At 65.9% G+C, this 56,139-nt stretch carries 55 protein-coding genes (2 of these 55 only partly in view); 21 read left to right on the top strand and 34 right to left on the bottom strand.

Going from position 1 to position 56,139, the window contains the following annotated elements:
* The 8 genes from QX108_RS27095 to QX108_RS27060 form a co-directional block, all read right to left on the bottom strand.
* On the bottom strand, positions 1–872 hold the 5' portion of the coding sequence (locus tag QX108_RS27095) for an ABC transporter permease (RefSeq protein WP_315785899.1). The gene continues 175 nt to the left of window position 1, outside the view; the window shows 872 of its 1,047 coding nt (coding positions 1–872); the start codon lies at positions 870–872; its stop codon lies beyond the left edge, outside the window.
* Positions 869–2,386, bottom strand: a complete 1,518-nt coding sequence (locus QX108_RS27090) for a sugar ABC transporter ATP-binding protein (RefSeq protein ID WP_315785897.1) — start codon at positions 2,384–2,386, stop codon at positions 869–871. Before QX108_RS27090 ends, QX108_RS27095 begins: the two co-directional genes overlap by 4 nt.
* A 69-nt stretch (positions 2,387–2,455) precedes the next feature.
* Complete coding sequence (gene torT / locus QX108_RS27085) at positions 2,456–3,517, bottom strand: TMAO reductase system periplasmic protein TorT (protein ID WP_315718900.1); 1,062 nt, start codon at positions 3,515–3,517, stop codon at positions 2,456–2,458.
* Between the two features lie 62 nt (positions 3,518–3,579).
* A complete protein-coding gene (locus QX108_RS27080; RefSeq protein WP_315785896.1) occupies positions 3,580–4,551 on the bottom strand; it encodes a biotin-dependent carboxyltransferase family protein in 972 nt (323 codons plus the stop codon).
* On the bottom strand, positions 4,548–5,417 hold the full coding sequence (locus QX108_RS27075) for an allophanate hydrolase subunit 1 (RefSeq protein ID WP_315785895.1): 870 nt from the start codon (positions 5,415–5,417) through the stop codon (positions 4,548–4,550). The genes QX108_RS27080 and QX108_RS27075 overlap by 4 nt, the downstream gene beginning before the upstream one ends.
* Positions 5,417–6,799 (bottom strand): acetyl-CoA carboxylase biotin carboxylase subunit, encoded by a 1,383-nt coding sequence (locus QX108_RS27070; protein WP_315785893.1) that lies wholly within the window; start codon positions 6,797–6,799, stop codon positions 5,417–5,419. The genes QX108_RS27075 and QX108_RS27070 overlap by 1 nt, the downstream gene beginning before the upstream one ends.
* Positions 6,796–7,035, bottom strand: coding sequence for an acetyl-CoA carboxylase (locus QX108_RS27065; protein ID WP_315785891.1), 240 nt, complete (start codon positions 7,033–7,035; stop codon positions 6,796–6,798). The genes QX108_RS27070 and QX108_RS27065 overlap by 4 nt, the downstream gene beginning before the upstream one ends.
* A gap of 3 nt (positions 7,036–7,038) precedes the next feature.
* Positions 7,039–7,836, bottom strand: a complete 798-nt coding sequence (locus tag QX108_RS27060; protein WP_244422026.1) for a 5-oxoprolinase subunit PxpA — start codon at positions 7,834–7,836, stop codon at positions 7,039–7,041.
* Between the two features lie 289 nt (positions 7,837–8,125).
* On the opposite strand from QX108_RS27060, the gene QX108_RS27055 reads away from it, so the two are divergent.
* Both QX108_RS27055 and QX108_RS27050 read left to right on the top strand, forming a co-directional pair.
* Positions 8,126–9,031, top strand: coding sequence for a LysR family transcriptional regulator (locus QX108_RS27055; protein WP_172180054.1), 906 nt, complete (start codon positions 8,126–8,128; stop codon positions 9,029–9,031).
* A 276-nt stretch (positions 9,032–9,307) separates the two neighbouring features.
* A complete protein-coding gene (locus tag QX108_RS27050) occupies positions 9,308–10,504 on the top strand; it encodes an amidohydrolase family protein (RefSeq protein ID WP_315785886.1) in 1,197 nt (398 codons plus the stop codon).
* 383 nt (positions 10,505–10,887) lie between these two features.
* Here QX108_RS27050 and QX108_RS27045 read toward each other — a convergent pair whose 3' ends face one another.
* The 8 genes from QX108_RS27045 to QX108_RS27010 form a co-directional block, all read right to left on the bottom strand.
* Positions 10,888–11,400 (bottom strand): MarR family winged helix-turn-helix transcriptional regulator, encoded by a 513-nt coding sequence (locus QX108_RS27045; protein WP_315785884.1) that lies wholly within the window; start codon positions 11,398–11,400, stop codon positions 10,888–10,890.
* Between the two features lie 12 nt (positions 11,401–11,412).
* Positions 11,413–12,117, bottom strand: a complete 705-nt coding sequence (locus QX108_RS27040) for an ABC transporter ATP-binding protein (RefSeq protein ID WP_315785882.1) — start codon at positions 12,115–12,117, stop codon at positions 11,413–11,415.
* Positions 12,114–12,905, bottom strand: a complete 792-nt coding sequence (locus QX108_RS27035; RefSeq protein ID WP_315785880.1) for an ABC transporter ATP-binding protein — start codon at positions 12,903–12,905, stop codon at positions 12,114–12,116. Before QX108_RS27035 ends, QX108_RS27040 begins: the two co-directional genes overlap by 4 nt.
* On the bottom strand, positions 12,902–14,788 hold the full coding sequence (locus QX108_RS27030; RefSeq protein ID WP_315785878.1) for an ABC transporter permease: 1,887 nt from the start codon (positions 14,786–14,788) through the stop codon (positions 12,902–12,904). The genes QX108_RS27035 and QX108_RS27030 overlap by 4 nt, the downstream gene beginning before the upstream one ends.
* 181 nt (positions 14,789–14,969) lie before the next feature.
* On the bottom strand, positions 14,970–16,172 hold the full coding sequence (locus tag QX108_RS27025) for an ABC transporter substrate-binding protein (protein ID WP_315718890.1): 1,203 nt from the start codon (positions 16,170–16,172) through the stop codon (positions 14,970–14,972).
* 28 nt (positions 16,173–16,200) lie between these two features.
* Positions 16,201–16,785: an amino acid synthesis family protein gene (locus QX108_RS27020; RefSeq protein WP_172110706.1), complete on the bottom strand. Its 585-nt coding sequence runs from the start codon at positions 16,783–16,785 to the stop codon at positions 16,201–16,203.
* 42 nt (positions 16,786–16,827) lie between these two features.
* On the bottom strand, positions 16,828–17,712 hold the full coding sequence (locus tag QX108_RS27015) for a UPF0280 family protein (protein WP_315785876.1): 885 nt from the start codon (positions 17,710–17,712) through the stop codon (positions 16,828–16,830).
* On the bottom strand, positions 17,709–19,154 hold the full coding sequence (locus QX108_RS27010; protein ID WP_315718888.1) for a 6-hydroxynicotinate reductase: 1,446 nt from the start codon (positions 19,152–19,154) through the stop codon (positions 17,709–17,711). Before QX108_RS27010 ends, QX108_RS27015 begins: the two co-directional genes overlap by 4 nt.
* 284 nt (positions 19,155–19,438) lie before the next feature.
* On the opposite strand from QX108_RS27010, the gene QX108_RS27005 reads away from it, so the two are divergent.
* From QX108_RS27005 to QX108_RS26960, 10 genes are all read left to right on the top strand, one after another.
* Entirely contained in the window at positions 19,439–19,921 is a 483-nt protein-coding gene (locus QX108_RS27005) for a (2Fe-2S)-binding protein (RefSeq protein ID WP_315785874.1), read from the top strand.
* Positions 19,921–23,460, top strand: a complete 3,540-nt coding sequence (locus tag QX108_RS27000) for a molybdopterin cofactor-binding domain-containing protein (protein ID WP_315785871.1) — start codon at positions 19,921–19,923, stop codon at positions 23,458–23,460. Before QX108_RS27005 ends, QX108_RS27000 begins: the two co-directional genes overlap by 1 nt.
* Before the next feature lie 153 nt (positions 23,461–23,613).
* Positions 23,614–24,396 carry an IclR family transcriptional regulator gene (locus QX108_RS26995; RefSeq protein ID WP_315785869.1) on the top strand — a complete coding sequence of 261 codons (783 nt, stop codon included), beginning with the start codon at positions 23,614–23,616 and terminating at the stop codon, positions 24,394–24,396.
* Positions 24,396–25,271, top strand: a complete 876-nt coding sequence (locus QX108_RS26990) for an ABC transporter permease (RefSeq protein ID WP_315785867.1) — start codon at positions 24,396–24,398, stop codon at positions 25,269–25,271. The genes QX108_RS26995 and QX108_RS26990 overlap by 1 nt, the downstream gene beginning before the upstream one ends.
* An 8-nt stretch (positions 25,272–25,279) precedes the next feature.
* Positions 25,280–26,158, top strand: coding sequence for an ABC transporter permease (locus tag QX108_RS26985; RefSeq protein WP_315785865.1), 879 nt, complete (start codon positions 25,280–25,282; stop codon positions 26,156–26,158).
* Between the two features lie 14 nt (positions 26,159–26,172).
* The gene (locus tag QX108_RS26980; protein WP_315785863.1) at positions 26,173–27,237 is read left to right on the top strand and encodes an extracellular solute-binding protein; all 1,065 of its coding nucleotides are present in this window, start codon (positions 26,173–26,175) and stop codon (positions 27,235–27,237) included.
* On the top strand, positions 27,234–28,322 hold the full coding sequence (locus tag QX108_RS26975; protein WP_315785861.1) for an ABC transporter ATP-binding protein: 1,089 nt from the start codon (positions 27,234–27,236) through the stop codon (positions 28,320–28,322). Before QX108_RS26980 ends, QX108_RS26975 begins: the two co-directional genes overlap by 4 nt.
* 55 nt (positions 28,323–28,377) lie before the next feature.
* Entirely contained in the window at positions 28,378–29,037 is a 660-nt protein-coding gene (locus tag QX108_RS26970; protein ID WP_315785859.1) for an AroM family protein, read from the top strand.
* Positions 29,034–30,134: a DUF917 domain-containing protein gene (locus QX108_RS26965; RefSeq protein ID WP_315785856.1), complete on the top strand. Its 1,101-nt coding sequence runs from the start codon at positions 29,034–29,036 to the stop codon at positions 30,132–30,134. Before QX108_RS26970 ends, QX108_RS26965 begins: the two co-directional genes overlap by 4 nt.
* Positions 30,135–30,137: 3 nt before the next feature.
* Positions 30,138–31,691 carry a hydantoinase/oxoprolinase family protein gene (locus QX108_RS26960; protein WP_315785853.1) on the top strand — a complete coding sequence of 518 codons (1,554 nt, stop codon included), beginning with the start codon at positions 30,138–30,140 and terminating at the stop codon, positions 31,689–31,691.
* Positions 31,692–31,701: 10 nt separating this feature from the next.
* Here the strand turns inward: QX108_RS26960 and pncA are convergent, their stop codons facing one another.
* Positions 31,702–32,325, bottom strand: a complete 624-nt coding sequence (gene pncA / locus QX108_RS26955; protein ID WP_315785850.1) for a bifunctional nicotinamidase/pyrazinamidase — start codon at positions 32,323–32,325, stop codon at positions 31,702–31,704.
* Between the two features lie 192 nt (positions 32,326–32,517).
* Between pncA and QX108_RS26950 the strand changes: the two genes are divergently transcribed.
* Complete coding sequence (locus tag QX108_RS26950) at positions 32,518–32,811, top strand: hypothetical protein (RefSeq protein ID WP_315785848.1); 294 nt, start codon at positions 32,518–32,520, stop codon at positions 32,809–32,811.
* Positions 32,812–32,870: 59 nt separating this feature from the next.
* Complete coding sequence (locus tag QX108_RS26945) at positions 32,871–33,071, top strand: zinc finger domain-containing protein (protein ID WP_172110720.1); 201 nt, start codon at positions 32,871–32,873, stop codon at positions 33,069–33,071.
* Positions 33,072–33,073: 2 nt separating this feature from the next.
* On the opposite strand, the gene QX108_RS26940 is transcribed toward QX108_RS26945, so the two are convergent.
* From QX108_RS26940 to QX108_RS26915, 6 genes are all read right to left on the bottom strand, one after another.
* Complete coding sequence (locus tag QX108_RS26940) at positions 33,074–33,274, bottom strand: DUF3606 domain-containing protein (protein ID WP_172110721.1); 201 nt, start codon at positions 33,272–33,274, stop codon at positions 33,074–33,076.
* Between the two features lie 75 nt (positions 33,275–33,349).
* A complete protein-coding gene (locus QX108_RS26935) occupies positions 33,350–34,900 on the bottom strand; it encodes an aldehyde dehydrogenase family protein (protein WP_315718875.1) in 1,551 nt (516 codons plus the stop codon).
* Positions 34,901–35,623: 723 nt separating this feature from the next.
* Positions 35,624–36,973 carry a hypothetical protein gene (locus QX108_RS26930; protein WP_315785844.1) on the bottom strand — a complete coding sequence of 450 codons (1,350 nt, stop codon included), beginning with the start codon at positions 36,971–36,973 and terminating at the stop codon, positions 35,624–35,626.
* Between the two features lie 397 nt (positions 36,974–37,370).
* A complete protein-coding gene (locus QX108_RS26925) occupies positions 37,371–38,201 on the bottom strand; it encodes a hypothetical protein (RefSeq protein ID WP_315718873.1) in 831 nt (276 codons plus the stop codon).
* A 113-nt stretch (positions 38,202–38,314) separates the two neighbouring features.
* The gene (locus QX108_RS26920; protein ID WP_315718872.1) at positions 38,315–38,470 is read right to left on the bottom strand and encodes a hypothetical protein; all 156 of its coding nucleotides are present in this window, start codon (positions 38,468–38,470) and stop codon (positions 38,315–38,317) included.
* A 168-nt stretch (positions 38,471–38,638) separates the two neighbouring features.
* Entirely contained in the window at positions 38,639–40,066 is a 1,428-nt protein-coding gene (locus QX108_RS26915; RefSeq protein ID WP_315785842.1) for a hypothetical protein, read from the bottom strand.
* Between QX108_RS26915 and QX108_RS26910 the strand changes: the two genes are divergently transcribed.
* Positions 40,065–40,835 (top strand): serine acetyltransferase, encoded by a 771-nt coding sequence (locus QX108_RS26910; protein ID WP_315785840.1) that lies wholly within the window; start codon positions 40,065–40,067, stop codon positions 40,833–40,835. The two genes, QX108_RS26915 and QX108_RS26910, sit on opposite strands and share 2 nt — an antisense overlap.
* 59 nt (positions 40,836–40,894) lie before the next feature.
* On the opposite strand, the gene QX108_RS26905 is transcribed toward QX108_RS26910, so the two are convergent.
* From QX108_RS26905 to QX108_RS26895, 3 genes are all read right to left on the bottom strand, one after another.
* Entirely contained in the window at positions 40,895–41,365 is a 471-nt protein-coding gene (locus QX108_RS26905) for a DoxX family protein (protein WP_315785838.1), read from the bottom strand.
* Between the two features lie 299 nt (positions 41,366–41,664).
* Positions 41,665–42,402 carry a thioredoxin family protein gene (locus QX108_RS26900; protein WP_315785836.1) on the bottom strand — a complete coding sequence of 246 codons (738 nt, stop codon included), beginning with the start codon at positions 42,400–42,402 and terminating at the stop codon, positions 41,665–41,667.
* A 477-nt stretch (positions 42,403–42,879) separates the two neighbouring features.
* Complete coding sequence (locus tag QX108_RS26895) at positions 42,880–43,032, bottom strand: hypothetical protein (RefSeq protein ID WP_315729281.1); 153 nt, start codon at positions 43,030–43,032, stop codon at positions 42,880–42,882.
* Positions 43,033–43,339: 307 nt separating this feature from the next.
* Here QX108_RS26895 and QX108_RS26890 point away from each other — a divergent pair, with 307 nt between their 5' ends.
* Together QX108_RS26890 and QX108_RS26885 are read left to right on the top strand one after the other, a co-directional pair.
* Complete coding sequence (locus tag QX108_RS26890; protein ID WP_315785835.1) at positions 43,340–44,092, top strand: Crp/Fnr family transcriptional regulator; 753 nt, start codon at positions 43,340–43,342, stop codon at positions 44,090–44,092.
* Complete coding sequence (locus QX108_RS26885; RefSeq protein WP_315785834.1) at positions 44,076–44,321, top strand: DUF6894 family protein; 246 nt, start codon at positions 44,076–44,078, stop codon at positions 44,319–44,321. Before QX108_RS26890 ends, QX108_RS26885 begins: the two co-directional genes overlap by 17 nt.
* 56 nt (positions 44,322–44,377) lie before the next feature.
* Here the strand turns inward: QX108_RS26885 and QX108_RS26880 are convergent, their stop codons facing one another.
* Both QX108_RS26880 and QX108_RS26875 read right to left on the bottom strand, forming a co-directional pair.
* Positions 44,378–46,075: a response regulator gene (locus QX108_RS26880; RefSeq protein WP_315785833.1), complete on the bottom strand. Its 1,698-nt coding sequence runs from the start codon at positions 46,073–46,075 to the stop codon at positions 44,378–44,380.
* On the bottom strand, positions 46,065–47,591 hold the full coding sequence (locus QX108_RS26875; protein ID WP_315785832.1) for an ATPase domain-containing protein: 1,527 nt from the start codon (positions 47,589–47,591) through the stop codon (positions 46,065–46,067). The genes QX108_RS26880 and QX108_RS26875 overlap by 11 nt, the downstream gene beginning before the upstream one ends.
* A 484-nt stretch (positions 47,592–48,075) precedes the next feature.
* On the opposite strand from QX108_RS26875, the gene QX108_RS26870 reads away from it, so the two are divergent.
* The gene (locus QX108_RS26870) at positions 48,076–49,479 is read left to right on the top strand and encodes an amidase family protein (protein WP_315785830.1); all 1,404 of its coding nucleotides are present in this window, start codon (positions 48,076–48,078) and stop codon (positions 49,477–49,479) included.
* Positions 49,480–49,723: 244 nt separating this feature from the next.
* Here QX108_RS26870 and QX108_RS26865 read toward each other — a convergent pair whose 3' ends face one another.
* Positions 49,724–50,758 (bottom strand): YihY/virulence factor BrkB family protein, encoded by a 1,035-nt coding sequence (locus QX108_RS26865; protein WP_315786020.1) that lies wholly within the window; start codon positions 50,756–50,758, stop codon positions 49,724–49,726.
* Between the two features lie 334 nt (positions 50,759–51,092).
* Here QX108_RS26865 and QX108_RS26860 point away from each other — a divergent pair, with 334 nt between their 5' ends.
* From QX108_RS26860 to QX108_RS26850, 3 genes are all read left to right on the top strand, one after another.
* Positions 51,093–51,335 carry a DUF3551 domain-containing protein gene (locus QX108_RS26860; protein WP_172110741.1) on the top strand — a complete coding sequence of 81 codons (243 nt, stop codon included), beginning with the start codon at positions 51,093–51,095 and terminating at the stop codon, positions 51,333–51,335.
* Positions 51,336–51,553: 218 nt separating this feature from the next.
* On the top strand, positions 51,554–51,682 hold the full coding sequence (locus QX108_RS26855; RefSeq protein ID WP_315718862.1) for a hypothetical protein: 129 nt from the start codon (positions 51,554–51,556) through the stop codon (positions 51,680–51,682).
* 9 nt (positions 51,683–51,691) lie between these two features.
* Positions 51,692–52,582 carry a hypothetical protein gene (locus QX108_RS26850; protein ID WP_315785828.1) on the top strand — a complete coding sequence of 297 codons (891 nt, stop codon included), beginning with the start codon at positions 51,692–51,694 and terminating at the stop codon, positions 52,580–52,582.
* Between the two features lie 87 nt (positions 52,583–52,669).
* On the opposite strand, the gene QX108_RS26845 is transcribed toward QX108_RS26850, so the two are convergent.
* The 5 genes from QX108_RS26845 to QX108_RS26825 form a co-directional block, all read right to left on the bottom strand.
* Entirely contained in the window at positions 52,670–53,173 is a 504-nt protein-coding gene (locus tag QX108_RS26845; protein ID WP_315785826.1) for a GNAT family N-acetyltransferase, read from the bottom strand.
* Positions 53,174–53,180: 7 nt separating this feature from the next.
* Positions 53,181–53,453: a hypothetical protein gene (locus QX108_RS26840; RefSeq protein WP_315718860.1), complete on the bottom strand. Its 273-nt coding sequence runs from the start codon at positions 53,451–53,453 to the stop codon at positions 53,181–53,183.
* Between the two features lie 114 nt (positions 53,454–53,567).
* Positions 53,568–55,238 carry an FAD-dependent oxidoreductase gene (locus QX108_RS26835; protein ID WP_315785825.1) on the bottom strand — a complete coding sequence of 557 codons (1,671 nt, stop codon included), beginning with the start codon at positions 55,236–55,238 and terminating at the stop codon, positions 53,568–53,570.
* A 63-nt stretch (positions 55,239–55,301) separates the two neighbouring features.
* A complete protein-coding gene (locus tag QX108_RS26830; RefSeq protein WP_315785824.1) occupies positions 55,302–55,796 on the bottom strand; it encodes a MarR family transcriptional regulator in 495 nt (164 codons plus the stop codon).
* A gap of 158 nt (positions 55,797–55,954) precedes the next feature.
* A protein-coding gene (locus QX108_RS26825; RefSeq protein ID WP_315785823.1) for a TRAP transporter large permease subunit crosses the window boundary here: on the bottom strand, positions 55,955–56,139 show its 3' end. Its footprint extends 1,675 nt past the window's final position; only the last 185 of its 1,860 coding nucleotides appear in the window; its start codon lies beyond the right edge, outside the window — the gene reads right to left on this strand; it ends in the stop codon at positions 55,955–55,957.

The following is a 56,139-nucleotide window of genomic DNA, read 5'->3' as shown; positions in this document are numbered from 1 at the left end:
CCGCCATGCAGCGACACGCCGGCGATGACGCAGGCCGCGATCGACTCCAGCGCGATGGTGCCGCCGAGATTGGTCTCACCGGAGCCGACGCGGGCGGTCAGCAGCAGGCCCGCGACGGAAGCCAGCAGCGCGCATAGCGCATAGGCGATGAACAGCACCTTCGTGGTGTTGACGCCCGACAGCCGAGCCGCCTTGGCGTTGCCGCCGACCGCCTGGATGTGCTTGCCGAGCCGGGTGCGGTTCATCACCAGCCAGATCGTGCTGGCCGCCACCACGGCGACCAGCACGGGGACCGGAATGTCGAACACACGGCCGAAGCCGAGGACGTCGCCGAACTCATAGGGCACGCCGGACACCGGCACGCCGCCGGTCAGGAACAGCGCGATGCCGGCGCCGACCGACTGCACGCCCAGCGTCATGATGAAGGGCGAGACGCCGAACACGGCAATTCCAAGCCCGTTGATGCTGCCGATGACGAGCGCCGCCGCAAGCCCGGCGCAGCAGCCGAGCACGATCACCAGCCACAGCATGTCCGACGGTAGCATATGCGACAGCGTCACCATCGCGAGCGCCGAGACCACAGATGTCAGCGCGATGGCCGTACCGACCGAGAGGTCGAAGCCGCCGGTGACCAGCGCCAGCATCTGACCGAGCGAGACCAGGATCAGGTAGACCGACTGCCGCGCGACGTTGGTCAGGTTCTGCAGCGCCAAGAATTCCTTGGACACCAGCGAGAACGCGATCAGGGTGGCGACCAGGAAGAACGGCAGCACACCGACGCGCAGGAACAGCGCGCGCAGGCCCGTGAGCACCGCATTGGCGCCGCGTGGCGCGGCCGTGTCCTCGGCAATTGTCGTCGTTGGCATGCTCACGCCGCGCTCTCCGTTTCGGCAAAGAAATGTTTCAAGACGTTCTCTTCCGCGATCGCGTCGCCGGAGAGCTCGGCCGCGATGCGGCCCTTGGCGAACACCAGCAAGCGATGTGACAGGTTCATCACCTCCGGGAGGTCGGAGGAGATCACGACCACGGCCTTGCCGGCCTCCGCGATGTCCTTGATCAGCTGGTACAGCGCCATGCGCGTGCCCATGTCGACGCCGACCGTCGGCTCGTCGAAGATGTAGACGTCGCGGTTGTCGCCAAACCCCTTGCCGAACAGCACCTTCTGCTGGTTGCCGCCAGACAGTTTCGACACCGCGCGATCCATCGCCCCCTTGGCGATGCCGACCTTGTTGCCGATCGCATCCGTCAGCGCGCGGCTGCGGCGCGGCCCCACGAAGCCGAGCGGACCCGCAACGTCGTTGCGGTCGAGCAGGCTGAGCTCGATGTTGCCGCGGGCGCTCGCGGTCATCTGCAGGCCCTCGCTCTTGCGGTCGGACGGCAGGAAGAACACGCCGTCCTTGAGCAGCGCGCGCGTCGACGCGCCAGTGACGTCGCGGCCCTTCAAAGTCACCTTGCCGGCCTGCAACGGCTGAAGCCCCATCGCCGCGCGCCAGATCCGCGATTTGCCGCTGCCGACGAGACCGGCGCAGCCGAGCACCTCGCCGGCGCGCACCTCAAGGCTTGCGCCATGGACGCCCGCGGTGCGGATGCCCTCCAGCGTCATGACCACGGCGCCATCGGTACGATAGGCGATCTTCGGATAGACCTGATCGACCGCGCGCCCCGTCATCAGCTCGATCAGCTCGCGTTCCGAGGTGCCGCGCGCCGGGACGGTCGCGATCAAGCGGCCGTCGCGCAGGATCGAGATGCGGTCGGCGATCTCTTGGAATTCCTGGATCCGGTGCGAAATATAGATGATGCCGACGCCGGAGGCGGCCGCCTTGCCGATGAAGCCGAACAGGCGCTCGGTCTCGCGCTCGGTGAGCGAGGCCGTCGGCTCGTCGAGGATGAGCACGCGGGCATTCGACAGAAAAGCCTTGGCGATCTCCACCATCTGCTGCTGCGCGCGCGACAGGCTGGACGCGGGACGCGTCACCTCGATGTCGAAATCGAGCTCGGCAAACAGTTTGCGCGCGCCGGCCAGCATGGCGCGGCGATCCGTCAGCGGCCCGCGCATCAGCTCGCGGCCGAGATAGAGATTCTCGAACACCGGCAAGGTGGGCACCAGGGAGAATTCCTGGAACACGGTGCCGATGCCGGCCTTGGCCGCGTCGTGCACCGAATGAAAGCTCACCTCGTCTCCCGCGATGCGGATGGTGCCGGTGGTCGGCCGGAAGACGCCGGAGAGAATCGAGATCAAGGTCGACTTGCCGGCGCCGTTCTCGCCGAACAGCACATGCACCTCGCCGCGCTCGACCTTGAGATGAACGCCGCTGAGTGCCTTGACGCCGGGAAACTCCTTGGTGATCCCGGTCATCTCGACCAGCGGTGCAGCTAGGCTACTCATCATCGGCCCCCTTGCGATGCGGCCCTGCGCCCGTCAGGGAACAGAGGCAGAGCCGCACCTGACCCCCGCTCAGTTGAAGACGGGCTTGAAGCCGTCCGGGGGAAGGATGTTCGCCGGCGGCACCTTGCCGATATTGGCGGAGTCGACCACGAAGATCTTCGGACCGACGTGCTTGACGTAGTCCTTGCCTTCGAGGATGCGCACGGCCTGGTCGACCGCGATACGGCCCTGGATGACCATGGAGTCGGCGGGCGCTGCCATGATCAGGCCGCGCTTGATGCCCTCATAGACGCCGGGCGTCATGTAGAAGGCGAGCAGGTCGACCTTGCCCTTCAGCCCGCGCTCGCGGATCAGGCCCTGCGCCGCTTCGGCGGTGACGGCCGTACCGGCGACGTAGCGGATGTTCGGCGCGGCCTGCAGCGCGTCCTCGACCAGCTTGGCCTGCACCTCCTTGCCGGTGTCGCCATATTTCGGCTCCAGCACCTTGATCGCCGAGCCCTTCACCGCGTCCATGAAGCCCTTGTTGGCGGCCTCGACCCAGCCGGCGCCGGCCGGGCCCGGGAACCAGCCGACCACGACCTCGGGCGTGCCGGCCGGATGCTTCTTGGCGAGATAGCTGCCGGTCTCCGCGCCCATCGTGTAGAACGACACCAGCGACTTGGCCGAAATATCCGGCGAGGAGATGCCGTTGACGAGGTCGATCACCGGGATCTTCTTCTTGGCGATCTCCCCGATCACCTTGTTGAGGCCATCGGCCGAGATCGCGCCGATGATGACCGCATCAGTGCCCGACGCGACGCAGTCCTCGATCTGCGAGATCTGCTTGTTGAGCTCGGTGTAGCCGCCGGCCTCGACCAGGTTCATCTTGACGCCCAGGCGCTTCGCCTCCTCCGCGACGCCATAGTCGACGCCGAGCCAATAGGCGTCCTTCATGTGCGGGAACGAGACGCACAGCTTCCACGGCTTCGAGGCCTTCTCCAGCGGGACATATTTGACATCCCACGGCTTGCCGTCGGCCGCGAACGGCGGCTCGATCTTGGAGGCGTCGTAGGGATACCAATCGGCAGCATGGGCGCCGGCCGACAGCACCAGCGCCGACGACGCCAGGAGAACACGAACCAAACTCTTCATTGAACTACCCCTTTGTCATTCAGTCTTGAAACCCGGCACAAGCCCGCCGCACCGAAGTGCGGTCAGGCCAATGCCGCCCGGATCTTCTGCAGAAGAGCTTTGCGATCGGCGCGCGCCGCGAGCGCGCCATCCATGTCGATCTCGACGAAGCGCGTCGGCATGTTCGGCTGCAACTGGCCGATCAGGTCCATGTCGGCCGAGATGACCGTGCCGACCATGAAGTAGCCGCCGCCGGAGACGGCATCGCGATGCAGGATGATCGGCTCCTTGCCGCCGGGCACCTGGATCGAGCCGTAGGGATAACAACTGTCGACGATGTTGGAGGGATCGGAGCCGGCCCCGAACGGCTGCTCGCGCTCGACGAATTTCAGCGCCTGGCCGCCGCGGAAGCGATAGCCCATGCGGTCGGCCTCGGGCGCGACCTTCCACTGATCGGCGAAGAAGCTCTGCTGCGACTCCGGCAGGATGCGATGCCAATAGAGACCCGGCAGCACGCGCAGCTCGGCCGGATGGCCGGGCTTGCGCCGCAGCGCCTCGGGCACGCTCGCGCCTGCCTTGCCGCTGCTGGCAACACCGACCGGCAGCTCATCGCCGGCCGCAATCGGCCGGCCCTTGAAGCCGCCGAGCGCACCGATCGGATAGGTCGAGCGGCTGCCGAGCGCGAGCGGCACGTCGATGCCGCCTGAGACTGCGATGATGATGCGCGCGCCGCTCTTGAGATAGTCGAAGCTGAGCACCTGCCCCGCCTTCACCTCCAGCGCGGTCCAGCCCGGCTGCTCGACACCGTCGAGCTTGATCGGCATCTCGGCCCCGGTGACGGCGATGCGCGCGGGCGCGGTGAATTCCAACTGCGGCCCGATGAACACGGCTTCGAGGCATGCAGCGCCTTCGTCATTGCCGACCAGCAGGTTCGCGGCGCGCAAGGCGAGCCGATCCATCGCGCCGCCGACGGGAATGCCGAGATGGAAATAGCCGGGGCGGCCGAGGTCCTGCACGGTGGTCGACAGACCCGGATGAAGCACCTTGATGGTCATGCCAGCGCTCCCTGAAGCTTGGCGTTGTAGCCGGTCATGTCCTTCTGGAAATCGCGGAAGTCGAAGGTGACGTCGCGAATGATGGGCGCGAAGCGGCCGGACGCGACCTCGCCCAGCGCGTGATCGTATTCGTCCTGCTGGATCGGCTTGAACTTGACGATGTCGCCGGGGCGGAAGAACACCATGAAGTCGCGCAGGTATGAGATGCTCTGCTCGGGATCGAAGATCGGCATCGGCGTGATGCCGAACATCTGGTAGCCGCCGGCGCCGCGCACCGAGTAGATGCAGGAGAAGCAGCCGCCATGGCCGATCGTCAGCTTCGGCGTGTCGGTGCGCGGGCGCAGATATTTGGGCACCTGCAGCTGCTTGCTCCGCTCCACCATCTGGTACATGAACGGCAGACCGGCGACGAACCCGACCATCGAGACGAACCAGGGCGAGCCGCTATGCGCTTTGATGAAGGCGTCGACATCGGCGAGGCCGTTGACGCGCGCGGCATATTCGAGGTCGGTCGCGGTCGGGTCCTGGTGCCGCTCGCGGAAGCGCATCAAGGTCTCGTGCGTCCAGGGATCCTGGTAGAACACGGGGATCTCGATGATGCGGGTCTTGATGACCGGCTCGGTCTTCGCCGCCGCGCTCTCGATGCCCTGCACCTCTTTCAGGATGTCGTTCGGCTTGATCACATCGGGATCGAACTTGATCTGGAACGAGGCGTTGGCCGGGCAGATCTCCGTGACGCCCTTGATGCCGGCGTCGCGGATCGCATTGGTCATCGACAGGCTCTTGAAGAAGGCATCGAGCGACATCGCCTCGTCGCATTCGACGAAGAGATGCTCGTCACCCCCGAACGAGTAGCGGGTGGTCATCAGGCGTCCTCCCTGGCGCGGGCCAGCTGCGCGAAATCGGTTTCGAGCCATGGCTCGAGAAAGCGGGTATGGGTGCGTCCGTCGGCCACGCTGGCATCGCGCGCGAGCGCGGCATGCAGCGGAATGGTCGTGGGGATGCCGGTGATCACGAGACAATCGAGCGCCTCGCGCAACCGGGCCAGGCAGTCGGCGCGGGTCTCGCCCCGCACGATCAGCTTGCCGAGCAGCGAGTCGTAGAACGGCGGCACCGCATAGCCTTCGAACAGCAAGGTATCGAAGCGGATGCCCTCGCCGTCGGGCACGGCAAGCCGTTCGATCGTGCCGGGCCCGGGCATGAAGCCTTTGTGCGGATCCTCGGCATTGATCCGGCACTCGATCGCGTGGCCCTGGATGCGCACGTCGTCCTGCGTCACCGAGAGCTTGGCGCCGCCGGCAATCTTCAGCATCTCCTGCACCAGGTCGATGCCGGTGATCATCTCGGTGACGGGATGCTCGACCTGGATGCGGGTGTTGACCTCGATGAAGTAGAATTCGTTCGTCGCATCATCGTAGAGATATTCGACCGTGCCGGCGCCGCTGTAGCCGACGGCGCGGCCGAGCGCGACGGCGCTGGCGCAGAGCCGCTGGCGGACGTAGTCCGGCAGCCCCACCGCAGGCGCCTCCTCCCAGACCTTCTGACGCCGCCGCTGCAGCGAGCATTCGCGCTCATAGCAATGCACGACGTTGTCGCCGTCACCGAGGATCTGCACCTCGACATGGCGCGCGCGCTCGATCACCTTCTCGATGTACAGCCTGCCGTCACCGAATGCCGCCGCGGCTTCACTGGAGGCCTGTGGAAACTGCCGGGCGAACTCCTCCGCATCTCCGACGATGCGGATGCCGCGCCCGCCGCCGCCGGCCGCCGCCTTGATCATCACGGGAAAGCCGATCCGCGCCGCGATCGCGATGGCCTCGTCGAGATCGGTGACGCGGCCGTCCGAGCCCGGCACGGTCGGCACGCCGGCGAGCGCCGCGACCTGACGCGCCATCACCTTGTCGCCGAGCAGCCGAATCGCCTCAGCGCTCGGGCCGACGAAGACGATGCCGGCCGCGGTGACGGCTTCGGCGAACTCGGCATTCTCGGCGAGGAAGCCGTAGCCGGGATGCACGGCGTCGACCTTGGACGCCTTGGCCGCGTTCACCACGGCCTCGATGTTCAGATAGGATTTCTTCGCCGCCGGCGGCCCGATCTCGACCGTCTCGTCGGCGAGCTGCGCCGCCAGCGACTCCTTGTCCGCGATGCTGTGCGCGAGCACGGTGCGCAGGCCCAGCGCCTTCGCCGCGCGGATGATCCGCACCGCGATCTCGCCCCGGTTGGCGATCAGGACCGAGCGCAAGGTCATGCCTCGACCTCGGCGATCACCTGCCCCGCCATGATGGCGTCGGCGTCATCGACGCTGAAGCGAATGTTCCTGCCGGCAACGCCGGCCTTGACCTCATGGAACGACTTCATCACTTCAACGAGGCCGATGACATCGTCAGCAGCGACCGTATCGCCGTCGTTCTTGAACGGCGCGCTCTCCGGCGAGGGCTTGCGATAGAACACGCCAGGCAGCGGGGACTTGATCTCAGTGCTCATGGGTCAGGCTTCGCTTTGCGGTTTCTGGGGAACGATGTCGGACGGCGGCGCGATGCGGATGCCGTTGGCAATCAGCGTCTGGCGCATCGCGCTGGCGATCTCGTAGGCGCCGGGCGTATCCGAGTGGAAGCAGATCGACTCGAATTCGATGTCGATGTCGTCGCCTTCGATGGTGCGGACCTTGCCGGTCTGGCATGCCCGCAGCACCTTGTCGGCGACGCCCTGCGGATCGAGCCTCTTGCCGTGACGGGTGAAGACGATCGAGCCGGAGCGGTCGTAGTCGCGGTCGGCATAGAACTCGCGGATGACGGGCTGCCCAGCCTCGACGGCGACGCGATAAGTCACCGAAATGTCCATGCAGAACACGAAGGAGTTCGGCGCCACCGTGCGCATCAGCTTGATGAAGGAGCGCGACAGCTGCTCGTTGGCGGCGAGCTCCATGTAGAGCGCGCCATGCGGCTTGACGTGCTGCAAGGTGCCGCCGTGGCGGCGGGCGAATTCCCTGATGGCGCCGACCTGATAGACGATGTCGTTGATCAGTTCGTCGGCCGAGCCGTCGATGCGGCGGCGGCCGAAGCCTTGCAGATCGCGATAGCCGGGATGCGCGCCGATGCCGACGCCGTGCTGGGTGGCGAGCCGCACCGTGGTGTCCATCAGATTGGGGTCGCCGGCGTGGAAGCCGGCGGCGATGTTCGCCGAGCTGATCAGCTCCATCAGCTTGGCGTCCTCGGCGTCGCTCAGCCGCCAGGAGCCGAACGCTTCGCCCAGATCGCAATTGATATCGACAGTCTTCAGCGGCACGGATGCTCCCCTCACCTGGCGCCGCCCTTTCGCGCGAGATGGGCGGCGGGGCGGCGGAACAGGACGTTAGGGGCACACAGTCCCATTGAAAATTATTATTGTTGGAAACTCATTTTCTCTTTTTTAGATTGCCCTTTGAACACGCTTTGCGCGCTGCATCCGGTCAAATAGCTGGTAAAATTGATTGAATCATGCCGCCTGTTTGCGGTGCACGGTGCCCAAGGAATATTCGATTTGCTTTTTAAGATAGAAGATGGCTCCATATTCTGATCTTTGAATGGAGAATTGGGTGGCCATCAGCCTGCGCCAGATCCGCTATTTCGTCGCCACCGCCGAGCAGGGCCAGATCACCCAGGCCGCCTCGGCGCTGTCGATCTCGCAATCGGCGATCACCACCTCGATCAAGGAGCTCGAGGAGATCGTCGGCGCCGAACTGTTCAACCGCTCGCCGCAGGGCATGGAGTTGACGCCGATCGGCCGGCAATTCCTGTTTCACGCCTACGACATTCTCAACAAGGTCGAGGAAGCGACCTCGCTGCGCGTGCCCGCCGGCGACGTCGAAGGCAGCCTGACGCTCGCGGCGACCTACACCGTGATCGGCTATTTCCTTCCCAACCATCTCGAGCGGCTGAAGCGGCACTATCCGCGACTCAACATCCAGCTGTTCGAGCTCACGCGCGAGGCGATCGAGGAAGGGCTGCTGTCGAACCGCTACGACATCGCGGTGCTGCTGACGTCGAACGTACAGAATCCCGATCTCACCATGGAGACGCTGATCGGCTCGCGACGGCGGCTCTGGGTGCCATCGAAACACCGGCTGCTGCAGCGCGAATCCGTGTCGTTGCGGGACGTTGCCGACGAGCCCTACATCATGCTGACGGTCGACGAGGCCGCGCACACCTCGCTCAAATACTGGAACAAGACCGCATTCCAACCGAACGTCGTGCTGCGGACGTCCTCGGTGGAGGCGGTACGTTCGATGGTCGCCAACGGCCAGGGCGTCGCCATCCTCTCCGACATGGTGCTGCGGCCGTGGTCGCTGGAAGGCCGGCGGATCGAGACCATCGTGCTCAGCGATCCCGTGCCGGCGATGGATGTCGGTCTCGCCTGGCGGCGAAACATCGAGTTCACCCCGGCCATGGAGGTGTTCCGCTCCTATTTCCGCCAGGCGTTCTACATCCCGACGCTACGATAGAGGCCCCGGCCCAACCCCGATTGCACCCGGAATCTCGCGATCGTCGGAAAAGACCGCAAGACGATATCGGGATTCCGGGTTCAAGGCCTCTCGGCCTTGCCCCGGAATGACGGCGGTGTAGCGCGGTCGAACTGTGCAATCCGCGCCGAATCTTCGTGCAAGCCGGCCGCTTGCCGGCCCCATTCATTCGTGTACGAATGACCAAAACCGGCTTGATGCTGCGCCGCGTGCAGGCGCAAACTGCCGTAAATTGCTTCGAGAGAGAAGGACATCCCGATGGCCCATGACGCGCCGCAAGCGACCGGCCCCAGCAAGCTGGTCATCCGCAACATCGGCCTGATGCTGTCGGGCGCGCTGGAACGGCCGATCCTGGATGCCGACACCATCGTCGCCGAGAACGGCAAGATCACCGCCATCGGCCGCTACAAGGACGTCGACACCTCGGGCGCGACCACCATCGTTGATGCCCATGGCACCACCGTCGCGCCGGGCCTGATCGACAGCCACGTCCATCCCGTCGCCGGCGACTGGACGCCGCGGCAGAACCAGAGCAACTGGATCGATTCCTACCTGCATGGTGGCGTCACCACCATGATCTCGGCCGGTGAGGTGCACATGCCCGGCCGCCCGCGCGACGTCGTCGGCCTGAAGGCGATGGCGATCTTCGCGCAGCGCGCGTTCTGGACCCTCCGCCCCGGCGGCGTGAAGGTGCATGCCGGCGCGCCGGTGATCGAATGCGAGATGGTCGAGGACGACTTCAAGGAGCTCGCCGCGGCCGGCGTCAAGCTGCTCGGCGAGGTCGGTCTCGGCGGCGTCAAGGACGGTCCGACCGCGCGCAAGATGGTCGGCTGGGCGCGCAAATATGGCATCCAGAGCACGATCCACACCGGCGGTCCGTCGATCCCCGGCTCCGGACTGATCGACAAGGACGTCGTTCTCGAAGCCGGCACCGACGTGATCGGGCACATCAATGGCGGCCACACCGCTTTGCCCGACGATCAGATCCGCTGCATCTGTGAGGGCTGCAAGGCCGGCCTCGAGCTGGTGCACAACGGCAATGAGCGCTCGGCACTGTTCACCTTGCGCACCGCGCGAGAGATGAACGAGCTCAGCCGCGTCATCCTCGGCACCGACGCGCCCGCCGGCTCCGGCGTGCAGCCGCTCGGCATTCTCCGCATGGTGTCGCTGCTGTCGTCGCTTGGCGACATCCCGGCCGAGATCGCGTTCTGCTTCGCCACCGGCAACACCGCGCGCATGCGCGAGCTCGATTGCGGCCTGATCGAAATCGGCCGCTCCGCGGATTTCGTGATCATGGACAAGGCGCAGCACTCGCCCGCCAACACGCTGCTCGACAGCGTCCAGCTCGGCGACCTCCCGGGCATCGGCATGACCATCATCGACGGCATCGTTCGCACCCAGCGCAGCCGCAACACGCCGCCGGCGACGAAGATCCCGGAGATCGTGGCGAAGTAGGTCGACTATCGCTCCGCCGTCATTGCGGGCGTAGCGGGAAGTGTACCCAGCTCGCTCAACAACAAGCGGTGTCGTCCCGGCCTTGAGCCGGGATCCATACTCCGCGGCGGTCGTGGTGGGCGCGATGTTAACGATGCGTCTGCCCCAAACTATACCCTGTGGCTCTGGGTCCCGGCTCAAGGCCGGGACGACGGCGGAATTTAACGCTTCTCGATACGCAATCTCGCATCACGTGAGTGCGCGAACCTTCGCTGTGGCGAAGAACCGTAGGGTGGGCAAAGCGGCGCCGTCAGGCGGCGCGTGTCCACCGTTGGTAGATGCGGACGTGGTGAGAATGGTGGGCACGCTTCGCTTTGCCCAACCTACGAGATCTGCGTCTTGGACTACCGCAGCCGGCTCAACAGCGACAGCAACGTCTCGCGCTCTTTTGCATCCAGCGGCGCCAGCGTTTCCTTTGAAATCGCGAGCGCCAGCGGCGCGGTTTTCTCCGCGAGCTGCTGACCCGCCCGGGTCAGGCTGACCAGCAGCCGACGGCCATCCTGCGGATCAGAGCTCGTCTCCGTCAGCCCCCGCGCGGTCAACCGGTCGATCACGCCCTTGATCGTCGCGACGTCCATCGCCGTCAGACGGCCGAGCTGGTTCTGCGAGCACGGCCCGGTCTCGACCAGCTTCGACAGCGCGGCCCACTGCGTCGGCGTCAGATTGCTGCCGATGTCGCGGGCGAAGATCATGGTGTGACGCTGCCACACCTGGCGCAGGATGAAGCCGATCTGGTCGTCGAGCACGTAGGTCGACTTCGCCGGCTTGGCAGCGGCCTTGACGGCCGCTTTCGCCGCCGGCTTCGGCGCAGCCTTGGTCGCCTTCGTCGATCGCTTCAGCGCGGCCGTCTTTGCCATCTAATCCTCGCCTCAGATCGACAGATGCGCGTCGCGGATATCCGGCCGCGCATCCAGCTCCGCCATGGTGCCGGCGAAGCAGATGCGGCCGCGTTCAATGATGTAGGCCCGATCCGAAATCAGTTTTGCAAAATGCAGGTTCTGCTCGGACACCACCAGCGACACGCCTTCCTTCTTCATCGTCAGGATGGCATCGACCATCTGCTCGACGATCTTCGGCGACAGGCCTTCCGAGGGCTCGTCGAGCAGCACCAACGACGGATTGCCCATCAGGGTGCGAGCGATGGTCAGCATCTGCTGCTCGCCGCCGCTCATGCGGCCGCCCGGACGGTTCTTCATCTCACCGAGATTGGGAAACAGCTTGTACAGCTTCTCGCGCGTCCATTGCGGCGCGCCGGGCCGCGGCTTCTGCCGGCCGACTTCGAGGTTCTCCTCGACGGTCAGATCGGTGAAGATGCGCCGCTCTTCCGGCACGTAGCCGAGACCGGCACGGACGATCTCATGCGTCGGCGCGGTCGAGATGTCCTTGCCTTCGAACATGATCTGCCCCTCGCGCAAGGCGACGAGGCCGACGATCGAGCGGAAGGTGGTCGACTTGCCGGCACCGTTGCGGCCAAGCAAGGCCACCACCTCGCCCTCGCCGACCTCCAGGCCGATGTCGAACAGGATGTGCGCCGGGCCGTAATGGCTGTTCAGATTGGCAACGGACAGCTTCATGCCGAGGCTCCCTCGCGATGCCGGGCATCGTACAGCAGGCCTTCGCCGAGATAGATCGCCTGCACCTCGCGGTTGGCGCGCACCTCGGCCGGCGAGCCCTGCGCGATCAGGCTGCCGCGATTGAGCACGAGGATGCGATCGGCATGCTCGAACACGACGTCCATGTCATGCTCGGTGAACAGCACGCCGATCGACTGCTCGCGCGCGATTTTCGCCGTCAGCCGCATCAGCTCGACGCGCTCACGCGGCGCCATGCCTGCGGTCGGCTCGTCCATGAGCAGCAGCTTGGGCTGGTTGGCCAGCGCGATCGCCAGCTCCAGCCGCTTGAGATCGCCATAAGCGAGCTCGCCGCAGGGCCGCTCGGCATAGCCGGCCATGCCGACAAGATCGAGCAGACGATCGGCCTCGCCGCGTTCGATTCCGATCATCGGACTCCAGAAATCGAACAGGCGATGATGATGCGACACCAGCGCAACCTGGATGTTCTCGCGCACCGTCATGGTCGGATAGGTCGCGGTGATCTGGAAGGTGCGCCCCACGCCGAGCCGCCAGACCTCGCGCGGCTTGCGGCCGGTGGTCTCCTGCCCCATGACGGTGATGCGGCCGCTGTCCGGCACGTTCTGGCCGTTGAGCATGTCGAAGCAGGTGCTCTTGCCCGCGCCGTTGGGGCCGATCAGTGCCAGAATCTCGCCCGCCTGCAACGTGAACGAGACGTTGCGCACGGCATGAATGCCGCCATAGGATTTCGACAGCCCTTCGACCGAGAGCAAGGACACACCGAAACTCATTGCGCGCCCTCCATCTTCGCCGACAGCGCGGCAGCCTTCGGCGCCGTGGCCCGCCGCCGGTGCATGACGCTCTCGACCACGCCGACGATGCCCTTAGGGAACACCACGACGATCAGCACGATGAAGATGCCGAGCACGAGCTTCGACCAGTCGGTCTGGCTGACCAGCCAGATGTTGAGCGCCTTGTAGACGATGGCGCCGAAGATCGCGCCGGGCACCGTCTCGACGCCGCCGAGCAGCACCATGACCAGCGCGTCCACCGACAGCGAGATACCCATGTTGTCCGGGAACACGCTGCCCTTGAGATAGGCGAACAGCGCGCCGCCGATGCCCGCCGTGGTGCCGGCGATGATGAAGGCCGTCCACTGGATGCGCTTGCCGTTGATGCCGATGGACTCGCTGCGCAGCGGCGAGTCCCGCATGCCGCGCAGGGCATAGCCGAACGGCGAGAAGGTGATCAGGCGCAGCACGCTGACGACGAAGGCCGAGACGCCAAGCGCGAGCCAGTAGAAATGCGACGGCGAGGCCGCCCATTTCTCCGGCCATAGGCCGAGAATGCCATTGTCTCCGCCAGTCACTGCCACCCATTGGAAGGCGATCGACCAGACGATCTGGGCAAAGGCCAGCGTCAGCATCGCGAAGTACACGCCGGAGAGCTGCACGGCAAAAGCGCCGAACACGGCCGCGCCCGCCGCACCCAACAAAGGTCCGAGCAACAGGCAGGCGATCATCGGCAGTCCCGCCATCTTGGCGAGGAACGCCACACCATACGCACCGAGGCCGAAATAGGCGGCGTGGCCGAACGAGGCGAGGCCGCCGACCGCCATCAGGAAGTGGAGGGACGCGGCGAAAATGACGAAGATCGCGATCTCCGCACCGACGGTCAGCGCGTAGTTGCCGGCGATGAAGGGCAGCATCGCCGCAAACGCCACCGCAACCAGGGAGGCAAGCCGCTCGACCGAGCTCAGCGGACGCCAGGGAATGACGGTGAGGCCCGGCGTCCGGCGCGCCGGCGCCTCCTTCCTGCCGAACAGGCCCCAGGGCCGCACGACCAGCACGACGGCCATCACCAGGAACACGAGGATCAGCGAGATCGTGGGGAAGATGAGAATGCCGAACGCATTCAGCTCCGACACCAGCACGGCGGCGACGAAGGCACCGAGGATGCTGCCGAGACCGCCGATCACGACGACCACGAAGACCTCGACGATGATGCGCAGGTCCATCGCGTGATGGACCGCATCGCGCGGGATCTGCAGCGCGCCGCCGAGCGCGGCGAGGAAGACGCCGACCGCGAACACCGAGGTGAACAGCCATTTCTGATTGACGCCGAGCGCCGCGACCATGTCGCGGTCCTGCGTCGCCGCGCGCACGAGGATGCCCCAGCGCGTGCGCTGGAATAACAGCCAGAGCGCACCGAGCACGACGGGGCCGAGCACGATCAGGAACAGGTCGTAGCTCGGAATGTTCTGGCCGAAGAAATTCACCGCGCCCTTGAAGCCCGGCGCGCGGCGGCCGACCAGGTCGTCCGGCCCCCAGATCAGCACGACGAGATCCTCGACCATCAGGGTCAGGCCGAATGTGCCGAGCAGCTGGAACAGCTCCGGTGCATGATAGATCCGGCGCAGCAGCGCGATTTCGACCAGCACGCCGATGACCGCGACCGCAAGCGCCGCGACGACGATGCCGCCCCAGAAGCCGAGCGGGCCGGACAGCCGCTCCGTCAGCGAGAAGGCCACGTAGGCGCCGAGCATGTAGAACGCGCCATGGGCGAAATTCACGATGCGGGTGACGCCGAAGATGATCGACAGTCCCGATGCCACCAGGAACAGCGAGGCCGCGCTGGCAAGGCCGGTCAGGAACTGGACGAAATAGAAGGCCATGGGCGGTCCGCGTGAGGGAGATCGTCTGTATCGGGTGAGCCGCGTGGGGGCTTGCGTGAAGAGCCGCAAGCGTGGAGTGAGGGTTCTCGGCCTGAACCTGTAGATCAGGCGTCAAAATCCCTCACCCCGCCCGCTCTCCTCCGCGGGCGGAGGAGGCAGGAAGGCATGGACCAGGCTTGGCTCAGTCCTTCGGACGGAGCTTGGCGACTTCGGCGTCGCTCGGGAGATAGTCCGCGCCCTTGCGATAGACGGTGTCGACCATGATGCCCTTGCCGTCCTTCAACGCGGTCTTGCCGACGAAGGCGCCGAGCGTCGACTGGTGGTCGTTCTTGCGGAAGGTGATCTCGCCGAACGGGGACGGCACCGAGAGGCCCTCGGCCGCCGCGATCAGCTTGTCGGCATCGGTCGAGCCGGCCTTGGCGAGAATGGCGGCCGCCGACTTGATGGTCTGGTAGCCGACGATCGAGCCGAGGCGCGGATAGTCGTTGTACTTGGCCTGGTAGGCCTTGAGGAACGCGTCATGCTCGGGCGTCTTGATCGAGTACCAGGGATAGCCGGTGACGATCCAGCCTTCCGGCGTCTCCTCCTTCAGCGGATCGAGATATTCCGGCTCGCCGGTCAGGAAGCTGACCACCTTGCGGTCCTTGAACAGGCCGCGGGTGTTGCCTTCGCGGACCAGCTTCACGAGGTCGGCGCCGAACGTCACGTTGAGGATCGCCTCCGGATTGGCGGCGGCGACGGCCTGTACCACGGGACCGGCGTCGATCTTGCCCTGCGGCGGCCACTGCTCGTCGACCCACTGGATGTCGGGGCGCTTCTCCGACAAGAGCTTCTTGAACACGGCAACGGCCGACTGGCCATATTCGTAGTTCGGCGCGATCGTGGCCCAGCGCTTCGCGGGCAGCTTGGCGGCTTCCTCGACCAGCATCGCGGCCTGCATGTAGTTCGACGGACGCAGGCGGAAGGTATACTTGTTGCCCTTCGACCAGGTGATGGCGTCTGTCAGCGGCTCGGCCGCCAGGAAGAACACCTTCTTCTGGTTGGCGAAGTCGCTGACGGCGAGGCCGATGTTCGACAGGAAGGTGCCGGCGAGCATCGCGACGTTCTCGCTCGACACCAGCTCGTTGGCCGCGGTCTGCGCGTCGGCCGGCTTGCCGCTGTCGTCCTTGGAGACGACGACGAGCTTCTTGCCGTTGATGCCGCCGGCCGCATTGACCTCCTCGACCGCGAGCTGCCAGCCCTTGCGATAGGGCTCGGTGAACGCCGGCAGCAGCGAATAGCTGTTGATCTCGCCGATCTTGATGACGTCCTCGGCGCGCGCCGCGCCCGTCAGTCCCACGACGGCAAGGCCCAGGCCTGCCGCAAGCATCGTTCTCCGTCGCATCCCTTCAGCCTCCAACTGTTGACTTGAGTTATCGCAGTCCGTCGTCGCCCTTGATCTCGGCGACCGCAAGCCCGCCGACACGCGGCAGCGGACGACCGCTGTCGGTGACGGCGAGCGCGACCATGATCTCGCCAGCGCGCGGCGCATCGTTGATCTGCACCTCCATGCCGTCGAAATGGCTGCGCACGAAAGCGGCGTCCTTGTGCCCGAGCGGGATGTCGAGCGTGCAGCCGACGCCGCCGCGCTTCTTCGACGACGGGATCAGCGCGGCGCCCTTGCCGAGCACCTTGCGCACCGGCGCGCCCATCTTCGGATGCAGGATGGCGGCCGCATGCTCCAGCTCGCCATCGCTGCCGACGGCCGCGGCCTTGCCATAGCTGTGCGCCGCAGGTCCCTCGATGCCGAGCGCAGCCACCGCGCGCTTGGCCAGCATCTCGCCGAGCTCCTCGCCGATCGCGATCAGCGGCGAGAGATCTTCGACATAGCGGCCGGCGAACGGGTTTTCGATCACGGCGACCGCCGCGGCGCGGCGCGTCGGCGGCGAGATGGTCTTGCCCATCTCCTGATGGACTTCCTCGACCACGGTCACGATCTTTCTGATGACGGCGCTCATCGTCGGCAGTCCCTCATGTTCCAGCCCATCATAGATCAAACCTCACGCAGCCGCAGCCCGCAACCGGGACGGCCGGACGACCTCGACCGGACGCGCGCCGACGACGCGGATGGTCCCGCGGAGCTGCAGCACGGCGGCTTCGATCAAGCCATCCGAGAGCAAAGCCTGCGCGCACCGCTCACCCGCCGCCAGCGCCCTCGCAACATCGCCATCGCCCAGCTCTCCGACCTCGCATGTGACGAGACGATGACCGAGATCGCTGTCCGGCTGAAGCTCGCAGGCCGGACGGCGGACCACGGCGGGATGTCCGGGCAGATCGACCGAATTGCCGATCACGGTTGCAGCGGCGTCGGCCGGCGCGGCGGTCCTCGCCAACACGGTCACAGCATCGGCGATGCCGAGCGAGAAGCTGCGGCCATGCCGGCCCGACGTGGCGACGCCACCGATTCCATCATCCGCGCGCAGCGTCATCCGGCGCAGGGTTCCGGCGCTGTCCGGCCGATCCATCAGCCCGACGCTGAACGTCGCGGCATCCAGCAGATGCAGCGCGATATCGCCGCCATTGTTGACATGGGCGCGCGTCAGCTTCGCCGCACTCAGCATGGCGCCAAGGACTTCCTCCGCCACGGATCCCGCGACGGCAGCCATCGGCGTGATGAACATCTTGGCCGCGAACGGCGCCACCGCCGCATGCATGCGACGGGCGACGACGCCATTCAGAGGGCGACAAAGATCGGCGGCCTTGCGCAGCTCAGACAGTTCCGAACAAAGTTCATCGAGCAAGCCCGTGAAGCGCTCCGCAGCAGCGCGATAGGCGGCGCGGATGTCGCCCTCCGCACCATCGGCGCCGATGATCAGATCGATCGGCCCATCCTGCAGATGCAGCCGCCGGTCCGGCAACAGGGCAATCTGTGGCTGCCGGCTCATGCGCCCTGCCCCGGCCACTGACGGATATCCTTGCCGACCTCCTTGAGGGAGGCGAGCGGCTGCACATAGTCCATGTGGCCGCCGAGCGCCTCATAGTCGGACAGCTTCATCGTGAACTCGATCGGCGCCACCAGCGCCGGCGTCGGCACGTAGCCGAACGCGCCCGCCGGCATCTGCGTCACGTCGACCATGTAGGTGATGCCGCCGCCCGGCCAGACATAGACCGGCGCGCCACCCGAGGTGACGCGCGTCAGCGCATCCTTCACCGAGCGGGTCAGACGTACCGGATTGTCCGTGACACCGGCGCGCAACGAACCACCGGCACCGGCCATGAACAGCACGGTGCACAGCGCCGGCTCGCAATTCTCCTGGATGCGTTCGACCGAGAACTGCAGCTCCGGCGGCATCTCGCGCTGGATCGGCGTCAGACTCTCGTCGAGCACGTAGTAGCCCGCATGCTCACCGGTCGTCGACACCATCAGGAGCGTCGTTCCGGGCTTTGCCGTCTTCGGATCGAACGGACCGAGGATCGCAAGCGGATCGGAGATATCCGTGCCACCCCAGCCGGTGCCGGGCTGCGCGACCTGGAAATAGCGGCCCGGGGTCGAGCGCCGCCCCTTCATCTTGATGCCGGTCGACGGAATATCCAACAGCTTGCCGGCCTGGTGCTCCGACAGCACGCCGGTGATGTGGTCGTCGACCACGACGACCTCGTCGACCTTGCCCTGCCACTGTTTGGCGAACATGCCGATCGTCGCCGAGCCGCAGCCGACGCGCATGCGCTCTTCCTTGACGCCGTTGACGATCGGCGGTTGCCCGGCCTGTACGATCACGCTGGCGCCGCCGTCGATCACAAGCTCGACGGCCTTGCGGTTGCTGAGATCCATCAGCGCGTCGCAGGTGACGCGCCCCTCCTTCTTCGAGCCGCCGGTGAGATGATGCACGCCGCCGAGCGACAGCATCTGCGAGCCGTATTCGCTGGTCGTGACGTGCCCCACAGCCTCGCCGTCGACACGCACGGTTGCGGCTTCCGGCCCGAGATAGCGGTCGGTGTCGATCTTCACCTTGACGCCGCAATAGCTGAAGATGCCCTCGGTCACGACGGTGACCATGTCGACACCTTCGATCTGCGACGAAACGATGAAGGGCGCTGGCTTGTAGTCGGGATAGGTGGTGCCTGCGCCGATCGCGGTGACAAACAGCTCCGGCTGATGCACGATCTTGCCGTCCCAGTCGCCGCTGGCCTGGAACGGCACCAGCTTGCCGCCATGCGACACCGTCCGCTCCAGCAGGACATGCGGATCGACCCGCACCAGCACGCCGTCCTGATTGGCGTAGCGATCGCAGGCGCCGGCCGCGCCCGGCTTGATGTAGCACATCACCGGGCAGGCATCGCAGCGGATCTTGTCCCCTGCAGCGTCGCTCGCCGTCTCAGTTACCATGCAGAGAAGCCCATCTTGAAGCGGTGGCGGCAATGATCACCGTCCGCCGCGGCAATTCGTTCGTATACGAATGATGTCGCGCCCGTCCGCCGACTGTCAAGCGCCACTGCGCCCGAAAAGCAGGTTTGCCGGATAATCGATCAGTTTGCCCTGCACAATGACGACAAATCGTGCACACGCTGCAATGCGAAACGCGGTACTTGCATGTTAGTACACAAACGATAGGCTCCCGGCGATCGCGATTGCGTTCTCGTTAACGATATCACAGCGGACGACAGAAGGGCATGACGCCAGCACCGATTCGGCTGACCGTGAACGGACTGACGCATGACGTCGCCGCCGCCCCCGGCACGCCCCTGCTCCACGTGCTGCGCAACGATCTGGCTCTGAATGGCCCGAAATACGGCTGCGGCCTCGGCGAGTGCGGCGCCTGCACCGTCCTGATCGACGGCCGCGCCGCACGCTCCTGCGTGATCCCCATCGAGGGCTGTGGCGGCCGCACCGTCACCACACTGGAAGGGCTCGGCTCGCGCGAAGCGCCTGATCCTGTGCAACAGGCCTTCATCGTCGAGCAGGCTGCGCAATGCGGCTATTGTCTCAATGGCATGATCATGACGACCAAGGCGCTGCTCGCCATCAAGCCCGATCCGTCGCTCGACGACATCAAGCAGGCGCTGCGCTACAATCTCTGCCGCTGCGGCGCCCATGTCGAAATTCTCCGCGCCGCGATGCGCGCCGCCGGACACACGCTCGAGGCGCAGGACTGATGACTGAGCGCGCCACTCCCACGGCCGATGATCCGCGCGGCATGCTGACCGTCGAGCGCCGCGTCGCCGACGGCCCGTTCGAAACCTTCATCAGAATCACCGCGGCCGGCGAGGTCGCTGCGTTCAACGGCCATGTCGATCTCGGCACCGGCATCCGCACCGCCCTGGGACAGATCGTCGCAGAAGAGCTCGACGTCTCCTTCGCCCGTGTCGTCATCGTGCTCGGCGACACCGCCGTCGTGCCGAACCAGGGCGCGACGATTGCCAGCGAGACGATCCAGATCACAGCGGTGCCGCTGCGCAAGGCGGCGGCCCAGGCACGCGCCTTCCTGTTGGAGCGCGCCGCGACGCAGCTCGGACTTGCCGAAAACGAACTGATCATTGAGGACGGGCTGGTCCGTGGTCCCAACAATCGCGTGCTCAGCTATGGCGAGCTGATCGGTGATGACATCGTCCGCCTCGAGCTCGCTGACGATGTCACCGTCAAATCCGTGGACAACTATCAGGTCGTCGGCCGTTCGGTGCCGCGCGTCGACCTGCCGGCGAAGGCAACCGGCGAGCTGACTTATGTGCACGACGTCCGCGTCCCCGGCATGCTGCATGGCCGTGTCGTGCGGCCACCTTATGCCGGCGTCGATGCCGGCCCGTTCATCGGCACCAGTCTGATCGGGGTCGACAAGAATTCCGTGCGGGATATTCCTGGCCTGGTGGACGTCGTCGTGATCGGCGACTTCATCGGCGTCGTCGCCGAGCGCGAGGAGAGCGCGATCCTTGCCGCCGAGCGCCTCGATATCAAATGGAAGCCTGTGCCGACCTTGCGCGATCTCGACGATGTCGAGAACGCGCTGCGCGCCAATCCGTCAGAGCCGCGCCGACTGCTCGACAAGGGCGACGTCGATACCGCCATGGCGCATGCCGCCAAGCCGATGCGGCGGACGTATCTCTGGCCCTATCAGATGCACGGTTCGATCGGGCCGTCCTGCGCGGTCGCCGATTATCGGGATGGGCAGATCCGCGTCTATTCCGGCACGCAGAACCCGCACATCCTGCGTAGCGATCTCGCCAAGCTGATCGACTGCCCCGAGCCTGAGATCGAGCTGATCCGGCTTGAAGCCGCCGGCTGCTACGGCCGCAACTGTGCCGACGACGTCACCGCCGACGCGCTGCTGCTGTCACGCGCAGTCGGCCGTCCGGTACGCGTGCAGCTGACGCGCGAGCAGGAGCATCTGTGGGAGCCGAAGGGCACCGCGCAGCTGATGGACATCAATGGCGGCCTCGATGCTGACGGCTCGGTCGCGGCCTATGAGTTCGCCACGCGCTACCCGTCGAACGGCGCGCCGACCTTGGCGCTGCTGCTCACCGGCCGCATCGCGCCGGAGCCCGCCATATTCGAGATGGGCGACCGCACCGCGATCCCGCCCTACGACTACGATCACATGCGCATCACGGCGCATGACATGCCGCCGCTCGTCCGCGCGTCATGGATCCGCGGCGTCTCGGCGCTGCCGAACACCTTCGCGCACGAATCTTATATCGACGAACTCGCCGCCGAGGCTGAGGTCGATCCGATCGAGTACCGGCTGCGCTACCTCAAGGACGAGCGCGCCCGTGATCTCGTCAATGCGGTCGCCGAGCGCGCCGGCTGGATGCCGCGTCCGGTGCGAGAAGAGAAGACGCCCGAGAATGGCGTCGTGCACGGTCGCGGCTTTGCCTACGCACTTTACGTTCACAGCAAGTTCCCCGGCTATGGCGCGGCCTGGTCGGCGTGGATCGCCGATGTCGCTGTCAATACGACCACCGGCGACGTCAGCGTCACCCGTGTGATCGCCGGCCAGGATTCCGGCCTGATGATCAATCCGGACGGCGTGCGCCATCAGATCGAAGGCAACGTCATCCAGTCCACCAGCCGGGCGCTGATGGAGGAGGTTCCGTTCTCGCGCGGCAAGGTGGCGGCACGGGAATGGGGCGCTTACCCGATCATCACCTTCCCCGACGTGCCGAAGATCGACGTGCTGATGCTGCCGCGGCCGGATCAGCCGCCGCTTGGCGTCGGCGAGTCCGCGTCGGTGCCGAGCGCCGCCGCGATCGCCAACGCGATCTATGACGCCACCGGCGTGCGCTTCCGCGAGCCGCCCTTCACGCCGGAGCGCATTCTCCGAGGCCTGCGCGGCGAACAGCTCGAACCCGCCAAGCCGCAGCCGCTGCCTGCTCCGAACAAGCCTGCGTCCACTTGGCTGAAGCCCTTCGCCAAACGGAGCGGCGTAATCGCCGGCACCGTTGCCGCCTGCGCCGCCGCCATCGGCGTCGCGACGGCCGTGCTGCCGTGGCGCGCCATCGCACCGATCACCCGTCCCGATCCCTCGGTCTATTCCGCAGCGACCCTCGCACGCGGCGAGGCGCTCGCGGCGCTCGGCAATTGTGCCGTCTGCCACACCGCGGATGGCGGCCTGATCAATGCCGGCGGCCGCGCGCTGGAGACGCCGTTCGGCACGATCTTCAGCACCAACATCACGCCCGACGTCGAGACCGGCATCGGCGCCTGGTCCTACCCCGCCTTCGAGCGCGCGATGCGCGAGGGCGTGCATCGCGACGGCCGGCAGCTCTATCCGGCATTTCCCTACACGCATTTCGCGCGCACCAGCGACGCCGATCTGCAGGCGCTGTACGCCTATCTGATGGCGCAGCCGCCGGTGCAACAACGGGCGCCTGAAAATCAGCTACGCTTCCCCTTCAATCTGCGGCCGCTGGTGGCCGGATGGAATGCGCTGTTTCACAGCACTGAAACCTTCAGGCCCGATCCGACCAGATCAGAGCAGTGGAATCGCGGCTTCTATCTCGTCGAAAGCCTCGGCCATTGCAGCGCCTGCCACTCGCCGCGCAACGCGCTCGGCGCCGAGCAGCGCAACGCCTATCTCGCCGGCGGCTTTGCCGATGGCTGGGAGGCGCCGGCGCTGACGTCGCTCTCCACCGCGCCGATCCCGTGGACCGAGGATGAACTCTACACGTATCTCCGTTCGGGACAGTCGCGCTTCCATGGCGTAGCCGCTGGACCGATGGCGCCGATCGTCAAGGATCTCGCGACGCTGCCGGAGGCTGATGTCCGCGCGATGGCGATCTATCTCGCTTCGTTCCAGGAGCCCACGCCCGCGCCGGCAAAGCTGGAAGCTCTGGCCTCAGAGCTGGAAGCACGCACCAAGGTCACTTCGGCCTCGTCTCCGGCAGCGCGGCTCTATCTGGGCGCCTGCGCGGTCTGTCACGAGGTCGGCGGCCTGCCGTTGTTCGGCAGCCGGCCCTCGCTCGCGCTCAACAGCAACCTGCACGGCGCCACGCCGGATAATCTGATCCAGGTGATCCTGCATGGAATCATGAAGCCTGCCTCGTCCGACCTCGGCTACATGCCGGCCTTCAAGGATCATTTGAGCGACGCGCAGCTTGCCGAGCTCGTCTCCTATCTGCGCGGCCAGTTTGCGCCGGACAAGCCGGCTTGGACGGACGTCGACGCTGTCGTCGGCCGTATCCGCTCGGCCCAGCCGCACTGAGGCCAACGATGCTGCCCCTCCGCCCGGCGCCGCGACCACCACCCTGACGCGCATTCGGGCATCGCTTTGCCAGTAATTTCGCCTTGCGGCAGACGCCTTGCCGCTTCTAGAATTCGGGACTACGTTCCGAAAAATGGAACAAACGGTATCATCATGAGCGCCCTGACCAACGCCATCGACATCCTGCGCTGCTTTTCGACCTCGCGGCCCGACCTCTCATTTGCCGACGTGCAAGTCCTCACCGGCAAGCCGAAGAGCTCGACCTCCCGCCTGCTCCGCTCGCTGCGCGATTGCGGCCTGCTCGAGCAGGACCCGCACAGCCGCCGCTATCGGCCGGGCCTGCTGACCTTCGAACTTGGCCGTCTGCACCGCGCCCATGACGACCTGCTCGCCGTTGCCGAGCGCGAGCTGCGCGACGTCTGCGCGCGCACCGGTCACACCGGCTACATCGCGGTGCTCGACGGCTATCAGCAGGTCGTGCTGCGCATCGTCCCCGGCTCCAACCCGTTGCGCGTCGTCAACCCGCCGGGCCAGCGCACGCCGGCGATCGTCACCTCCAACGGCCGCGCGATGCTGGCGCGCCTGTCGGACCAGGAGATTCGCGCGCGCGTGCCGCTCGACTATCCCAAGGTCCCGGCCAACTCGCCGCAGAGCTTCAACGAGCTGATGGCGCGCCTCAACGAGATCCGGCGCACGGGTATCTCGGATGCTGCCGACGAAGCGATCGAAGGCGTCGGCTCGCAGGGCTTTGCGCTGGCGAGCGGCGAGAGCGGCGAACTGATCGGCATCGCCGTGTCGTATTCGGTGCAGGCCACGACCGAGATCGAGCGCGCCAATGTCCGCCGCGAGCTTAACGCAATGGCCTCGAAGCTGCGGCGCATGACCGGCGATCCGCTGGGCCAGACCATCGAGCAATTGACCGGGCTGGCCTCCTGATGCCGACGACCAGCGCGCCGCGCGTCAACAGCCTTGCGCTGTTGATCCTGCCGAGCGCGCTGCTGTTCGCGCTGTTCTTCTTCCTGCCGATCGGGCTGATGGCGGTCATGAGCGTGCTGACGGGAAATCCCGTGGTGATGCCGAATGTCGGCTTCACAACCAAGCACTACGCCCGCATGGGCCACGACAGCTATTATTTCGAGGTGATCTGGACCACGCTCCGCATCGGCCTCTGGACCACGCTGGTCGCGCTCGTGATCGGCTATCCGCTGGCGCATTGGATGGCGCGGATCAAGAGCCGCGCCGGCCATGCGCTGCTCCTGATGGCCGTGCTGGCGCCGATGCTGACGGGCATTGTCGTGCGCACCTTTGCCTGGATGACGCTGTTGTCCGACAAGGGCGTCATCAACCAGATCCTGACCTCGCTCGGGCTGATCACGAAGCCCTTGCAGCTGATGTACAACGAGACCGGGATCGTCATCGGCCTCGTCCACATCTACGTTCCCTTCATGGTGCTGACCCTGACCGGCGTGATCGGCCGGATCGATGAACGGCTGGAGCAGGCGGCGGAAAACCTCGGCGCCAGCCCCTGGCGTGCCTTCATCGAAGTCACCCTGCCGCTCAGCCTGCCCGGCATTCTCGCCGGCTCGCTGCTGGTGTTTGCGCTCGCGATCAGCGCCTATGTCACGCCGATCCTGCTCGGCGGCTTCCAGATCATGACCCTGCCGATCCTGATCTATCAGCAGATCTCGGCAAACTTCAACGTCGGCTTCGCGGCTGCGCTCGGCATGGTTCTGCTCGTGATCTCGCTCTCGCTCGTTATCGCCTATAACCACGTGCTCGGCCTTGTCTCGGGCCAGCGCGAGCTGCAGTGAGGCCGGCGATGACGGGTCTTGCCTCCGCGCAGCAAACACCGCTGGCTCGCCCGATCGAGCTTCCGGCAGCCTCTCCCCTGCGCAGCCAAGCGACGCCGCGGCGATGGGGGCGCCGACTGTACTTGGCAGCGAACATCGCGGTCCTGATCTTCCTGCTGACGCCGATCGCGATCGTGATCGTGTTCGCGCTCAACCCCACGCCCTTCATCCAGTTTCCGCCGGTCGGCGTCTCCTTGCGCTGGTTCGAGAAATTCTTCGCCTCGCGCGACTTCATGCACGCGCTGCTGTTCAGCATCGAAGTCGCGGCCATGACCACGGTCGCGGCCACCGTGCTCGGCGCATCGGCCGCGCTGGCGATCGCCCGCGGCAACCTGCCGGGCTCTCGGCTGATCGTGGCGACAATGCTGTCGCCCCTGATGCTGCCTGCGATCCTCACCGGTCTTGCGCTGTTCCAGTCCTATGTCCTGCTCGATGTGGGCCGGCCAACGTGGGGGCTCGTGGCAGGTCACACGCTGGTGACGATCCCATACGTGGTTCGAACCACGCTCGCGGTGCTGCATAATTTCGACGTGCGGCTCGAGGAGGCCGCGCAGAACCTCGGCGCCAGTCCAACCCGGACCTTCTTCGAAGTGACCTTGCCGCTGGTCAAACCCGGCGTGATGGCGGGCGGAATCTTTGCCTTCATCGTCTCGTTCGACCAATTCCCGGTGTCGCTGTTCCTGGTCGCGCCGGGCGGCGAAACCTTGCCGGTCACGCTGTTCAACTACCTCAAGTTCGATCTCGACGGCACTATCGGCGCCGCCTCGGTCGTCTCCATCCTGCTCGCCTTTATCGTCGTCATCGCGCTCGACCGCACCGTGGGTCTGCGCTCCTACGTCAAACTCTAAGGGAGACCCTGGACATGACCGCATCATCGCGTCGCTTCCCCCTGAGCCGCCGGCGCCTGTTGACATCGGCTGCTGCGCTTGGTGCCGGCGTCATCGCGGCCCCGTACGTCGCGCACGCCGAGGAGCCGGTGCTGAACATCACCGGCTGGGGCGGCAAATGGGGCGACGTCATGAAGGCCGAGATCGGCCCCGCCTTCGAGAGCGAATTCAAGTGCAAGCTTAAGACCGACACCGCGTTTCCGTTCCTGCCAAAGCTGCAGGCGAGTTCGCGCTCGGCGCCGATCTACGATGTGCTGCATACCAATTCAAATGAGCAGTGGGCGGCGGTCGAGATGGGCCTCGTCGAGCCGAAGGTCGATCCCAAGCTGGTGCCGAACATCGCCGACGTCTACCCCTACGCCGTCAGCGACAAGATCGTCGGCGTCTGCATCTTCACCAGCGCCATCGGCCTGGGCATGCGCACCGACAAGGGCTATGCCGGCATCACGTCCTGGAAGGAGCTGTGGGACGCGAAGTACAATGGCGTTCGCGGCGGCTACGTGATCCCGGTCAACAGCCTGGGACAGGCCTTCCTGATGATGTGCGGCACGCTCTACGGCAAGGGGCAGGCCGATCTCGATGCGGCCTATGCGGCGCTCGAGAAGCTGAAGCCGATCAAGCTCGTCGACTTCACCGGCGCGATGGAGAAGCTGTTCCTGTCCGGTGAGGTCGGACTCGGCGTCATCCACGACTCCGGCATCTACCGCTATGACGGACAGAACCAGCCGATCGACTTCATCACGCCGAGCGAGGGCGTCCTGTCGCTCGAGCAGGTGCTTACGATCACGCCCGGCAGCAAGATGAAGGAGCTTTCCAACGCGTATGTGAACTACATGCTGCGCCCCGAGGTGCAGAAGCGCCTGGCCGAAACTGTCTGGTACTCGCCCGCCAACAAGAAGGTGAAGCTCGACGCCAAGTACGATGCCAAGCTGCTGACGACGCCCGAGAAGGTCAGCAAGCTGATCCAGGTCGACTGGAAGTGGTACAATGCGCAGAAGGACGAGATCGACAGCCGGGTGAACCGGATCTTCCGCGCATGAGCGCGGCCATCGAGATCGCCTCGGTCAGCAAGATCTATGACGGCGGCGTGCGCGCCGTCGACACGGTCGCCATGGACATAAGGCCGGGCGAGTTCTTCTCGCTGCTCGGCCCGTCCGGCTGCGGCAAGACCACGACTCTGCGCATGATCGCGGGCTTCGACAGCCCGAGCACCGGCGAGATCCGTCTCGACGGCGCCGACATCACCCATGTGCCCGCGCACAAGCGCAACATGGCGATGGTGTTCCAGAACTACGCGCTGTTTCCGCACCGGACGGTGGCCGAGAACGTCGCCTTCGGACTGCGCATGCGCAAGGTCGACAAGGCGACGATCGCCGCCAAGGTGAAGGCCGCGCTGGCGATGGTCGAATTGTCCGGCATGGAGGATCGCCGGCCGGCGCAGCTCTCCGGCGGCCAGCAGCAGCGCGTTGCGCTGGCGCGCGCCATCGTGATCTCGCCGCGCGTGCTGCTGTGCGACGAACCGCTCGGCGCGCTCGACAAGAAGCTGCGCCAGCAGATGCAGTTCGAACTGAAGCAGTTGCAGAAGAACCTGGGCGTGACGCTGGTGTTCGTCACCCACGACCAGGAAGAGGCGCTGGCGATGTCGGATCGCATCGCGGTGATGAATGCCGGTCGCGTCGAGCAGATCGGCACGCCTGTCGAGATCTACGATCAGCCGCGGACACGTTTCGTTGCCGACTTCATCGGCGACACCAATATCTTTCGCGGCCAGCGCGTGACCATGGACCAGGGCACGGGCATCGCGGTCGGCAACGGGCTCGCGCTGGCGCTGCCACGCCCGGTCACCGCCGCGGATGGCGAAGTTGTCTCGGTCGCCCTGCGGCCCGAAAAGATCACCATCGCGGCAGCCGATCGTTCGGAGACCCGAAGCAGCGGTACGTCGGCGCGCGGCACGGTCGAGAGCACAAACTTTCTCGGCGGTGCCGTGCTCTATCGCATCGTGCTCGACGGCGGCCAGCGCGTGCTGGCGCAGCAGCCGAATTCCGGAGCCGGCCCGCTCCATACGCCGGGTCAGGCCGTCGCGCTCGGCTGGCGGCCGGCCGATCTCGTCATTCTCGAGGATTGATATTTTGAACGTCATGCTTTCATCCCCGTCTCCCGCCCATCTCACGCAACGGCGCATGGGCGTCGTCGTCATCGGACAAAGCCCGCGCCCGACGATGGAGGCCGAGATCGCGGCCGTGCTGTCGCCCGGGATGACGATCGAGTTGCGCGGCGCTCTCGACGGCATGAGCCGCGCCGAAATTGACCAGATCCCGCCGATCGATGGCGCGGATGCGCTGTTCACCTTGCTGCCGAACGGCGACAATGTCCGTCTCAGCAAGAAGGCCGTCGAGACCCGCGCCAACGCGCAGCTCGCAAAGTTTCGCCAGGAGGGCATCGACGTCGTCATGCTCGCCTGCACCGGCGAGTTTCCGAACCTCGCGCCGGAAGGGCTTGTGATCCTGCCTTCTGCCGTCCTGCACAAGATGGTCGAGGCCGTGCTGCCGAAGGGACGGCTCGGCGTGTTCTCGCCGCTGCCGGAGCAGACCGCGCTGATCGCCGGGAAGTGGCAACGTACTGGCGTCGATGTCGTCGGCGTGACGCTGCAGCCAGGCTCGGATGACGCGACCGTCGATGCCGCGGCGCGCGAGATGGCGGCCAGGCAGCCCGATCTCGTCGTGCTCGACTGCATGAGCTACTCCAGCGCCAACAAGGCCCGCGTGCGTCGGCATTATCCGGGTCCCGTGATCCTGTCGATCGCGGCGGCCGCGCGCGTCGTCGAGGAGCTGGTGTCATGAGCGAGATCGAGATGAAGACGATCAGCCTCGATGACATCGAGGCACTGGCAGTCGGCGCCTGGATCCTCGGTACCGGCGGCGGCGGCAGCCCCTATCTCGGCCTGCTCAATCTGCGCCGCCTCTATGCCGAGGGGCATCGCGTGCAGCTGATGTCGCCGCTCGATCTCGGCGACGACGACTGGGTCGCCGTGGTGTCCAATATGGGCGCACCTCTGGTCGGCCAGGAGCGGCTCGCCGACAGCCGCAGCATCGCGCGCGCCGTGCGGATGCAGGAGGAGATCAACGGCATCAAATTTCGCGCCGTGATGTCGGTCGAGATCGGCGGCGGCAACGGCATGCAGGCGCTGATGGCGGCGGCGCATCTGAACATCCCGGTCGTCGACGCCGACTGCATGGGCCGCGCCTTTCCCGAGGCGCAGATGACGTCGGTGGCGATCGGCGACCTCAAGCCCTATCCCTGCACGCTGTACGATCCGCGCGGCATCGAGGCCGTCGTCACCAAGGTGCCCTCGTGGAAGTGGATGGAGCGCGCCAGCCGAAAGATCTGCGTCGAGATGGGCTCGATCGCCTCGACCAGCAAGGCGCCGCGCACGGGGCGCGAGGTCAAGGACTGGGGCATCCATTTCACCACGACCAAGGCGATCGCGATCGGCCGCGCCGTCAACGCCGCCAACAAGAACCACGGGGATCCGATCGCGGCGATCCTCGACTGCGAGGGCGGCCAGCGGCTGTTCTCCGGCAAGATCGTCGACGTCGAGCGCCGCACCACCGAAGGCTTCCTGCGCGGCTCTGCTGTCATCGAGGGCAGCGACGCTGATCGCGGCACGCAGCTCAAGCTGTCGTTCCAGAACGAGTGGATCGTGGCCTGGCGTGGCGATGAGGCGATCGCGATGTCGCCCGACCTGATCTGCGTGCTCGACAGCGTCAACGGCCACGGCATTGGCACCGAGACCGTACGTTACGGCCAGCGGGTGACGGTGATCGCCCTGCCCGCCCCCGCGGTGCTGACCAGCCCGCGCGGCCTCGATTTCGTCGGCCCCCGCGCCTTTGGTTACGACCTCGATTTCCAGTCGCTGTTTGCGACATCTGGAGCCTAGTGAATGAAGCGGATTGGTATTGACGTCGGTGGCACCAACACCGACGCGGTCTTGATTGCCGACGACAAGGTCGTCCACTCCGTCAAGGCCGCCACCACCGCCGACGTCACCTCCGGCATTCTGGCCGCGCTGAAGGCGTTGCGCGCCAATCCCGCGGCGGCCGTGCCGGTCGATGCGGTCGTGATCGGCACCACGCATTTCATCAATGCGGTGGTACAGCGGCGACATCTGCACAAGATCGGCGCCATCAGGATCGGCATGCCCGCCTCCGCCTCGCTGCCGCCGTTCTGCGACTGGCCGGCGGATCTGGCCGAGCTCGTCAGCGGCGAGACGTTCATGCTGGAGGGCGGTCATGACTATGACGGCCGTCCCTTCATGCCGCTCGACACCGACGGTCTGAAGGCCGCCGCGCGCGCGATCAAGGCCAAGGGCCTGCGCTCGGTCGCGGTCGCCTCGTCGTTCTCGCCGCTCGATCCGAGCTGCGAGATCACGGCGCGGGAGATCTTCGCCGAGATCTGCCCCGACGTGGCGGTCACGCTGTCGCATGACCTCGGCCGCATCGGCCTGCTCGAACGCGAGAACGCCGCGCTGCTCAATGCCGCGCTCCATGATCTCGCCGTCACCACCGTCGCCGCCTTCCGCAAGGCGATCGCGGATTCCGGCATCGATGCGCCGCTGTTCCTGACGCAGAACGACGGCACCGTGATGCAGGCGGAGATCGCGACCGCCTTCCCGGTCATGAGCTTCGCCTCCGGCGCCACCAATTCGATGCGCGGCGCCGCGTATCTCTCGGGCCTCGACGACGCCATGGTCGTCGATGTCGGCGGCACCACCAGCGACATCGGCCAGCTGCGCCACGGCTTTCCGCGCGAGGCCAACGCCGTGGTCGAGGTCGGCGGCGTACGCACGCTGTTCCGGATGCCCGACCTGCTCTCGATCGGCCTCGGCGGCGGCAGCCACGTCGACGAGAACCCGGTCCGCGTCGGGCCGGTCAGCGTCGGATACCGGCTGACGTCCGACGCGCTGGTGTTCGGCGGTCAGCAGCTCACCGCAACCGACATCGCCGTCGCAGCCGGGCTGATCGACATCGGCGATCGCGCGCGCGTCGCGCATTTGCCGAAGCGCCTGATCGAGGCCGCGCTCGCCGATGCCCACCGCAAGCTCGAGGGCGACATCGACCGCATGAAGACCGAGGCCGGCGACGTGCCGCTGCTCGCGGTCGGCGGCGGCGCCTTCCTGGTGCCGGAGCGGCTTGCCGGCATTTCCGAAATCGTCCGCGTCGACCATGGCGACTGCGCCAACGCGGTCGGCGCCGCCATCGCCCAGGTCTCCGGCGAGGCCGACCAGGTGTTCCGCGACATGACCCGCGACGAGGCCATCGCGGCCGCCCGCGGCATCGCCGAGGCGCGGGCCGTGCAGGCCGGCGCCGCAGCCGATACGCTCAAGACGGTCGACGTCGAGGACATGCCGATCGCCTACCTCCCCGGCAACGCGCTGCGCGTCCGCGTCCGTGTCGCCGGCGCCATCGCCGAGCCGAACATCGGCGCGGCCGCGTAGCCGCGCCGCCTCACACCAGCTCGGCGATCCTGATCACCCCCGCCTCGGCACCTTCAGCCTTGGCGGCCGCCATCGAGCCGCCGAGATCGATGCCGCGGCAGGCGTCGTCGACGACCACCGCCGCGAAACCGAGCCGGCGCGCGTCGACGGCCGAATAGTGCACGCAGAAATCGGTCGCGAGACCGACGAGAAAAACCCGCTTCAAGCCGCGCTCGCGCAGATATCCGGCAAGTCCGGTCGGCGTGATCTTGTCGTTCTCGAAGAATGCCGAATAGGAATCGATCGCGGAGCGAAAGCCCTTGCGGATGATCATCTGCGCCTTGTCGGTCGCAAGGCCCGGATGAAGCGCCGCGCCCGGCGTGCCCTGGATGCAGTGGTCCGGCCACAAGGTCTGCGGCCCGTAGGGCATCGTGATGCTCTCGAACGGCGCCTTGCCCGGATGGCTGGAGGCGAACGAACTGTGTCCCGCCGGATGCCAGTCCTGCGTCAGCACGACGTGATCGAACAGCCCGCTCAGCCGGTTGATCACGGGGACCACCGCATCGCCATCGGCCACCGCCAGCGCGCCGCCGGGGCAAAAGTCATTCTGCACATCGATGATGAGCAGCAAATCCTCGTTGGCCTTGATCTGCATCCCTGTCTGCACCCGTTTCATCAAACTTCGCCAAAAATTCCGCCAAGGATGGCCTCGGCCCGCGGCGATCTCAAGCCGGACCGCCGAACATTCCGCCAGCAGCCAGCCCCTCCATTCCGGAATCCCTGCCCTGCGGGCCGGGCCTGGAAACGCCGGACGGACTGATGGATTCTCCCCGCTGGAGAGAAGCCGATGCCCGCTGCCGTCACATGCCGCTCTGCCAGCCAGCGCCTCGAGCGCTGGGCGACCGCCACGCTGCTGGAGGCCGGGGCGATCGTCGCGTGCGAGCCGCACGGCTGGATGCTGGATCGCGGCGATCCGCTGGCGAAGGCCGCGGCCCTCCGGATCGCGCGCGACGATCCGCCGCGCGGTGTCAGCCGTTCGGAAGCGGTTGCAGCGATCGAGGAGGTGCTGGGCGCGATCGGCGACACCTGCCCTGAATGTTCTGGCGAAGGCGAAGCGGAAGAATTGCCAAGATTCAGATAAGTGATTCCGCCTCTACCCGAAGATGTCCTAGCCTGCGGCATCGACCGGGAGACGTCGTGATGCCAAAGCATTCCGCCCCATGGCTGCTGCGTAAACCATGCCCGACCTGCGGCCGGGCCCTCGTGGTGCGCGAAGGCAAGGGCGAGCGGCACGAGCTGATCTGTCCGGTCTGCGACGGTCCCGATCCGCTGCATTCGCCGAGGGCGCTCGGCTGGACCAGGGGATCGCTGCGGCCGCCGGAGCGGCCGCAGAAGAATTGACGTCACGAACGCGAAAGCTTGCGCTCGACCTTCTTGCGGCTGTTGCCCACCTTCTTGACCGCCTTCTTCACGGCCGACGCCGAGCGGCCGCTCTTCCTGGCCTCGTAGCCGACTTCGTAGTCCTGACCGCCCGCGACGCGGGCACGATCCTGCTTGCGTCCACGCGCCGATGTCTTCGCCGCGGCCTTCTTCGTCGTCGCCATGATGGTCCTCCTTGTCAGCGCGCAACGCACGAATCGGCCGATCAGTTCCGCCGACGACAGGAGGCCTCATGCCGATCACCCGATGTCGAACTTGACGCCCTGCGCCAGCGGCAGGCTGCGGCCGTAGTTCACCGTATTGGTAGCGCGGCGCATATAGGCCTTCCATGAATCCGATCCCGACTCGCGGCCGCCGCCGGTCTCCTTTTCGCCGCCGAACGCGCCGCCGATCTCGGCGCCCGAGGGGCCGATGTTGACATTGGCGATGCCGCAATCGGAGCCGCGCGAGGACACGAACAATTCGGCCTCGCGCAGATCGTTGGTGAAGATCGACGACGACAACCCCTGCGGCACGGCGTTGTGCAGCTCGATCGCCGCATCGAGGTCGCGATAGGGCATCACGTAGAGGATCGGCGCAAAGGTCTCGCGCTCGACCGGGCCGCTCTGGGTGGCGATCTCGACCAGGGCCGGCCGCACGTAAAAAGCGCCTTCAAAACCGCCGACCGCGACGCGCTCGCCGCCGAACACGCGACCGCCGTGATCCCGCGCCGCGCTCAAGGCGTCCTGCATGGTGTCATAGGCGCCGCGATCGATCAGCGGACCGATCAAGGTGCCCTGCTGCAGCGGATTGCCGATCGCGACCGAGGCATAGGCCTGCTTCAGGCGCGGCACCAGATGCTCATACACATCCGCATGGACGAACAGGCGGCGCAGGCTGGTGCAGCGCTGGCCGGCGGTGCCCATCGCGGCAAAGGCCACGGCGCGCAAGGTGAGATCGAGATCGGCCGAGGGCGCGACGATCGCGGCATTGTTGCCGCCGAGCTCGAGAAGGGCGCGGGCAAAGCGGCCGGCAAGACAGGCGCCGACCACGCGTCCCATCGCGGTCGATCCGGTCGCCGACACCAGCGGCACCCTGACGTCGTCGACCAGCATCTCGCCGACGGCGCGGCCGCCGAGCAGCAGGCCGGTCAGACCATCCGGCGCGTCGCCGCCGTCACGGCGAAAGCGGGCCAGCGCACGCGCCAGCAGCGCGTCCGTTGCCAGCGCCGTCAGCGGCGTCTTCTCCGAGGGCTTCCAGACGACGCTGTTGCCGCACACCAGCGCGATCGCCGCGTTCCAGGCCCACACCGCGACGGGAAAGTTGAAGGCCGAGATGACGCCGGTCACGCCGAGGGGATGCCATGTCTCCATCATGCGGTGCTCGGCGCGCTCGGTGGCGATGGTCAGGCCATAGAGCTGGCGCGACAGGCCGACGGCGAAGTCGCAGATGTCGATCATCTCCTGGACCTCGCCGAGCCCCTCGGAAACGATCTTGCCGGCCTCGATCGAGACCAGCCGGCCGAGCGCCGCCTTGTTGGCGCGCAGCTCCTCGCCGAGCAGCCGTACCAGCTCGCCGCGCTTCGGCGCTGGCAGCAGCCGCCACTGCAGGAACGCGGCATGCGCCCGCGCGATCACGGCCGTCGCGTCCGCCCTGGTGTCGTCATGCACATGCGCCAGCACCTCGCCGGTCACCGGCGAGCGGGCGGCGCGCGTCCCGCCGCGCAGGCGCTCCGGCGCGACACCGAGCGAGGTCAGGATCTCGGTCGTCTGGGCGGTGAGATTGAGAGGATCGGCAGGGCTGGCGGACATATGCAACTCCGGATTTGTCTTTCGCGCCGGTGCGCGTGAGACGATCATGGATGATCCATCGTGAATGCCCCCGTGTAGATCAAATTCCGGCGGGGCGCGAGCATCGGGGCGCTGGGCAATCGGCCACTCGGCGGCGGGATGACAGGGCGGCGGACCGACTCATGACGGACTGGCGCACATCGGCGCGATCCGCGACGCCGACGCGCCCGGGCTGTTGAGATCGACGGACCCTCGCAGAGCACGAGGGCGCAGGGAATGCCGGGCGCTGGCCGCAACCCATGGCCCGCCTGCAGCAAAAAAAGCAGGCGGCAGTCACCACAGGTTCAGCCGAACTCCGGCATTCCCTGCGCGATGGTCTTCACACTTATATCGTGCTCTCCTCGGTGTACGGCTCCTTAGCCACCGTCGCCCTCGGGATCGCCCGAAAGCTTAGCGCCAGCGTCGCGGCGCCAGGACCACACGACTTTGCGTCCGCAAGCTCACCGCTCGTCCGCGCACCAGGTGCGCGACGGCAAGCCCGCGGCCATCGCCTCCCCGCCTCACGTGTCGTGACGATCGCGATACGTCCCTCGTGGCGAAGCAGGATGCGTGCAATAGAGCATACTTTCTGGAAAAGCGAAAGAAGAATCTTTTGTGAGGCAGGAAAAGAAGGGTGCGCGCCCCGCAGGTCCGGAGCGCACCGGAGGGGGATCATCGCCTAGCCTGAATACTCCACGATCCGGTCTATTCATCTGCGGCATGCCAATAGTCGGACGTGCGCATCAAGCAAGCCATTCCTGCGCTCCAAATATCACTTACTCTTATTCTCTGGATCACCTCTTCGAGGTCGGCCGGCCAGTGATACAGTTTCTTATTCTCCCTTCGATCCACTGCATGGGTCCACATCGCGGCGACATCAGAAAATTCCGTATCAAGCACAACGTTACAGAGAAAATTATACTGATAGTACCGCAAATCTACGCCGAAGCCGACCACGCGAAGATCCTTGATCAGGGACTCGGAATCACGACCGATTGCAACTTGCGAATACTTCAAACCAAGTTCTTCGTCTAAGGCGCGCCTGACGACTGCAAATAAGCCGATACGCCCAAGCCTATTCACATTTGCCGTTGGACGAATGCCTTCGACGACAGCCACGTCGAATTCATCGCGACGGAAACTTACGTTTTGCCTCTGGCCGATTACGATGGAATTGTCTCTAGCGCATACAACGTTGACAACGACTCCGACACCTGATGTTAGGTGCGTCAGAACATTTTTGGGATCATCCTGTGAAATCAACTGCTCCCACCTGAAGCGCAGTCCGCCCGGCCCCTTCGCCGCGCAATTGAACCGGTAGAACGATCGAACAAACTTTACGTCCAATATCGGCCGTTCATCCAAGTCAGGTTTCGTAGTTACACTTATCGACTTTATAGCGACGGTTGGATTGTCGCTTGTTTCAGATTTTCGTCGCTTCCAATCCCGTTTAATATCTACGGCAAGGCTGTTGAACTGCGCATCTTCTGGATCTAGGACCTTCGGCGCCCTCAATATCTGAAGCTGCAATTCATCGCGACCAAATCCTCCGGGTCCTGCCGAAACAACGTCGACCCAAGTTGTCCAGCTTCTTCTAATGCTGAGCGCCGCACATGCTAGCGGACCGAACTCAGCTGCAGCATATCGCTGCCTTACGTCTCCTGTTATGAGATGCGAGTTTATGCCTACGACGTTCTCGCTGCCAACCCTCAGGCTTTGATTGTTGAGCAACTCAGCTGCATCTTCGTGTGAAATGAGAGATCCACGAAGGATCCAATACAACGTTTCATCATCCCCCTCGTACTTCTTCAATTCAACGCTCTCGACATCCTCTTTCGAAATCGTGACACGCCGAATTTTGGTTGCTCCGCTTTCCGCAATGCAGGCCGCGATATTAGCAACGTCGATACGTGTGAGCTTACCCTTGACGTCCGCAAGGTAGTTGCGCACGTTGTGTGGAAGCTTGGGATCTATGGGATCCCGGAGAGCGTTGTGTCGCTGAGCTGCGACCAGCCGTCCCAAAGGGTGAGGTGGGTATTCCGTCCGCCTAGCCATCAAAAACCTCCGCAAGCCTTTGTCAAACAAAGGGATTTATCCCGACCTGCCCGTGGAACCGATGCACATATACGGTTTGCATTGCTCGCCGGAACATTTTTCCGCCCGGTGCGCTCAGGAAAGGGCACCCCAATGATGACCTACGCCTGCATTACGTTGATCTCCGCCCACCTAGTGATGGCCGTCGGCTACTGGCTTCTGCTGCTGGCTCACGGATAGAGACAACACCCTGTCCCAGCAAATTGAGGACGGGCGTTGAGCCCGTCCTCTTTTCTTGGCGGTCGTCAGGATGACAACGGCGCATATAATTCGTCTAAAACGAAATCTCAAACTTGACCGGCGCGGGAGACGTCGGACGGGACGAGCCGAGCTCCCGCAGGCCAGAGCGAGGGCCGCGTCAAACCGCGGTCCTATGCACGGAGGCCGGCCCCCGCGCGACAGCTCCCGCGTGCAGGACCGTCCCGATCCGCCACACTGCAATAGCGGCCACCAGCATGGTCGCCGGGCCCCACAATGACACGACACGTTCGTGGACCTCGAGAACAAAGGTCAGCCTCATTGCATCGTAGAGCATATGTGCGACGATCAGGCTGAGTACGACGCCGGTCCACGGCTCTCCGCCTGGCCGTAACGACAGCACCAAGGCAGCGCCGATGAATGCGCCACACGCAACCAGCGTGGCTGCAGCGCGCACGGCCTGAAACGGCATCAGCCAGTACGGCGTCCTTGCAAAAGTCCAACCGGCGGCGCTGACCGCCGTGTCCACGCAGGCGAGCACCGCAAAGACGGCCAGAAACAAGTATCCGACGCGAAAGATGAACCTCGGCTTCGACAACCATTCGACCAGCCTGAGCGCGCCGGCCGCTGCCGCGAGGAAGGCCAATTGGGCCGCCAGGCCGAACACGATCCTCTCCATGGAGGACAGCGGCTGATCACCGATCAGCTTGACCACGTTGACGAGCCAGAGATGGCAGGGCAGCGCGAGGACCGCGCCGATCCAGCGCGGGGCTCCAAGGCCGAGAGCAATGCGAAGAGCTCCGAAAATTCCCAACAGGCAGCCGGCTATCGCGAGCGCCCAATACCAGGAGATGAATGCAAGTCCCGGATCGAGAGCCATCGAGCCGGCGACCAATCCGGCAAGCATCGTCACAGCTATCAGATAGGATAGGGGCGGCAGCCAGGCGGCCGCCCTCTTGAATATCTCACCAATCTCACTATTGACGACCATGCACGATGTCCCCCGCCAAGAGTGATGCTGCCGCGCGACGTACGCGCCGGTGCACATATGCATCATCTGACGAAAAGCCAGACGATCATGCGCCCACAACGGTTCGCCACGTGCTAGCTCGCGATCTGGTTCGGGAGCACGACATAGGCTGCGTAGAGTACGGCGAGCAGAACGCCGATTGCCAGGGATTGCAGCGCGACCAGCAGCCAGAACAGCCGCGGGTTGTCGTATCTCGACAGGACCAGCCCGACGCCCAGCCTGACCTGCATCGTTCGAAGGCTGTTGAATAATTTCAGCACCGCCCATGCAAGGCCAGGACGATGACGAGCAGGATCGACGTCACCTGCATCGGACGATGGCCTCGGGTGATCGCTCGCCGCCCCCTCGCGTGGCACGCCGAATGACGGCCGAGCTTCGGCCAGCAGCGGGACGCCGCGTCATGGGGCGGCATCAGCCAGGCGGATGAAGCCCAGCAGGTTCGGCTCGGTCATGCCATGCGTGACCAGCCTCACGGCATCCGCGCTGTTGCCTTCGATCGAGGTGAACGTGCTCCCGTCGACGGAATAGATCACGCCGGCCTGCCCCGGCGTGCCGCCGGACTTCCCGGCGCGCGCATCGCTCAGCTCCGAAGCCGTTCTTACCCGGAGGAAGACGGCGATATCGCCGGGCAGCGCCGGCTTCTCGCCCGGCAGGAATGTGAGCTTCTTGCGCAGGGCATCGTTCCAGATCTGGGCGTTGACCGCAGACGGCGTGATCTTCACCGGACTGTCCACCTTGAGGATCAGCCACGAGATGAATGCCGCACTCCACGGCGCCTGTCCCATCTGCATGGGGTCCAGGTTCACGGCCCGCCAATAGTCGGCAATCCGGTCGGCCGATGTCGTCTCTTCGACGTTCTTGTTGATCTCGCTGACCGCCAGGGTCAGGAGCCTGCTCGCCGATTGGGTCTGGCCGGGACTGGGCGGAGGCGGCTGAAGATTGTAGTGCGGCAGCTCGACGTCGCGACGCCCCAAGGTCGGAGGGATCACCGCTTCGCTGGGCGACTTCGTCCCCTCCAGATCGGCGAGCGCCATTCGTTCCAGCTCGCCGCGGTTCAGGCTGTTGAGGACGCCCGCGCGAACCAGGAACAACAGAACCGCCGCGCGCGCTCGCGTATCGTCACTCTTCGCCAGCTCCTTCTCGATGACCTTGTAGGCGAAGTCGCGCTCCTCCTTGGTCGCCTTGCGTGTGGCGTCCGCGGCAGCCGCGCCCTCCTGAAGGTCGTTCTTGAGCTTGGCCAATTGACGCTCGCGCTCGGCATCCGAACGCTTCTGTGCCTCCTCCAGCGTCGATTCGAGTTGCTTGATCGCGATCGAATTGACCGTCGTCTGCTGGCTTTGGAAGTAGCCGACGAGGCCATTGGCCATGATCGTGATCGTCCCGACGAGCGTCACGACCAATGGCGTGTTGTGCCAGAACTTGAGACGTTCGATCCGATCCGAGGTCTGTCGTTCCGCGCGCTTCTCGGGCAGCAGCGCGAGCTGAGCTCGTTCTTCCAGAGCTTTGTCCAGCAGAATCCGTTTGTACTCCGGCGGAAGATCCGGGTCCTTCAGAAAAGGAAACTCCTCCGACCAATTGATCAACGCCTCCCCCTGATCCCGGTCTCTGTTTTTTTGGTCCGTTCCTCGCGGTGCCTCTCTCGACGCGGCGATGCTAGCCCGGGCTGCCCCCTTTGCCAAGCTTCCGGCCGTTGGCCAGCAACTAACAGGATGCGGCGCCGACGGCCGCCAGCCCGGCACGAACGAAATGCCGGCAGATCCCGGTTTCGACGGCGCCTGGATCGGGCTATGCTGCCCGCGTCCTCCGGCAAGCGGGCAGTCGACCATGATCGAAACGCACTCAGCGCGGGACGCCGTCTGGCAGTCCATCCAGGACGAGGTTCGGTTGGGCCTGGTGAGCGATCCGATTTTTGGCGGCGCCGCGGCGGCCGCGATCCAAGATCATCCGGACCTCGGCAGTGTCGTGGCGCACCAGATCGGCACCCGCCTCGGCAGGACCCCGGGCGAGCGCACGCAGTTCGCTGCCATCGCGCGCCGGGCCCAGCGCGCGTCCCCCGATCTCGTCGATGCCGCCGCCATTGATCTGCGCGCCATCGCGGCCCGCGATCCGGCAACCACGTCGCTGCTGCCGCCGCTGCTGAACTACAAGGGCTACATCGCGATGCAGGCGTTTCGTGTCTCGCACTGGCTCTGGACCAACGCGCAGCCCGACCTCGCCTTGCTGCTCCAGGCCGAGGCGTCGACGTCGCTGCAAGTGAGCATCCATCCTTCGGCGCAGATCGGGACAGCGGTGTTTCTCGATCACGCCACCGGAATCGTCATCGGCGCGTTCAGCACCATTGGCGACGGCGTCACCATCCTGCAGAACGTCACCATCGGGCGTCACGATGCGCTGCCCGGGCGCGGCCCGCGGATCGGCCGCGGCGTGCTGCTGTCATCAGGTGCGACGGTGCTCGGCGATGTCGCGATTGGCGACTTCGCCAAGATCGGCGCAGGAGCGGTCGTCACATCCGATGTGCCGGCCGGCTGCACGGCCGTGGGCACGCCGGCCCGGCTGACGAACTGCGTGGAGACACCGAGCCCGGCCGGGATGTGAGGCCAGGCGCGCGAAAGCCGCCCGTGGGCGGCTCTCATGTCCTCATCACGGTCTTAGGATCAGGCCGCAGCGCTTGCCGGCAGGGCCCGCGCGCTCGGCTTGGCCTGCGCGAGATGCGTCTTCCACGCCTCGATGGCGACGACGAGCGAGGTGATCGCCCAGAACACGGGATATTCATAGCCGCCGGTGTTCCAGGTCCAGCCAAAGCCTTTCACGACCTGCAGCGCGTAGACCGCGAACAGCAGCAACGCGGTGGCGCCGAGCGCGGCGAAGCGCGTGCAGATGCCGAGGACCAACGCTATTCCGGCGGCGGATTCCGCGGCGGCAGCGATCAAAACCCAGGCCTCCGGCGGATGAAAGCCTGCCTTGGCGAAGAAGCCCGCGGTCGCGGCCGACACCGCGCCGCCAGCAAACTTTCCCGCGACGTGAGGAAACAGAAACAATCCGCAAATGATGCGAAGAATGTTCGAGCCGTTCGTAAGATCGAAATTGTCCGCCTTGATGCGGAAGTCGTCCTTGGTGAGCCACATGACTCAACTCCTTTCTGTTGAGTCGAATGTTCCATCGAACGCAGTTGCCGCCATTGCGGCAAATCAAGTGCGCTGCGGTGAAAAACTCAGGGCTGCGTTGCGAGATCGTGCGTCACGCGATCGCTGCGTTGATCAGGTATTTCTCAGCGCGATACGCGTGATTGCGCTCGACGGGGATAGTGCCTCAACTCTCCGCGCCAGGAACGAGCGGCAGAAGCTGAGTGCACCTCACCGGGTGGAGAGTGCACTGTCAGAACAGGACGAGCTGACCTACCCGTGCCGCGCTGATTCCGCCTGCGCTACGGGCCGCAATGGCAGCCTTGGCGGCTCCCCCCTTCGTATTCGTCGTGCAGGCGCACCCAGTCGGACAGATTGCCGCGTCCGGTCTCGTTGCGGCCCTTTGGCGCAAGGTCGAGATAGTGATAGGCGCCGATCAGCGGATCGCCGCCGCGGGAGCGAACCTGGAAGGTGCAGAAGATGTCGCCGGCGGCGTCCTTGTAGAACACGGTCAGGCCGGGCAGCTCGCGTGAGCTGCCGCGCAGCGGCGCGAAATTGTACACGGCCGTGCCTGCCGCGATCTGCTCGTCCGAGAACGAGACCTTGTAGTCAGCATTGAAATCGCTGCCTTCGGACGACACCCAGTCGAAAGCCCAGCCCATGCGCGCTTTGAACGGCGCGATGTCCGCGAGGGGCGCGCGCGACACCACGACAAGGCTGACGTCGTGCTGTCGCAGATGCTGGTTGGCACCGTCGATATGGTCGCAGAGGAAGGAGCAGCCGGGACAGCGGTGCGGATCGCCCGGCGCCATCATGAAATGGTAGATGATCAGCTGGCTGCGTCCCTGAAAAAGGTCGCCCAGGCGCGCCGGCCCGTTCGGCGTCTGGAAGACATAGTCTTTCTCGACCTTGACCCAAGGCAGGTTCCGCCGGGCTTCGGCCAGGGCGTCGCGCTGCCGCATGAAGGCCTTTTCGCTGGCGAGGTGGGCGCGATGCGCTTCGGTCCATTCCGACTGCGAGACTATTCGGGGGAGCGTCATGCCGGTTCTCCTGTTTCCCCGAGGACGAGCCGATGAGCAGCCAGCCGACATCGGAGCGCAGCTTTTTTACTGCGAGCTGGCCGGAGTCGGGGCCGGGCGAGACCAGGCCAACGGCCCAAGGCCGGACGCCCGGGAACGAGGCGCTCGCCGCGGACTGGAAGCGGATGGTGCCGAGCCGCTCCTCTGACGCAAACGCCTCGCCGCCGTCAGCTCCGTATTGTCCCCCAATTGTATTTCCGGAGTGATCCGCCGATTGATCTCGTGAGTTTCGGGAGGTGATGTCCGACGTGTCCGACAACAACAGCTCTTTGCGCGGCGGTCATAACGACCTGCCGCCCTGCCGCAGTTGCGGTCACCGCGCGAGCGCGATTCGGAGCATCCTGAATCCCCGGACGGGAGAATCGGCCCGCATGTTCAACTGCACCGCCTGCGGGACTCTGAACTGGATGGAACCCGGCCGTTGAGCGCGCGCATCCGCTAGGAGGTCGGCGGCTTGGGATCGGGCGGACAATGCCGGGCCTCTTCGTCCGCCAGGAGCTGCCGGATGATCCTGCGTTTTTGCTCGTCGGTCTCCGCCTCGAGCAGCTGACGAAAATGACGGATGTTTTCGTTGCGAATGTAGCGTTCCATGCGCGCCACCTCATCACGCTCATCGCGCCGAGAATGCGAGGAAGTGCCCGCCGGTTCAACCCGAAAGGATGGCGACGTCCCGCCGCAGCCCGCGATGGAACACGACTGGATAAATCGGAGGAGGAAGGGAACCAATCCGACGGTCGACCGTTATCAATAACCCCCAGCCCAACTTTCGGGAGGTGCCGGTGGCCGAGAGATGATCGTGCTCCCTCTGCCTGCGCAGCGAAGCTTGGCACCTCGCTCTCCGGTCCCACAGACCTTGCCTCAAGCCGATGGTCTTGACCTTCGCCATCGCGAGCCCCCGATGCATCATATGGTCACGCTGATCCGTAGGCTGCGGAGCGCAACCGAGCTGAGCGAACACGACATCGCGGCGATCAAGGCCCTTCCCGTGGAGTTGAAGGCGGTCGAGCCGGAAACCCAGATTGCCTGGGAGGGTGATCGTCCGCAGGCGTGCTGCATGATCGTCACCGGCTTCGCCTATCGCGCCAAGGTCACCGAGACCGGCAAGCGCCAGATCCTGTCGTTCCACATTCCCGGCGACATTCCCGATCTGCAAAGCCTGCTGCTCAAGACCATGGACCATGACATCGTCACGATCTCCGCGGCGACGTTGGCCTTCATCGACCACGCCGATCTGTCCAGACTGATCGACGCGCATCCGGCTGTCGCGCGCGCCCTGTGGCGCGAGACCATGATCGACGCCGCCGTGTTCCGGCAGTGGATCCTCAATCTCGGCGTTCGCTCGGCGTCGGCCCGCATGGCGCATCTGCTCGCAGAGCTCCGGCAACGCCTGGCCGAGGTCGGGCTCGTCGACGACAACGCCTATCGGTTTCCGATTACCCAATCGGAGCTCGCCGAGGCGCTCGGCCTGAGCACCGTGCATGTCAACCGCGTGCTGCAGGAATTCCGCAGTCAACGCGTGCTCGATATCCGTAAGAACCTTGTGAAGCTGATCGACGTTGATAAGGTCGTCGCTGCCGGAGAGTTCGATCCCGCGTATCTTCATCAGATCGACGATTCGCGCCCAGGACAATCCCATGACCGGGACGAATGAGATGCTCTTCTACATCCAACATCCCGGTGAAGTGCCTGCGGAGGGCACCGACCTCGAAGGCGTCGATTTCGACGACGTCGAGACCGTGCTTCTTGAGACGGCGGACGCCGCGCTTGCGATCGCACGCGACCGGCTGGAGCCTTCGACGACCAATGTCAGCCTGGAGGTCAGATCCGATGACGGCCGGGTGGGACAAGTCACCGTGTCGGTGCTGATCGAGCGCGGCTGACGCTAAGCCACGGCTGTCGAGCCTGCGGGCCGGAACGTCGGACGACCGGCCACCGCTCAGGAGCTGCGCGCCCGCGACCACATGCCTTCTGCCTTGGCCGCATCGATCGCCGCCGCCAGCTCGTCGATCCGATAGGGCTTCGGCAGGATCCGCACGCCCGCTTCCCTGGCCGCATGCACGGCCGCTCCCGAATAGCCGCTGGTCAGGAGAATGGGCATGTCGCCGCGCCGACGCTGGATCTCGCGCGCGAGCTCGACGCCGTTCATGCCGCCCGGCATCATCACGTCGGAGAACACGAGGTCGACCGCCCGTCCGTCGGCCAGTGCGCCGAGCGCCGCCGCCGCGCTGGCGGCGCGGGTGACCTCGAAGCCGAGCTGACGGAGCATCTCGCTCACCAGCGCAGCGACCTCCTCGTCGTCCTCGACGAGAAGAACGCGGCCCTCGTCGCGATGACGGGGGCGCGGCCGATGCAGATCGATCAGATGCTGCTGATGCCCGGACGCGGCGTGCGCGGATCGCGGCAGGTAAAGGGCGATCGTGGTGCCCCGGCCGAGCTCGGACTCGATCGAGACGGTGCCGCGCGACTGCTTGACGAAGCCGTAGACCTGGGCGAGCCCGAGGCCCGAGCCCTTGCCGACGTCCTTGGTGGTGAAGAAGGGCTCGAAGACGCGCAGGCGGACCTCGTCCGTCATTCCGGTCCCGGCGTCGATCACCGACAGGCGGACGTAGTCGCCCGCAATCTCGTCGTCCTTCCAGTTCGACAGGTTCTCAGCCCGCACCATGATCGTGCCGCCGCTCGGCATCGCGTCGCGCGCATTGACGGCGAGATTGAGCACCACCAGTTCGAGCTCGCCGGGGTCGACCTCGACCGGCCAGAGCGTCTCGGGAAAATCGAACTGCACATGGACGTCGCCGCGCAGGCTGCGATCGAGCAGCTCGCGCATGCCGCCGATCTGGCGCGCGATGTCGACCGGCTCGGGCGTCAGCTCCTGGCGGCGCGAGAACGCGAGCAGCTGCCGCGTCAGGCTGGCGCCGCGCTGGGCGGCCTGGATCATGCCGTCCATCAGGCGGCGACGCCGCTCCGGATCGGCCTGGCGGTCCAGCATGTCGAGACCGCCCGAGATCACCATCAGCAGATTGTTGAAGTCGTGCGCGACGCCGCCGGTCAGCCGCCCGATGGCCTCGATCTTCTGCGCCTGGCGCAGCGTCTCCTCGACGCGGGCGCGCTCGGCCATCTCGATGCGCAGATGCTCGTTGGACTCGGCGAGCGCGCGCGTCCGCTCCACCACCAGCCGCTCCAGCTCCTGCGCCGCCTGCTCGCGGGCCTGGATCAGCGCGCGGATCTCGTATTGGCGCCGCCGCGCCCGCATCGCCGATTGCACCGCGCTGGTCAGCGTGATCGGCTGGATCGGCCGCTCCAGCAATGACACGTTGCGCAGCGCGCGCACGAGATTGCGCCGCCACGCGGCGACGGCGGGCTGCTCCCGGTGGCTGGTCAGGACGATGAAGGGCAAATCGGACCAGGCAGGCTGCCGCTCGACCCATTGCATCAGCGGGCCGGTGTCCTTGGCAAAGAAGCCCTCCTCGGAAACGACGACGGCGCCCACGCCGGTGTTCAGCTCGCTCACCAGCTCGGCCAGCGAGGTACAGACGCGGGCGTCGATCCGGGCATTGCGAAGCAGCTCCGCGGAGGCCGGACCGTCCCGTCCGATCGGTGCGAAGACGAGCACGTGCTGATCCCGATCAGCGCTCATCGCGGACGTCCATGTCAGGGATGACGTCGCCGGTGAAACGCGGATTGCCCGAGAACACGCCGCTGAACGCCGTGAGCGGGGGCCCGAGCGTGATGCCGCTTCCACTCAGGCGAAACTCGCGGATCGTATGCTCGTGGTGCCCGCTCCGCTTCTTGACGACCGACAGCGCGCGGCGGACGGTCCCTGCCGCCTCGAAGTAGCGCAGCATCAGCACGGCATCGCTGAGATAGCTGATGTCCAGCGGTGTTTCCATCGGTCCCACCAGACCATGTTGCGCGAGCACCAGGATGGTCAGCACGCCCTGCTGGCCGAGATAGCTCAGAAGTTCATGCATCTGCAGGATGAGAAAACGCTCGTCCGGCATCGCATGGAGGTAGCCGTTGAGACTGTCGATGACGATGACGCGGGCATGGTCGTGCTCGACGCTGCGCCGGACGTTGGCGCCGAACTCACCGGGCGAGAGCTCGGCGGGATCAATCTGCTGGAACCTGATCAGCCCGGACGCCATGTGTCTTTCCAGCGGCAGGCCGAGCGTTTGCGCCCGCGCCTCCACGGTGCCCCGGCCCTCGTCGAACGCGAAGAACACCGCGTGCTCGCCGCGATCGGCCGCCGCGATCGCGTAGGTCAGCGCAACCGACGATTTGCCGACGCCAGCGGAGCCGATGAGCAGCGCGTTGGTGCCGCGCTCGAGCCCTCCGCCCAGCAGCTGGTCCAGCTCGGCGTTGCCGCTGGACACGACTTCGCCGAGGAACGAGCGATGATGCTCCGCGGCGACGAGCCGGGGAAAGATCCTCAGACCTCCTTCGGCAATCGTGAAATCATGAAAGCCGCCGCGAAACGCAATGCCGCGCATCTTGATCACGCGCAGCCGGCGGCGCTCGGCGCCATATTCGATCGCCAGCTGCTCCAGCATCACGACGCCATGCGCGACCGAGTGCAGCTGCAGATCATCCTGCGACGACGACAGATCGTCGAGCAGGATGACCGTGCAGTTGCGCTTGGCGAAGAAGTGCTTCAGCGCGAGCACCTGACGACGGTAGCGCAGCGGACTCTGCGCCAAGAGCCGCAGCTCGGAGAGGCTGTCGATGACGACCCGGGCGGGATCGACGCGCTCGACCTCCTTGAACATCAGGCCGGTGGTCTCGCTGAGCTCGACCTCGGCCGGATGGAACACCGTGAGCTCCCGCTCCGGATCGAGCGTCGTCTCCGGCGGCACCAGCTCGAACACGTCGACGCCGGCGAGCGACCAGCCGTGCCGCTCGGCGACCACCTCCAATTCCCGCTGGGTCTCCGATAGCGTGATGTAGAGCACCCGCTCGCCGAGACGCCTGCCCTTGAGCAGGAACTGCAGCGCGACCGTCGTCTTTCCGGTCCCAGGCCGCCCCTCGTAGAGATACAGGCGATTGGGGTCCAAGCCGCCGCCGAGGATGTCGTCGAGACCTTCGCTCCCGGTGGAGATCCGCGTCCGTGGCGAAGGCTCGTCTTTCCGGCTGCCGTCGACAAACTCCTCCGTCATTTTGAACGCTCCGACATCATCAATGAGACGAACGGCGATCGGTGATCGCCGGCGGCGCAGCGGCGACCCTTCGCCCGGCGGGTCGTTGCGACAGCCAATAAAGGAACACGACAAATCCACCCCGGGTTCCCCGGAACCCGCTCGGACAACGAGCGGACCGTCAACGCCGCGAGCAACAAACGGTTCAAGGAAGTTCTCGGACGGTTCCGCTGCGCGGGACCTGCCGCCGCTCCGGGTGGAAGCCCGATGCCAGTCCCCTTCGCGCCCTTGACATGAAATTCCTGGTCCTAATGATCATGAATCATGTGCCACGACCCGTGCCCCGCCGCGAAAACATCCTCCGCATTGCCGGCACGCGGCCGGCGATGTTGACTGCGGCCACGCAAGGGACGGCGATGGACGCCGGACCCGCGCAACGGCCAAAGCCGCCCGCACGAGGCATCGCCCCATCGCCATCACCCTCCCGATCATAGAGGCTTGCTTCATGGATACGCCGCTGTGGCGCTGGTCGGCCACGCAACTCGCCACCGCCATCCGCACCCGACAGATCACGAGCCGCGAGGCCGTGAGCGCCAGTCTCGACCGCATCGCCGCCATCAACCCGGATGTGAACGCGGTGGTTTCGGTACAGGCGGAGAACGCGCTCGCGGCGGCCGATCTGGCGGACCGCATGGTCGCTGCCGGAACGACGCTCGGTCCGCTGCACGGCGTGCCGGTGACGACCAAGGTCAATGTCGACCAGAAGGGGTTGCCGACCACCAACGGCGTCGTCGCGTTCAAGGACAACATCGCCAAGGACGACGCCCCGGTGGTCGCCAATCTGCGCCGCGCCGGCGCCGTCATCATCGGCCGCACCAACACGCCGGCGTTCTCGATGCGCTGGTTCACCGACAACGACCTACATGGGCGCACGCTCAATCCGTGGCGGCCGGATCGTACGCCGGGCGGATCGAGCGGCGGCGCCGCGGTGGCCGCGGCCACCGGCATGTGCGCGATCGCGCATGGCAATGATGGCGGCGGCTCGATCCGCTATCCTGCTTATTGCACCGGCACCGTCGGTCTGCGTCCCTCGTTCGGTCGCGTGCCGGCCTTCAACGGCACCGCGCCGGGCGAGCGGCAATTGTCGTTGCAGCTGATCTCGGTGCAGGGCGCGATCACGCGCAACGTCGAGGACGCGAGGCTGGCGCTGGCGGCGATGTCTGCGCCCGACCCGCGCGATCCCTGGCATGTCGCGATGCCGCTGGAGGGGCCGCGCCTCGATCATCCCGGCGTCGCGGTGTGCCTCGATCCGGCCGGCGTCGGCATCGCACCGGAGGTCGAGGCCGCCGTGCGCAAGGCCGCGGCGATTCTGCATCAGGCGGGCTACGAGGTGACCTGGCGCGATCCGCCCGACGTCGCGGCCGCCGCCGGCGCCTGGAACGATTTCGCGCAGGGCGAGTCGCGCGTGACGCTCGCCGCCCAGGTCGAGCAGCATGGCGACGCGCTGGCGCGGCGCGCCTTCGCGCTGATGATGAACCGCACGCCCGAGCTCGACGTCGCCGGCCTGATCCGGCTGTCATCGGTACGCGCCACCTATCTGCGGCGCTGGCAGATCTTCATGCAGGAGCATCCGCTGGTGCTGTGCCCGGTGGCGATGGAGACGGCGCTGCCCTACGGCGTCGACCTCGAGAGCGACGCCAGCGTCGATCGTCTGTATCGGTCGCACATCTTCCTGTTCGCGACCGCGTTTCTCGGGCTGCCCTCGATCAGCGTGCCGACCGGCGTCCATGAGGGCATCCCGATCGGCGTGCAGATCGTCGGGCCGCGTTTCCGCGAGGACCTCGTGCTCGATGCAGCCGCGGCGATCGAGCACGCGGCCGCGCAAGCCGCACCGTCGCTGTCGACCTGACGACTGCCCCAGCACCATGTCGGAGAAGCGCTCGCCCTGCGCCAGCACGTGATCGTGCAGCCGCGTCGCCGCGACCTGCTCGTCGAACATCTCGAACAGCCGTGCCAGCGAGCGCACGAAGCTTGTCGCCGAGCTGCAGCAACGCCTCGCGGATCGGGGGGCGCGAGACGCCGAATCGCTCCGCCGGCCTCGTCCAGCCGGTCGCCGGGCAGCAACTTCTCCGCCATCACAGCATCTTCGCGGCTCAGTGGGCCTGGCCGACCGTATCGGCCATGGTGGCGCCGCGGGTCCCGAGCGGCCGCTCGCGTCCCGTCGTCGTGTCGCGCATGGTCTGGTGCTCGAGCTCGGCGTCGAGCTCGGCGCCGATCAGAACCACGATCGCCGAGATCCAGATCCAGGTCATGAAGCCGATGGCGGCGCCGAGCGAGCCGTACGTGGCGTTGAAGCTGCCGAAATTGGCCGCGTACCATGAGAACAGCGCCGAGCCCGCGAGCCAGAGCGCCGCCGCGAGCGCACTGCCCCAGCTGATCCAGCGCCATCTCGGCTCCTCGCGATCCGGTCCATAGCGGTAGATCAGCGCGAGCCCGAGCGAGACGCAGATGAAGATCGCAGGCCAGCGGCCGATCTGCAGCACCAGATCGGCGGCCTCGGACATGCCGAGATATTTCAGCAGCACCGGGAGCACCACGACGGCTCCGATGGCGAGCAGCGCAAACAGGATCGCGCCGCCGGTGAACAGCAGCGAGATGGCGTTCAGCTTGATGAAGCCGCGCGTGTCCTCCTCGCGATAGACGACGTTGAGCGTATCGAACAGCGACTTCATCGCCGCATTCGCACTCCAGAGCGAGATCGCAAGACTGACGAGAAAGGTGACACCCAGCGCCTGGCTGCCTTTGGCCGACACGCGGGTCAGCTGATCGCGCGCGATCTCAATGGCGCCGCCGGGCAACATGCCCTGCAATTGCTCCAGATGTCCGGTGATCTTCGCGGGATCCGAGAACAGGCCGTAGACCGCGACCAGCGCAGCGAGCGCCGGAAAGATCGCCAGCAGCGTATAGAACGTCATGCCTGCGGCGAGCGCCACGATCCTGTGATCGGTGACGTTCTGATAGACGCGATACAGCACATCCTTCCAGCCCCGCGGCGGGATCTCGGAGGGTGACGCGGCGAGCCTGCCGCGACCGTCGTCGGACAGCTCGTTCGTCCGCCCTCGGGATGCCGGCTCCGGACGCTGATCGACATATTGGATCAGAAACGCCAGCCCGAGCAGCGCCAGCATGCCGCCCGTGCCCGGCCCGCGGCTGCTGCCGAAAACACTGACCGCCCCCGGACGAGCGTCATCCGACTTCCTGGATCGTCGAAACATGGAAAGCATCCGCCGTTGTCGGGTGATGAACCGAAGCCGTCGCGGAATGTTCCGGCTTCGCGTTGGCCGACGGTTGTCAGCTCGCTCTTGGCGGGCGCGCGCCGGGCGTCGAGCGGTCCGAGCACACAATCCGGCGGGAGCCATGAACGCGACGCTGCGACGGCGACACCAACAGTTAATGTGGCCCGTGAGGAACGGGCCCGTGCAGCCCCGCGTTGCAACGTCACCTTCAACACAAGGATAATGCATGCGCCGCCTTCTGTTTGCTTCGCTTTCCGCCTCAGCCGTTCTCGCAGGGCTCGCGGCGATCTCGCCGGCGTCCGCGGCACAGGATCGCTTCTGCCTGCAGGGCAGGATGTGGGGCTATCCCGGCAATTGCCAATTCTCCACATATCGGCAGTGTCAGGCCGCAGCCTCCGGCACCGACGCCGGCTGCGGCATCAACCCGGCCTACGCCTATGCACGTCAACGCTATGCTCCGCGCTATTGAGCGCAGGTCGATTGCCCAACCGGGCCTCGATGAGCGCCTGGGTTGACTGACATGGATCGCGGCGGCCGTTGCGCCGCCGCATCAGCCGGCAAAGGCCGACCCGGCGTCCTCTGCTGCGTCGCAGAATGAGTTCGGTAGGATTCGATTTCCACGTCATCGGGCGGCAACCAGATGCCGTACGCCGTCTCCTCCTCCGCTGCCGTCCGGCGAGCGGAACGTTGAGCCTCGCCGTCGCTTATACGGCAACGGATCTCGCATTGAGGAGGACAACCATGGACGGACTGATTTATCTGGTAGGCCTGATCGTGGTCATCATGGCCATCCTGTCGTTCTTCGGCCTGCGCTGAGAGGACGACATGAGCATGGAAACTGCGCCGGTCGCCACGTCACCCATCGGGCGCGTGGCCGCAGACGGCTGGACCCTGCAATGGACGCCGGTCATTGCAGGAGCCCTCACCGCCGCGGCGGTGTCATCGATCCTGATCAGCTTCGCGATGACGGTCGGGCTCGGCGTCAGCTCCACGGCGCCGACCTGGCGGGACGCGTCCGTGGCGCTGTGGCTGCTGTCGGGGCTCTATCTCGTGTTGCAGGCTCTCGTCAGCTTCGGCTGCGGCGGCTATGTCGCCGGGCGCGTTCGTGCGCCCTACGGTCTGGCGGAGAGCGACGAGACCGAGAAGCGCGATGGCCTGCACGGCATCGCCGCATGGGCGCTTGCCGTCGTGCTCGGCACGGTGCTGGCCGCCATGGTCGCGTCCGCGGCGAGCAGGCCAAATCCCGTCAGCGCACCACAGATCGCCAACGAGCCGTCAGTGCTGAGCTATGAGCTGGATCACCTCTTCCGCGCAGCCAAGCGGGCGCCGAGCCCCGAGCTGGCGCCGGCACGCAGCGAGGCCGGCCGTATCCTGCTGACGGCATCGAGCCACAGCGGCGTCAGCACCGACGACCGCAACTACCTGGTGCAGCTGGTCGGCGTAACGACCGGGCTTGCAGGACCCGACGCCGAACGCCGCGTCGATACGACGATCGCAAATGCCAAGAGCGCGTTGTCCCGCTCGCGTGCGAGCACGACGATCCTTGCCTTCTCGGTGGCGACCGCGCTGCTGCTCGGCGCCATCGCGGCGTGGCTGGGGGCGGAAAGCGGTGGACGTCACCGCGACGGCAAGCCCGTCAGCGGCTGGATGCTGCACGCCAACCGCTTCAGCCGGCGGCGCGACATATTGCGGCGTCCAGTGTCGATGCCGGAATGATACGAGGCCGAAATTGATACGAGGCTGATGAGCGCTGATGCAGATTGAGACGGCCCGGTCGATCACCGGGCCGTTTTCATGCGCCGGTCAGCCGACGCTGCAGATCATCAGCCTGGAGTCGCCGCCATAGCTGCTCACATCGCCATCGCCGGGTGCGATCGCAAAGCCCTGCTTCTCCCAGAACGGAACCGAGCCGTTGACGGCGACCAGCGTCAACGACGGCAGGCCGAGCTCACGCGCGTGCAACCTCAGCTGGGCGACGATGCGACCGGCCGCGCCGGTGCCGCGCGCCTGCGGCAGTAAAGCGAGATCATGGATGTGGTAGGTCGTGGCCGGCGAAGGCAGCTGGCCGAGAACGACGTTCAGCGCCGGCGGCTCCCCGAGATGCCAGGGGTGGCTGACCACATAGCCGGCGATCTCGTCGCCTTGCGCAGCGAGCACGCCGCATCCGCCCGGATGGAGGCGCAGGCGCTCGGCGAAAACCTCGCGATCCTCGGGATAGGACGGGTGCAGGCGGAGCGCGATGGCATCCACCGCGGCCAGGTCGCCGGGCGTCATCGCGCGCCAGGTGAGCGTCGAAGCTCTCCTCATGCCAAACTCATTTCACGAGCGTCAGCCAGCGCTCCGTGGCCGATACCGCCGCCGGCCACAGCGCCTCGGTCGGCTGCTTGCGGTGCAGCGCCTTGCCGACCTCGCAGATCGACATGAAGGCCGCCGCGCGCGCCTCCTCCACCTCGAGAGGCTGCTCGGCGCTCGGGCTGCGCACCAGCCCCATCAGACCGTTGAGCGTCTGCAACGCGGCCTCCGGCGCGCTCGCTTCCGCCGATTTCAGCGCCGCCACGACCTGCTCGGCCTTCTCCGTTTCCGTCATCGTACCTTCGTTTCGCTCATCCCTGAACGACGCGACGCTATCAGCCGGATCATAAGCCGGCAATGTCGACAAAGTTGACGACTCGCCCGAATGTCCGATGCGCGTGCGATGAGCTCAGTTGCCGGCGCAGTGCCCCGCAGCCCGCGCCATCACCCGTGGCAGTGACCCGGCCTGCGATGCGCTGCCGCGCCAGGCCACGACCTGATCCGGACGGATCAGCGCGAGGTCGGCCTCATAGAGATCGCGCAACGCGCGAGGCAAGGTCATCACCTTCACATCGGCGCGCACTGGCTTTACCGCGTCGCGCAACTCATCCTCATCGACGCCGCTGCCGTCAAATCTCAGCAGCGTCCATTCGAAGCCGAAGCGGTCATACAGCGAGACGCCCTGCTCCAGCCAGGCATGCGGCGCGCGACCGCCAGGACACGCACTCGGCACGTAGACATTGGCGGCATCCGGCGGCGGCTGGGTGCCGTCGGAGACGATGATCGGCGAGCCGTCATAGCGGCCACCGAAGGTGACACCGGGAATGTTGAACTCGGCCCGCGCATGCTGACCGAGATAGGCGCCTGCAACGCGCCGCGCCTCGGCGCCTGCTTCGGTTGCGTCCTCGATCTCCGGCACAGCCGCGAACAGCCCAAGCGAATCCGCGAAGCGCCGTGCATGATCGGTGTTGCGCAGCGCCACCGGGCGGCGTTCGGCCGCATAGCTGTCGAGCAGCGCCACCGGGCTCATTCCTTTGACCACGCTCGCGAGCTTCCAGCCGAGATTGACGGCGTCTTCGATCGCGGTGTTGTAGCCGAGCCCGCCGGTCGGCGTGAACAGATGCGCCGCGTCGCCACCGAGGAAGACGCGGCCGCTCTGCATGCGCTCGGCGACGAGCGCATGCCCCGCCGTCCAGGTCAGATGCGACAGCACCTCGCAGGGAACGTGCGCGCCACATGCGCGCAGGAACGCCGCCTTCGCATCATCGGCAGTGATGGCGCTCTCATCCTCGCCGGGCCGCAGCTGGGTGTGGAAGGCGAACTCGTCGCGCCCATTCACCGCAGCCATGAAGGCGCGACGGTCGCGGTTGAAGCAGACATACATCCACGCCTGCGCATGCGGCATGCGCTGGTAGAACTCCGTCGAGCGGAGGTAGACCGCAAGCATGCGGCCGCCCATGAAATCGCGCTGCACGCCGGTCGTCCCGCCATAGGAGATGCCGAGCAACTGGCGCACCAGGGAGCGCGGACCGTCGGCGCCCACCAGAAAGGCCGCGCCGATCCTGAAGCGCGCGCCATCGCTGAGGCGTTCGACGTCGGCCGCGACGCCATCATCATCGGCGGTGTAGCCGATCAACCGGTGACCGTAATGCAGCTGAATGCCGGAGAGCTGCTCCGCGTGCCGGCGCAGGATCGCCTCGACGAATTTCTGCGACACCCGATGCGGCAGCTCGGCCGCGCTCCACGAGCCGGACATCCCCTTCACCAGCTCGACCGCGCGCGCTGCCGACGGCAATTGAAAGCGCGCCAGCTCGTGAGCGGCATAGCGGGTGAAATAGGCGATGTCGGTCGGATAGTCAGCCGGCAGGCCGGCACGCCGGATCTCGTCGGCAAAACCGAGCCGCCGGTAGTGCTCCATCGTGCGCGCCTGGGTGGCGTTGGCCTGGGGATTGAAAGCCGTGCCCGGCTTCTCGTCGATCAGGACCGCGGACACGCCGCGCCGACCGAGCTCGTTGGCCAGCATCAGCCCACAAGGCCCGCCGCCCACGATCAGGACGGAAGCGGTCAAACGTTCGATCACGGCGCTTCTCCCCTCGCGACGGGGGCATGCTACGGCCTCCAGCCAGATAGTCAAGCAGCCTGACTATCTCTCCGCGCCCAGCGTGTCGAAGCGGGCGCCATAGGCCGAGAGCGCCTGCAGGACCACGTCCATCGCGGCCTTGCCAAGCTCCTTGCGCATCTCGGCCTCGGCCATATCGACTGCATCGCCGAAGGCCTCGAGCCATTGCAGGCCGGCCGGCGTGAAGCGAACGATGCGCGCGCGCCCGTCGTGCGGATCGGCCTCGCGCGCAACCAGCCCGAGCTCGACGCATTGATCGACCAGTTCGCCCATCGCCTGCTTGCTCACCGAGGCGCGGCGGGCGAGCTCGGTCAGCCGCGTGCCCTCGACGTCGAGATTGCGCGTGAGGCTGACATGGGCGATACGCGTCTCGCCGTGGCCGCTCGCCGCCATCAGCTCGAGCACGCGGGATTCGAACCGGCGCACCGCGTTGTTGAGCATCCTGCCGATATTGTCATGACGCCATGCCGTCCCGCTGCGTCCCGCGCGCGGCGAGTTGCGTGAAGATCTCGCATTCATTCCGGCAGCACCTCGTCTCTTCGCGCCGCACTGAGGCCGCGCAGCAGCGCAAGGTGACATCGGAAATGCGTGGGTTGTCACGCAGGAAATGGTCGAAACGGCAGGATTTCGTACCTGAAGGCGCCGCCGCGACGGCTGTTCACTTGCTTTCCGATGCCTCAGAGGAATCCGATCGACAGCCATGGGACGAAGGCGACGAGCAGAAGGCCGACCACGAGCGCGCCGAGATAGGGCCAGATCCGCGCCAGCCCGGCATTCGGATCAATCTGCCCGATCGAGCATGCGGCGTAGTAGCCGAGGCCGAACGGCGGCGCGAACAGGCCGATGCCCATGGCGAGGATGA

Origin of the sequence: Bradyrhizobium sp. SZCCHNR1002, assembly GCF_032381435.1 — a bacterium.
Lineage (GTDB): Bacteria > Pseudomonadota > Alphaproteobacteria > Rhizobiales > Xanthobacteraceae > Bradyrhizobium > Bradyrhizobium aeschynomenes.
Note: the sequence above shows the minus strand (reverse complement) of the source record. Positions and strands in the feature narration are given on the sequence as shown.

Bases quoted from the DNA above. Each gene is read 5' to 3' on its own strand.
- QX108_RS27035 (WP_315785880.1), bottom strand. From the start codon at position 12,905: ATGAGTTTCGGTGTGTCCTTGCTCTCGGTCGAAGGGCTGTCGAAATCC.
- QX108_RS26885 (WP_315785834.1), top strand. From the start codon at position 44,076: ATGACCGGGACGAATGAGATGCTCTTCTACATCCAACATCCCGGTGAA.
- QX108_RS27025 (WP_315718890.1), bottom strand. From the start codon at position 16,172: ATGCGACGGAGAACGATGCTTGCGGCAGGCCTGGGCCTTGCCGTCGTG.
- QX108_RS27050 (WP_315785886.1), top strand. From the start codon at position 9,308: ATGGCCCATGACGCGCCGCAAGCGACCGGCCCCAGCAAGCTGGTCATC.
- QX108_RS26950 (WP_315785848.1), top strand. From the start codon at position 32,518: ATGCCCGCTGCCGTCACATGCCGCTCTGCCAGCCAGCGCCTCGAGCGC.
- QX108_RS26995 (WP_315785869.1), top strand. From the start codon at position 23,614: ATGAGCGCCCTGACCAACGCCATCGACATCCTGCGCTGCTTTTCGACC.
- QX108_RS26890 (WP_315785835.1), top strand. From the start codon at position 43,340: ATGCATCATATGGTCACGCTGATCCGTAGGCTGCGGAGCGCAACCGAG.
- QX108_RS26870 (WP_315785830.1), top strand. From the start codon at position 48,076: ATGGATACGCCGCTGTGGCGCTGGTCGGCCACGCAACTCGCCACCGCC.
- QX108_RS26930 (WP_315785844.1), bottom strand. From the start codon at position 36,973: ATGGCTAGGCGGACGGAATACCCACCTCACCCTTTGGGACGGCTGGTC.
- QX108_RS27040 (WP_315785882.1), bottom strand. From the start codon at position 12,117: ATGAAGCTGTCCGTTGCCAATCTGAACAGCCATTACGGCCCGGCGCAC.
- QX108_RS26940 (WP_172110721.1), bottom strand. From the start codon at position 33,274: ATGGCGACGACGAAGAAGGCCGCGGCGAAGACATCGGCGCGTGGACGC.
- QX108_RS26920 (WP_315718872.1), bottom strand. From the start codon at position 38,470: ATGCAGGTCAGGCTGGGCGTCGGGCTGGTCCTGTCGAGATACGACAAC.
- QX108_RS26910 (WP_315785840.1), top strand. From the start codon at position 40,065: ATGATCGAAACGCACTCAGCGCGGGACGCCGTCTGGCAGTCCATCCAG.
- QX108_RS26985 (WP_315785865.1), top strand. From the start codon at position 25,280: ATGACGGGTCTTGCCTCCGCGCAGCAAACACCGCTGGCTCGCCCGATC.
- QX108_RS26960 (WP_315785853.1), top strand. From the start codon at position 30,138: ATGAAGCGGATTGGTATTGACGTCGGTGGCACCAACACCGACGCGGTC.
- QX108_RS26880 (WP_315785833.1), bottom strand. From the start codon at position 46,075: ATGAGCGCTGATCGGGATCAGCACGTGCTCGTCTTCGCACCGATCGGA.
- QX108_RS26965 (WP_315785856.1), top strand. From the start codon at position 29,034: ATGAGCGAGATCGAGATGAAGACGATCAGCCTCGATGACATCGAGGCA.
- QX108_RS27065 (WP_315785891.1), bottom strand. From the start codon at position 7,035: ATGAGCACTGAGATCAAGTCCCCGCTGCCTGGCGTGTTCTATCGCAAG.
- torT (WP_315718900.1), bottom strand. From the start codon at position 3,517: ATGAAGAGTTTGGTTCGTGTTCTCCTGGCGTCGTCGGCGCTGGTGCTG.
- QX108_RS26845 (WP_315785826.1), bottom strand. From the start codon at position 53,173: ATGAGGAGAGCTTCGACGCTCACCTGGCGCGCGATGACGCCCGGCGAC.
- QX108_RS27000 (WP_315785871.1), top strand. From the start codon at position 19,921: ATGACTGAGCGCGCCACTCCCACGGCCGATGATCCGCGCGGCATGCTG.
- QX108_RS26850 (WP_315785828.1), top strand. From the start codon at position 51,692: ATGAGCATGGAAACTGCGCCGGTCGCCACGTCACCCATCGGGCGCGTG.
- QX108_RS27010 (WP_315718888.1), bottom strand. From the start codon at position 19,154: ATGGTAACTGAGACGGCGAGCGACGCTGCAGGGGACAAGATCCGCTGC.
- QX108_RS27080 (WP_315785896.1), bottom strand. From the start codon at position 4,551: ATGACCATCAAGGTGCTTCATCCGGGTCTGTCGACCACCGTGCAGGAC.
- QX108_RS27045 (WP_315785884.1), bottom strand. From the start codon at position 11,400: ATGGCAAAGACGGCCGCGCTGAAGCGATCGACGAAGGCGACCAAGGCT.
- QX108_RS26840 (WP_315718860.1), bottom strand. From the start codon at position 53,453: ATGACGGAAACGGAGAAGGCCGAGCAGGTCGTGGCGGCGCTGAAATCG.
- QX108_RS26925 (WP_315718873.1), bottom strand. From the start codon at position 38,201: ATGGTCGTCAATAGTGAGATTGGTGAGATATTCAAGAGGGCGGCCGCC.
- QX108_RS26830 (WP_315785824.1), bottom strand. From the start codon at position 55,796: ATGAATGCGAGATCTTCACGCAACTCGCCGCGCGCGGGACGCAGCGGG.
- QX108_RS26875 (WP_315785832.1), bottom strand. From the start codon at position 47,591: ATGACGGAGGAGTTTGTCGACGGCAGCCGGAAAGACGAGCCTTCGCCA.
- QX108_RS27030 (WP_315785878.1), bottom strand. From the start codon at position 14,788: ATGGCCTTCTATTTCGTCCAGTTCCTGACCGGCCTTGCCAGCGCGGCC.
- QX108_RS27075 (WP_315785895.1), bottom strand. From the start codon at position 5,417: ATGACCACCCGCTACTCGTTCGGGGGTGACGAGCATCTCTTCGTCGAA.
- QX108_RS26990 (WP_315785867.1), top strand. From the start codon at position 24,396: ATGCCGACGACCAGCGCGCCGCGCGTCAACAGCCTTGCGCTGTTGATC.
- QX108_RS26905 (WP_315785838.1), bottom strand. From the start codon at position 41,365: ATGTGGCTCACCAAGGACGACTTCCGCATCAAGGCGGACAATTTCGAT.
- pncA (WP_315785850.1), bottom strand. From the start codon at position 32,325: ATGCAGATCAAGGCCAACGAGGATTTGCTGCTCATCATCGATGTGCAG.
- QX108_RS26935 (WP_315718875.1), bottom strand. From the start codon at position 34,900: ATGTCCGCCAGCCCTGCCGATCCTCTCAATCTCACCGCCCAGACGACC.
- QX108_RS27015 (WP_315785876.1), bottom strand. From the start codon at position 17,712: ATGAGCCGGCAGCCACAGATTGCCCTGTTGCCGGACCGGCGGCTGCAT.
- QX108_RS26945 (WP_172110720.1), top strand. From the start codon at position 32,871: ATGCCAAAGCATTCCGCCCCATGGCTGCTGCGTAAACCATGCCCGACC.
- QX108_RS27070 (WP_315785893.1), bottom strand. From the start codon at position 6,799: ATGACCTTGCGCTCGGTCCTGATCGCCAACCGGGGCGAGATCGCGGTG.
- QX108_RS26900 (WP_315785836.1), bottom strand. From the start codon at position 42,402: ATGACGCTCCCCCGAATAGTCTCGCAGTCGGAATGGACCGAAGCGCAT.
- QX108_RS27090 (WP_315785897.1), bottom strand. From the start codon at position 2,386: ATGAGTAGCCTAGCTGCACCGCTGGTCGAGATGACCGGGATCACCAAG.
- QX108_RS26970 (WP_315785859.1), top strand. From the start codon at position 28,378: ATGGGCGTCGTCGTCATCGGACAAAGCCCGCGCCCGACGATGGAGGCC.
- QX108_RS26915 (WP_315785842.1), bottom strand. From the start codon at position 40,066: ATGGTCGACTGCCCGCTTGCCGGAGGACGCGGGCAGCATAGCCCGATC.
- QX108_RS26895 (WP_315729281.1), bottom strand. From the start codon at position 43,032: ATGGAACGCTACATTCGCAACGAAAACATCCGTCATTTTCGTCAGCTG.
- QX108_RS26860 (WP_172110741.1), top strand. From the start codon at position 51,093: ATGCGCCGCCTTCTGTTTGCTTCGCTTTCCGCCTCAGCCGTTCTCGCA.
- QX108_RS26980 (WP_315785863.1), top strand. From the start codon at position 26,173: ATGACCGCATCATCGCGTCGCTTCCCCCTGAGCCGCCGGCGCCTGTTG.
- QX108_RS27005 (WP_315785874.1), top strand. From the start codon at position 19,439: ATGACGCCAGCACCGATTCGGCTGACCGTGAACGGACTGACGCATGAC.
- QX108_RS26975 (WP_315785861.1), top strand. From the start codon at position 27,234: ATGAGCGCGGCCATCGAGATCGCCTCGGTCAGCAAGATCTATGACGGC.
- QX108_RS27020 (WP_172110706.1), bottom strand. From the start codon at position 16,785: ATGAGCGCCGTCATCAGAAAGATCGTGACCGTGGTCGAGGAAGTCCAT.
- QX108_RS26865 (WP_315786020.1), bottom strand. From the start codon at position 50,758: ATGCTGGCGCTGCTCGGGCTGGCGTTTCTGATCCAATATGTCGATCAG.